Origin of the sequence: Pseudomonas sp. BF-R-30 (genome assembly GCF_019956175.1) — a bacterium.
In the GTDB taxonomy this organism is placed as follows: domain Bacteria; phylum Pseudomonadota; class Gammaproteobacteria; order Pseudomonadales; family Pseudomonadaceae; genus Aquipseudomonas; species Aquipseudomonas jessenii.
In genome coordinates, this window is the sequence record NZ_JAHBDE010000039.1 from 1 (window position 1) to 42,852 (window position 42,852).

The window sequence follows — 42,852 nt, forward strand, 5'->3', positions numbered from 1 at the left end:
TCGTATCAGTCGCCAATAATGTTGGCTGGCACACCGCTTTCGCGAGCAAGCCCGCTCCCACAGGGACATGCGGTGTGTTTATTGACCGTTTTTGACCTTGCTCCAGATCCGCGTGCGCACGCGCTCGGTAGCGGGTGGCAGTGGCTGGAGGGTGAACAAGGTGGCCATGGCTTCGGCGGGTGGATAGACGGCCGGGTTGCTGCGGGTCGCTTCGGCCACCAATGTGGTGGCGCTGCGGTTGCCGTTGGGGTAGTTGAGGTGGTCACTGACCGGGGCGATGACTTCGGCGCGCATCAGGTAGTCGATGAAGGCCATGCCTTGTTCCGGGTGCGGAGCGTCCTTGAGCAGCACCAGCGTATCGAACCACACCGGCGCGCCTTCCTTCGGCAAGCTGTAGGCGATCTTCACGCCGTTGCCGGCCTGCTCGGCGGTGGATTTGGCTTCGAGCATCGCGCCGGACCAGCCCACCGCCACGCAGATGTTGCCGTTGGACAGGTCGCTGATGAACTTCGACGAGTTGAAGTAGGCGATGTGCGGACGCAGTTTCAGCAGCAGCGCTTCGGCCTTCTTGTAGTCCTCGGGGTTGGTGCTGTTGGGCGGCAGGCCGAGGTAGTGCAGGGCAACCGGCAGCATCTCCGACGGCGAGTCGAGCATGGCCACGCCGCATTCGCCGAGTTTCGCCAGGTTCTCTTCCTTGAACACCAGGTCCCAGGAATCCACCGGCGCCTTGTCACCCAGCAGCGCGCGCACTTTGTCGATGTTGTAGCCGATACCGTTGGTGCCCCACAGGTAGGGTACGGCGTACTGGTTGCCCGGATCGTTGTTGGCCAGTTTCGCCAGCAGTTCAGTGTCCATGTTCTTGAAGTCCGGCATCTGCGCACGGGGCAGGGGGGCGAGGGCGCCGGCCTTGATCAGCGTGGGCAAACTGAAGTTGCTGGCCACCACCACGTCGTAGCCGCTGCGGCTGGTGAGCAACTTGCCTTCGAGCACTTCGGCGCTGTCGAAGGTGTCGTAGACCGGTGCAATCCCGGTGTCACGCTTGAAGTCCTGCAGGGTGGTGGGACCAATGTAGTCGTACCAGTTGTACACGTGCACCGTCGGGGCTTCGACCGCAAAAGCCGACAGCGAAACCGCCAGACAGGCACCCAACCCCAGATTGAAATACAAGTGGTGACGACTCATGATGCGGCACTCCTGGCCTGTTGCGGCCGGTGGTAATCAGGAGTTTGCAGCGTATCGACCGGGGTGGCCTTCACCCATTCCCATCATGGGTTACTCAAAAGGGGTAGTGCGTGGACGCGTTGTTGAAAGAGTTGCCGGTGCATCAGGGGCTGGCGCGGGTCTTTACGGCGGTGGGGCAGGACAGTTTCTGGCGTGCACTGGTCGATACCCTGCGCTTGCTGGTGCCGCTGGATAACGCGCTGGTGGCGCTGATGCGCCCGGGGCATGTGCCGCGCCTGCTGATTGACTTCGATGCCAAGAGCAACAGTGCTGAGCAGGAAGAGCTGGCGGACTACCGCGCTGGCATGTACCTGCTTGATCCGTTCTATCAAGCCGCTTGCGCCGGCATCGCCGACGGCTTGCACAGCCTAGATTCGGTGGCCCCCGACCAGTTCCAGCACAGTGAGTACTACCTGAGTTACTTCAGCACCGTGGTCGGTGGGGACGAATTGCAGTTCATGGTCAACATCGATGGCGCCGTGCTCGGCCTGTCCCTGGGGCGTTCGACACGCTTCAGCCTCGAGGAGCAGGGCCGTCTGCTGTGCGTGCGTGACTGGGTGCTGGCGGCGATGCGCCGACACCTGGATTTGCTGCCACCGGAAGGGCCGGTCGCCGAACCACCGGCCGGCGATCTGGCGACCTTGCTCGATCGCTTCGACGCACGCCTGACCCTGCGGGAAATCGAAACCGCGCGCCTGATTCTCCAGGGGTTCTCCAGCAAGGCCATCGCCCAGCAAATGGGCATCTCCCCGGAGACGGTGAAAGTGCATCGACGCAACCTCTATCACAAGCTCAACGTGAACGGGCATGGCGAGTTGTTTGCACTGGTGTTGCGGCCGCGTTAATCCGGATTGTCCGGTTGACCAGGCCGCTGCCTTCGCGAGCAAGCTCGCTCCCACATTTTGATCGCCGCCGAGCGTAGATTCCGTGTGCGCTGAAAATCACTGTGGGAGCGAGCTTGCTCGCGAAGAACGATGACTCGGTCAACCTGCCGAAACACCAGCCGTACCCCGCACCACAGGCCCGTCCGTCCGGGCCTTTTCAACGCCGATTGAATTATTGCGCCGTTCGCTGGCTCTGCTTGGTTAGGAGACGTTTGCATTCAACGTCCAGGCGCGAAGCAGGTGAGCCATGCCCCGCAACCTCGATGACTACAACCGCATGCGTGATTTTTCGGCGACCACCAAGCCCGCCGCCAAACTTTCACGCCCGGGAAAATCATCGCCACTGACCGGCGCGCGTAAAGCCAGGCTGCCGGACCTGCTAAAGCCGGAGTTGGCGACGCTGGTGGAAAAAATCCCCGACGGACCATGGCGCTACGAAATCAAGTTCGACGGCTACCGGATGATGGCCCGCATCGACCACGGCGAGGTGAAGCTGATCACTCGCAATGGTCACGATTGGACCCACAAACTGCCAGGGCAGGCCATGGCCCTGGCCGCGCTGGGCCTGGAATCGGCGTGGCTCGACGGTGAAGTGGTGGTGATGGACGAGCAGGGGTTTCCTGACTTTCAGGCGCTGCAAAACGCCTTCGAAGCGGATCGCAGCGACGACATTCTCTACTACCTGTTCGACCTGCCGTACCTCAATGGCATGGACCTGCGCGAGGTGCCGGTCGAAGAGCGTCGAACTGCGCTGGCGACGGTGCTCAAGGCCAGTGAGGAGCCGTTGCTGCGTTTCTCCAAGTCGTTTGGCGAGGAGCCCCGCGCCTTGCTCGACAGCGCCTGCCAGATGCACATGGAAGGGTTGATCGGCAAACGCCAGGGGTCGCCCTATGTATCCCGGCGCAGCAGCGATTGGATCAAGCTCAAATGCCAGCATCGACAGGAATTCGTCATCGTCGGTTTCACCGAGCCGAAAGGCTCGCGCCATGCCTTCGGGGCGTTGCTGCTGGGACTGCATGATCACGATGACGGCCAGTTGCGTTATGCCGGCAAAGTCGGCACCGGGTTCAACGAGGCGACCCTGCGCAGCCTCCATGATCAGCTCAAGCCCTTGCAGGTGAAAAAGCCGCCGGTGGTCAATCCACCCGGCGGTTCGCAGGCCAGGGACGTGCACTGGCTCAAACCCCGGCTGCTGGCGGAAGTGGCCTTCGCTGAAATGACCAGGGACGGTTCGGTGCGCCATGCCGTGTTTCATGGCCTGCGCAATGACAAACCGGCACGAGCCATCACCGAGGAGCGCGCGAAAACCGTGAAAACCTCCACTGCGAAAAAGGCTGGCACGGCGAAGCCCGCTGCCACGGGAAAGAAAACCGCACCCGCCCCCTCACAACTCGGTCTGGAGGAGGGCAAGGTACGCATCACCCACCCGGACCGGATGATCGACCCCGGCAGCGGCACCACCAAACTGCAACTGGCGCAGTACTACGCCAGCGTCGCCGAGTGGATCCTGCCCGAGCTCAAGGATCGTCCGGTGGCGCTGGTGCGTGCGCCGGACGGTATCGCTGGCGAGCTGTTTTTCCAGAAGAATGCCGAGCACCTGGCGATCCCCGGCATCACCCTGCTGGACAAACAGCTTACCGGCCAGCCGATGATGCTCATCAACAACGTCGAGGCGCTGGTTGGCGCGGTGCAGATGAATGCCGTGGAACTGCATACCTGGAATGCGACGTCTGACAAACTCGACAAGCCGGATCGTTTTATCCTCGACCTTGACCCGGACCCGGCGCTGCCATGGAAACGCATGGTCGAGGCCACGCAGCTGACGCTGTCGGTGCTGGATGAACTGGGGCTCAAGGCGTTTCTGAAAACCAGCGGCGGCAAGGGAATTCACGTGGTGGTGCCGTTGACCCGCAAGCTCGGTTGGGATGAGGTCAAGGATTTCAGCCATGCCATTGTCAGTCACATGGCCAGGCTGTTGCCCGAGCGTTTTTCCGCGGTGTCGGGACCGAAGAACCGTGTCGGACGGATTTTCATCGATTACCTGCGCAACGGTCTGGGGGCGACCACCATTTGCGCCTACGCCGTACGTACCCGCGAGGGGTTGCCGGTGTCGATGCCGATCTGGCGCGAAGAGGTGGCCGAACTCAAGGGCGCCAATCAATGGAACCTGCACAACGTGCATGAACGTCTGGCCGAAGTCGGGGATGAGCCCTGGGCGGACATGCCCAAAACCCGGCAAGCGATCACTGCCGAGATGCGCCGGCGGGTGGGGATGAAGAAGTGAATTGTGCCGATAGGAGCTGCTGAAGGCTGCGACCTTTTTATGGTTTCAATAACCTGAAGATCAAAGGATCGCAGCCCGCGGCAGCTACTACGCGAGCAACCTGTTCTTACTTGAGGAACGCCTGGAAGTCGGTACCCAGTTTGTCGATCGCTGCCTTGAAGTCCTTGGCGGTAATCTTCTGGCTTTCGTTTTTCAGTTCGGTGCCGAACACCTTGCGCACCACTTTGGCTACGGTCTGGTTGCTCTTGGCGTCGACGAACTCGGCTTCGATGAACAGGGTGGTTTCCTGGTCACGGTGACCGGTGGCTGCCTGGGTTGCCCCGACTACGGCCGCGATGGGCACCACTTCATACCACTTCATGCCTTCGTTCTCGGCGTTCACCCCGGTAATCGCCGCGCGCATGATCAGAGGGCGCGAACCCGCCGGTGCGGATGAGGTGTTGGTCACTACGCGGTATTTCTGACCCAGCGTAGCCTTTGCCTTGCTGGTCATGTAGTTCTGAATGTCGGTCAGTGTCTGCTGGTTGACACGCTCATCGGGTTTAGGGGCCGGGTAGAGCTCCAGTTTGTTGAACACCACGGTGTCATAGGCATTCGGGTTCCACGCAGGGCTGACCCAACGCATCGCGGTGCCGCCGCTCGGCGTTTCGACTTCCTGCAGGTTGTTGTAGTTGGACAAGAAGCCTGAATATTGCTCCTTCTCAGTCACTTTCGAGGTGCAGCCGCCTAGCAACAGACTGGCCAGCGTAGCGCCGACGAGCAGTTTTCGGGACAGATTCATAGTGGTGTTTACTCCTTGGTTTAAATCGTCATTCTTTCGTTTACAAGACATCAGAATCGCCAGGTCATGTTTCCGTTTATAGCCTGAATCCAGGCATTGTCGAATTGACCGGAGATTCGATTGCCCGATACGGACTTGGCCTGGTCCACCGGCATGTCGCCGAGCCAGACCATGGCCCAACTGACGTTGACATCGGTGTTCTCGTTCAGAGCATAGGTGGCTCCTGTCGCAATGCGCCAGGATTCATTCATCGGCACGACCACGCTGCGGTTGCTGTCCGAGACGGCGCTGCTGTCGTAGGCCACACCGACGTTCCACAACCACTGCTCGGTGGCCTGGTATTGCGCGCCAAGGGAGAGGTGCCAGGTATCCTTGAAGCCGGCGTCGACTGTTGTCGATTGCGCTCCAAATGCCGTGGTGTCGACCTCTACGGCGATGTCGCCGAACTCGGACCAGTCCTGCCAGTTGGCCGAGGCGAGCAACGCCCATTGCCGGTCCAGTTGCTGGAAAAGGCTCAGGGTGACGGTTTGCGGCACCTTCATGTCCAGTTCGGTATCGGTGTTGTTGACGCGCTCGAGCAGGCGGCCGTCGCCCTTGACGTCCAGCCGGTCCTTGAAGTCCAGGTCGACCTGGCTGGTGTAGGTCAGGCCGATGCGCGTGCCGGGTTGTGGGGCGTAGATCACGCCCACGTTGGCGCCATAGCCCCAGGTGTTGTCCCGGTACTTGTATTGGCCGTCAGAGCGGTCAGTGAAGCCGAAAGGGGAGCGGTCGATGGCGGTGTCTGCCTTTAACATGCCGTACATGGCCTTGATGCCCAGGCCGACCGACCACTGCTCATTGAAGCGATAAGCCACGCTCGGTACCAGCGACAGGCCGAGCAGGCTGGAGTTCTGCGCAAAGTAGCGGCCGGACCAGTCGTTGTCGTAATTGACCGCCAGGCCGAAGTCGCCGTACTGGCCGAACCCGACGCTCCAGTGCTCGTCGAGTTCATGGCTGATGAAGAAGCTGCCACCGGGAATCGGATCGAGGGCGTTGCCACTGCCGCTGCCCGGGGTGTTGGTGCCGGAGTCGCGGTCGAAGCTCAGGTCGCCGTACAGAACCTGCAAGCCGGCGGTGATTTGCGTGCCTGGCAGATAGCTCATGCCCGCAGGGTTGCTGGCGATGGTCGAGGGGCCTTGGGCACGGGCGGCGGCACCGGCGTTGGCCAGGCCGGCGTTATCGGTGCCGATTTCATAGAGCATGATGCCGCCGGCCCAGGCTTGCTGGCAGCACAGGGCAAGTAGCGCAGAGGCGGGCAGGGTAGCTGTTTTCGTCGGCATGGAAATCCCTCAGCAATTGTCCATTTCGAATACGGGTGGACTGAACCCGCCACCCGTGGATTCGGCTGTTACTTGGCCATCTCTGCCCGAGCCGCGGCGATCTTGGCTTTAACCGAGTCGAGGTTGAAACTCGCGCCTTTTTGCATTGGTGGGAACTCGATCGCTGTTTCTGCCAGTTTGGCCACCTGCTGCTGGACGAACACGAAGCGCCAGAACTGGAATTTGAACCAGTCGAAGTATTGTTGCGAACCCTGCGCGGCCTGATTTTCCGGCCAGCCCATGCGCTCGAACGGGTCGAGTCGAAGATTGGTCAGGATCGGCACATCCACAGCAACTTTAGCCCCCATCCAACCACCCGGTTGGTCAATGAAGCGATATTTGTAGTCGTCTATGCGCACCGCACCCAAGGAGCTCTCTCCGAAGTAGAAAACTTCATGCCGGTTCGACGGACCTTTTCCAGTGATCATTGGCGTTTGATCATAGCCGTCCAGGTGAACTTTGTAGGTGGTGTCGCCCAATTGTTTGCCTTTGAGCAGTTCCGCCGTGATGTTCGGGTTACCTGCCGCCGCGACCAGGGTCGGGAACCAGTCCATGCCGGACATGATGCCGTTGGCAATCTGGTTGGCCGGCACCTTGCCTGGCCAGCGAATGATTGCCGGTACCCGGAAGCCACCCTCCATGACCGTGCCTTTGCCCATGGCGAACGGAGTCGTGCCGCCATCGGGCCAGGTGAAGTTTTCCGCACCATTGTCGGTGGTGAAAATCACGATGGTGTTGTCGTCCATGCCGTCTTTTTTCAGCTTCGCCAGGACGTCGCCCACAATGTCATCGAGCTGCGCCATACCGGCTTCCTGTTCCGACCAGCCATTCTGCGAGTTGCGCATGGCCTCGTACTTGTCGGACAGGTGCGTGACGATGTGCATGCGGGTCGGGTTGAGCCAGACGAAGAACGGTTTGTTGTCCTGCTTGGCCTTGTCGATGAACGAGAAGGCCTTGTCGCGAATCTCCTCGTCGACGGTTTTCATCCGCTCCGGATAGAGCGTTCCGGCGTCTTCGATTTTCTGCTTGCCGACCTTGCCCCAGCGCGGCATCACGGTCGTGTCATCAGTGGTGGAGGCCCAGCTGTGGACCATGTTGCGTGGGCCGACGCTGTCTAGCAGCTCCTTCGGATAATTGGGGTGTGCCGGATCTTCCATGGCGTCGAGGTGATAGAGGTAGCCGAAGAATTCATCGAAACCATGGACGGTGGGCAGGAACTGGTTCAGGTCGCCCAAGTGGTTCTTGCCGAACTGGCCGGTGGCATAACCCATGGCCTTGAGTGCGGTCGCGATGGTGACGGCTTCGGCGGGAATACCCACGGGCGAGCCGGCCTGGCCGACGGTGGTCATGCCTGTCCGAATCGGCAGTTCGCCGGTAATGAAGTTGGCGCGCCCGGCGGTGCAACTGGCCTCGGCGTAATAGTCAGTGAAACGCATGCCTTCGTTCGCTAGCTGATCAAGGTTGGGGGTTCTGCCGGCCATCATGCCTTGGTTGTAGACGCCGATATTCGACCAGCCCACATCGTCGCCCATGATAACCAGGATGTTGGGAGCTTTGTCGGCGGCCAGGGTCAGGCCGGGAAACGCCATCACAGACAGCAATAGGGGGGCCGCAAACAGCGTGGATAAGGTTGTCCGATTCATTTCGAGCTCCTGCGCACTCGCGTGAGTACATCGAGACGAGCCCCCAACCGTCGTTGAATTTCGTAACCCCCGCGAAGAGCGTAGGTTTGAATTGCGAAATATCCAGTAATGGATAGTCAGAAAGCACTGATTCAGGAGCATTGCGCCGAAAGAGTGTTCGCTCAAAAACACCCGCTAAATTGAGGCGGCGAGCGCTACTCGCCGCCTCAATCGCCATTACCGGTCGGCAGTGGCAGCCAGCAATGGTGCAATTTGCTCATCGGTCAATGCGGCATGCACGTCCATGCTCATCAGGTCGTTCCACTCCAGCACCCATTTTTGAATCGGCACCAGATCACTCGCCTCGGCAATGCCGAAGCCGGCCGAGCTCCCTACGGCGTGCCAGCGTCCGTGCATGGTGACGCCTTCGGGCGGTGCGCCACCGGTCTTGAGGAAACGTGCGATTGCGGCATCACGGTTGTCCGGGCTGATTGTCCAACTGACGATGAATAACATCGGCTACCTCCTGTTACGGATTGGCACCGGTTTTTATGCGCGCACCTGGCTGGCGCCGGGGCCGTGGCCGCGCTTGGGTTTGCAGTTCCATCCTGGCTGGCGTGCGGCAAAATCTCCCATGGAAGGCATAGCAGCGCCTCGCGATTCATGTACGACCGCTGATCTTGTTCAGGTGCCTGTTCGAGGGGGTAACGGATGCGTGTTTCACCAACGAAACATGGGCAGCGGGCGCAGCGGCGAGCGAATGAATTGACGGGCAGAAAGCTTCATCAGCATCGAGTGAAAGCCGTGATCGGGAAAGGTCGACTGCACGGTTTTGATGAAGCTGCGGGGCAGGCCGAAACGCACCAGGCCCAGGGACACATCCACCAGATCGGCCTGGCGGAAGGGTTCGACGCTGGCAGCATAGGCGCCGCGATACTGGCGCAGTTTGTGATGCTCAAGTATCAATGCGCTGACTTCATCCTTCAGTTCCGCTCGTTGCTGGTTGTCGAGGTACTCGGTGGCCAGGGCAATGGACGGCGGCAGGTAGTCGAGGGTGTCATCGGTCCAGATGCCCAGGTCATGAAACGCCGCCGCGATTTGGACGGCGGCCGGGGGCAGGCCATCGGCACCACTGAGGGCTCCATGGAAATTCAGCACCCGGTAAATGTGGTTGCGGTAGCCCTGCAGGTCGGCCCCGATGGCCAGGGCGAACGAGGTGAGAATCTCGTCGGTGAGGGGGAGTTCGAGAAGAAGCTTCATCAGGCGTCACGCAACAGGTCGTTGGCATTGAGCAGTTCGTAGGCGATCTCCGGGCGCTTTTCCATGGCCCGGCGAATGGCGGCGGGGATGTTGGCGCGGGTCTTGCGGCACAGCCCCGGCAGTTCGCCAATCTGGATGCCGATGCCGCGCATGGTGCGCACTTCGTTGAAACCGGGAGCGATGTCCACGCGGATGCCCAACTGTTCGAGCATGCGCCGTTGCAGGTGCTCCAGATCGCTCAGGCTCTGCAGGTTCTCCAGGCGTTCGATCAGGCGTTTTTCTTCGTTGCGGGTCAGAAACAGAATGCGCAGGTCCGCCCCTGGTGTTTCCAGCAACGGGTCACGCCCGCAGTCGCAGGCGCCGGGCGGGCAGGGTGAGCGGATCGCAGCGGTGGTGGTCATGGGGATCAATCATAGAGCGCTGTGATCGAGTTTGCCCATAGGGATTTGGTGTGAAGGCGATCTAAAAATGTGGGAGCGGTGAGCCAGCTTGTCTTACTTCAGTACCAGCATCCGGTAAACGCCATCTTCGACTTCGATCCCGTGGGTGTCATGGGTGAAGCCGGGGAAGGATTTGTCGAAGGCTTCCAGTGCCTTGAGATACGCCAGCAACGGACCGTCCGCAGGCCCTGCGTTCTCACCCGGCATGAGCAGCGGGATGCCTGGTGGATACGGCACGATACCGGTCGCGGCAAGGCGTCCGGCGGCTTCGTTGAGCGTCACCAGCTCGATGTCGTTACGCACCAGTTTTTCGTAGGCCTCCACCGGGCTGAACTCGGCTTTTGGCAGGGTGCCGAAGGCCTGGGACATGTTGGCAGTGGTCTTGTGTTTCTTCATGGCGGCGAAGATTTCGTCGGCCAGATCCTTCAGGCCCATGCCGGCATAGCGATGCTGGTTGGCGTTGTACAGGTCGGGCAGGCACAGCTCGAGCTCGGCGTTGTCGTCGTAGTCACGCTTGAAGTCGAGCAGGGCGTTGAGCAGCGTGCCCCACTTGCCTTTGGTGATGCCGATGGAGAACAGGAACAGGATGGTGAAATCGGTGGTTTTCTCGACCACGATACCCTGACGGCCCAAGTACGCCGTGACCACGCAAGCGGGGATACCGGAGGCGAGCAGGCTGCCGTCGTCGCCCATGCCCGGGCTGAGCACAGAGACCTTGATCGGGTCGAGCATGCAGTAGCCGTCTTCGATGTCGCCGAAACCGTGCCATACCGCGTTCGGGTGCAGGACCCAGCAGTTCGGATCGGTTTTCAGCGTAGCCGGGTCGACCTCATGGAACGGCACGGCCGCTGCGCCAACCTGTACGGTCGGCGGCTGCCAGCAGGTGAAGAACCAGTCGTTCTTGCCCACCATCTCGTTGTGCATGCGCGAGAGAACCTGGCGGAAGCTGATGGCTTCTTCAATCGACTCGTTGGTGAGGATCTGCCCGCTCGGTGCTTCCATCATCGCCGAGCTGACGTCGCAGGACGCCATGATCGCGTAATTTGGCGAGGTCGAGGCGTGCATCATGTACGACTCGTTGAAGCGCGCATGTTCGATCGGGTTACGCCCGTCACGCACGTGGATCATCGAGGCCTGAGACAGGGCAGCCAGCAATTTGTGGGTCGACTGGGTGGCGAACACGGTCGGCTTGGACTTGTCGTGATCGGCCGGGTTGCCGTGCATGGCATGGCGTCCGCTGTACAGCGGGTTGAAGCGCGCATAACCGTACCAGGCTTCGTCGAAGTGCAGACGGTCCACGCTTTCGCCCAGCAGCTCTTCGACCCGGGTGACGTTGTAGGTCAGGCCGTCGTAGGTGGAGTTGGTGACAATGGCGTGCACTGGTGTCGGGTCGATGCCTTGCTTGACCAGCGGGTTGTTGGCGATGGCGGCTTTCACGCCTTCGGCGCTCAGGGTCTGCGGCAGGATCGGGCCGATGATGCCGTAGCGGTTGCGGGTCGGCACCAGGTAGGTCGGAATCGCCCCGGACAGGGTCATCGCGTGCTCGGCGGACTTGTGGCAATTGCGGTCGCACAGGGCGATCTGGTTGCGCGTGACGCTGGCCATGAGGATGACGCGGTTGGACATCGACGAGCCGTTGGTCACGTAATACGTGCGGTGGGCGCCGAAGACCTTGGCGGCATAGCGTTCACCCTGGCCGATAGGGCCACTGTGATCGAGCAGCGAACCGAGTTCGCCAACCGAGATCGACAGGTCGGAACGTAGCAGGTTCTCCCCGAAGAACTCGTAGAAGGCCCGGCCTGCGGTGCTCTTCAGGAAAGCCGTGCCGCCGGCATGGCCTGGGGTGTGCCACGAGTATTCATAGTTGCGGGCAAACTTCACCAGCGCGCCGAACATCGGCGGCAGGGCGGCCTGGCGATAGCGTTCGATGGCCGCCAGGATGCGCCCGCTGAGGAAACGGGAGGTGTCCTCGGGCAGCCAGATGAAGTCGTCGGCGTGTTGCATGACCAGCAACGGAATGCTCGACGCGGTGGTGCGGTCGCTGATCAGGAACACCGGCACCCGGGTATTGCGCTCGCGCAGTTTGACCAGCAATTTGGTGCAGTCGGCGTGGCCTTCGCTGGTGTCCATTTCCCACCGGATGAGCACGCATTGAATGGCAGGGTCCGAGCGCAGGATCGAGGCGGCGTCGGTGAGGCTTTCCGAGGCCAGTACGCTGACACCACGTCCCTCTACGTCGTGGACCAGTTGATCCAGGGCGCGGCCAAACACCGTTCGCTTGTCCGGCGGACTGCTGACCAGTAGCGCCAGCATGCCCAGCGAGTGTTTATATTCCGTCATGATTGATCCTCCAGAGTTAATTCAGGTTGTTGACCGGCACTGGCTCGGCAGTGAGGTGCTGCGCGCTGACGGTTTGTGTCGGTACGCTGTTGTTGAGCGCTTCGAGGCGGATCAGGCGGTTGTTGACGAAGCCGAACAGGGTGTAACCAACGATCGTGGCCACGCCGCCCAGCATCAGCGCCTGTTCACCGGAGCTGTATAGCGCCAGGTAGCTGTAGGCCGCTGCGATCAAGGCAATGATGTTGGTGGCCAGCGCCTTGCTTTCCGGCACGTTGGAGACTTTCTGCATGGTCATCAGCGCGGCCATGGACAGGATGTACGGCACCAGGTTGGTGACCACCGCGAGGTTGACCAGGGTGTCGAACTGCTTGCTCAAGTCGGGGCTGATGGTGAGCAGGGCCAGCGCGGTCTGCGCCGCCAGCAGCACCAGCATGCCGACAATCGGCGTTCCCGCTTTGTTGCCTTTGGCAAAGATCGACAGGAAGTAACCGGTGTCCGCCGAGCTTTTGTACACCTGGGCGATGGTGAACTGCCAACCCAGCAGCGAACCGATGCAGGCGAGCACCATGGCCGCCATCACGATGTCGCCGACCATCGGGGTGAACATCTTGGCGAACACCAGGCCGAACGGCGCAGTGGACGCGACCAGTTCTTCGTTGCCGACGATACCGAAGATGACGTTGGTGGAGACGATGTAGATCACCGCTGCACCCAGGGTGCCGCCCAGCACGGCAATCGGTACGTTGCGCTCAGGGTTTTCCACCGCGTCGGTGTTGGCGCAAGCCGATTCCAGGCCAAGGAAGGCCCACAGGGTAATTGCCACCGAGGCGCCTGCCGCTTCGAACCAGCCTTTGTCGTGGGGGTTCCAGCCAGCGGCGTAAACACTGCTGTCGAACCAGAACCAGCCCACCGTGGAGACCAGCACCACCGGTGCAATCACACCCCAGACCGTCACCGCGCCGATACGGCCGGTAATGCTGGCGCCGCCAAAGTTGGCGAAGGTGGTGATCCACAACAGGGCAATAGTGGCCAAGCCTACTTGCAGTGAGTCGAGTTCTATCCCGAACAACACCTGAATATAGCCGACCGCTGTAATACTGATCGCCACGTTGGCAATCAACAGCGAGAGGCCGTAGGTGTAGTTGGTGATGTAGTTACCTGCTTTACCGAAGGTGTATTCGGCATAACCGCCCATGCCGCCGGTCTTGCGGCTGAGCATCCCGCATCGCGCAAAGGCGTACGCCAGAGCGAGGGAGCCGGTGGCCGTTATCAGCCAGGAGAGGATCGAAATTGCACCGACTTCCGCGAGTTTCGTCGGTAGTAGCACAATGCCTGAGCCCAACATGTTGACCGCGGTCAACATTGTCAGTTGCCCCACACTCATTTTCTTTGCGACTGACATTCCGTTGCCTCACTTAGTTGGCGATTGAGAGTCTTAGCTATAGCAAAGGATTGAAAACTCGCAAGAAATAACGTCACTCATCTCGTTTTCGCATTAATTTGCAAAAAAGGCACGATGCTGGCCCCCAAGTTTAAAAATCCTCAGCAAAATTAGTTCATTTTCAGCTAGTTAAATAGGTCAAGATGCGCAAGACATGGATCTCGTTAATGCCGTTAGTTATCGCGGGTGTAGCCCATTCGGCTCAAGCCAAAGAACTGGCCACCCATGATCAATACATGTGCAGTTGGGGGGCGGGAACCGCCGCAAGGGCACAGGAGCTCAAGCTTTCAGGCGTTTCTCTGTACGCCGCACGCCAAAAAATCCAGGTCTACAAGTTTGCAAAATCCTGGATGCGCATGATGGCACTTGGCATTACAGAGCAAACTTATGACAGTCCGTCGCGATTCAAACCGACTGCTGTACGCCAGAGCTTTTATGAGGACTGCGTCAGGTACAAGTTGGCGCGTAAATAAAGTAGAAGGGGGCGCTGGTCGGATCGACCGCGGGACGGGGCTGCGACGACTATATTGATTGACCATCCCAGCGACCCGATGGGGTGAAAACCGGTTTTTTACAACTCAATCAGGAGGTCATCATGAGCCAGATCGATAAAGTGTTGTACACCGCCCAAACCCACACCACCGGCGGGCGTGACGGCGCGTCCCGCAGCTCCGACGGAATCCTCGATGTGAAGCTGTCGTCCCCGGGCGCGGGTGGCGGTGGAACCAATCCGGAGCAACTGTTCGCTGCCGGGTGGTCCGCCTGTTTCATCGGCGCCATGCAAGTTGCAGCCAGGGAAATGAAAGTGGCGTTGCCCAAGGATGTGGCCGTCGATGCCGAGGTTGATTTGGGCACCAATGAAGGCGGCTATCTGCTGCAGGCGCGGCTCAATGTCAGCCTGCCGGGGCTGGACCGTGAAACCGCACAAAAAATCGTCGACACCGGGCACCAGTACTGCCCGTACTCGAAAGCCACGCGCAACAACATCAACGTCGTGCTCAAGCTCGTTTGAGTTGACGTGAAAAGGACTCGTATTCACTGAAGATCAAACTGTGGGAGCGAGCTTGCTCGCGATGGCGGAGTATCAGGCGACATCGATGTCGAATGTTCCTGCCTCATCGCGAGCAAGCTCGCTCCCACAGGTCCTGTGTTTTAACTCACGGAGCAATCAATTCATCTTGCTGTGATCATGCATCATCGTGCCGTGATCCATGGTGCCGATCGCCTTGGCAACGGCTTCGACCTGAATCGATTCTTTCTCGCCCTTGGCGTCTTCGACGGTCAGGGTCAGTGGCACCTTGTCGCCTTCCTTGATCTGACCTGTGAGATTCATCAGCATGATGTGATAGCCGTTGGGATCGAAGCTCACCGGCTTGCCGGCTGGCAGCGCAACGGACTGCACCTGCTGCATTTTCATCACGTCGTCTTTCATGCTCATTTCATGAATCTGCACTAGCTTGGCAACCGGCGTTTGCACGCTCAGCAACTTGCTGTCGCTGCTGGCGGTGACGGTCATGAAGGCGCCGCTCGACGGCTGGCCGGCCACGGTGGCGCGGACCCAGGCGTCGTCGACCCGGGTTTGTGCCGATATCTGAAAGGCCAGGCCGACCAGGGACAAGCCCAGTGCCAGTTGCTTGCAACCTTGGACGAAGCGGTTTTTAGCCTGCGGGGCATTCATTTCAGCAAACCTCCATCACGGTGAGCAGGTCTTCTGCGCACTCTTTGGCCGTCAGGGACGCGGACAGCCCCAGGCGCAGATTGCCCCGGGAGTCGAAGACAAAACTGGTCGCGGTATGGGAGAGGGTATAGGTATCGCCGCTCGGGACTTTTTCAAAGAACACGCCGAATTCCTTGGCGGTGGCGGCGGTTTCTTCAAGCGTGCCGTACAGGGCTTCGAAACTCGGGTCGAACGCCTTGACGTACTGGTCCAGCAACTCTGGCGTGTCGCGTTCAGGGTCCAGGGTGATGAAGATAACCTGCAGCCTTTCGCCATCGCGACCCATCAGCTTCTTGGCCTGCGCGGCGCGGGCCAGGGTGGTCGGGCACACGGCCGGGCACTGGGTGAAACCGAAGAACACCATCGGCATCAGGCCGCGATAGCTGCCCAGCATCCTGGTTTCGCCTTCAGGGTTCTTGAGCTTGAAGTTACGCCCCATGATCTTGTCGCTGAGGTCCTTGCCGTAGTTGAACGACAGCTTGCTGCTGTCGTCGCAACCGGCGAGCAGGCCCAGGCTCAACAGGCCCATGCCTTGCAGGACAGTCCGGCGGGTATACAAAGTACTCATGAAAAAAGCATCCTGTTGAACAGGCTGAAATGACAGCGTGATGACTGTACAGACGAAAAAATCGCGGGGATGTTAACAAACTGTGCCGGTGTCGGAGGGGCGGATACGACCATTGGACCGACGGGGAGGCGTGACATAGTGTCGCGCCGACAGGCCGACACCTGTGGCGAGGGGGCTTGCCCCCGTTGGACTACGAAGTAGTCCCGATCCAGGCAATGCGGTTTGTCTGAGTAACCGCGATTGCAGGGTTCAGGGTCGCTGCGCGACCCAACGGGGGCAAGCCCCCTCGCCACAGGCAAGCCCCCTCACCACAATGTTTCGGTCGGGTTTAGCGACGCAATTGCGCGCAATGATCCTGTTTCGGTTGCGCGGCGGTGTACCACACGTAATCCGCATTCTCGGCGGTCACGGTCTTGCCCGCTTCGGCCAGGATCAGCACCGCATTCCCTTCACCGGCACCGAGGTCCTTCAGGTGCAGTGGCACCCCCAGATCCTTGCGCACGTGGAAGGCACCGGCCAGCAGCAACGCCGGCGTCGGCGCGGCCATCAGGCGCTCGGCCATGCGCCGGTCACGCTGTTGTTGCACGGCGAGCATTGCCGGCATCTGCGCTTCGGGCAGCAGGCCGCAATGGGATTGGCGGATGTCATCCAGCAAGGTCGCCCGCACCTGTTGGGTGGTGGACGCTTGCCCCGCAAGTACCGGGCGCTGTTTGTAGATCTGCATGATCTGCGCGCGGTCCAGGTTCGCCGCCAGCAGCGGATACGGTTGCCGCAGCGCGTAGGTGACGAGTGCGCCATAAACACTCCAGTCCCAATTGGCCTGCCAGGCCAGCGCCGTGAACGCATCGGCCGGTGGCTGGCCCGCGCGGGTCACGGCTTGTGCGGCATCGACCCTGGCTTGTTGGTCGGGGTTGAGCATCTCCATCAGCAGGCTGCCCTGGGGGCGTTGTGTCGCCAGTTCGCGCAGCAGCCACAATTGCAGGGCGTGGTGGTCCGGGTTGTCGTGCTGTTCACCGACCAATACCCGAGGCACAACGGCCAGGCGTTGGACAAGTTCTTGCGGTGTCAGCGTACGGCCCGTGGCGAGTTCGCGGATGACTCCGAGGTCGGCGTGATCACGGCCGTGCGGGGCGATCGGCGCCGGCAGTGGTGTGACCTGATGGATTTGGCAGGCAGCCAACAGGCTGAATGCACAGAGCAACAGAAAGCGCATCGGTTTTCCTTATTGGACAGGTGCCCCCTCAATGACGGAAGAGGGGGCGGCATCAGCGCGCGATGATCAGCGGGTGGCCGCGTTCCGGATGCTGGTGAATCAGCACTTGTAGTCCATACACCGCCGCCATCGCTTCGGTGGTCAGCACTTCTGCGGGTGGACCGTAGGCGTGGGGCAGGCCCTGATGCAACAACAGTAGTTGATCGCAGTAACGGGCAGCCAGATTGAGGTCGTGCAGAATCACCAGCACGGCAACCCCGCGCTCGGCGAAATCACGCACGGCTTGCAAAATGGTGTGCTGATGCAGCGGATCGAGCATCGATGTCGGTTCATCGAGCAGCAGGGTTTGCCCCTCGGCACCCGGCCAGAGCTGAGCGAGCACCCGCGCCAGATGCACGCGCTGGCGTTCACCGCCGGACAGGGCCAGGTAGCTGCGTCCGGCAAGATGAAGCGCATCGGCGGCTTTGAGCGCCTCGGCGACGATTTCGGCATCGCGCACGCGGCCGCTGGCGTGAGGCAAGCGACCCATGCCGACGATTTCATTGACCGAAAACGCAAAGCTCAGGCTCGAACTCTGCGGCAGCACGGCCAGGCGCTTGGCCCGTTCCTGTCCCGGCCAGTCGGCGAGTGGACGCTCGTCGAGGCTGACCCTGCCTTCACTGGTCGCCAGCTCACCACACAAAGCGGCGAGCAGGGTGCTTTTGCCGGCGCCGTTCGGCCCCAGCACACCCAGCACTTCACCGGGGCGCAACTCGATATCGATGTTGGTCAGCACCGTGCGCTTGCCACGGCGTACCAGCAGGTTGTTTGCCCGCAGCATCAGGAGCGTCCTCGCACCAGCAGATAAAGAAAGAACGGAGCGCCGATCAGTGCAGTCACGATACCGATTGGCAATTCGGCTGGCGCCAACAACAAACGCGCCGCCAGATCGGCCAGCAACAGCAGGCTGGCACCGGCCAGCAACGACGCGGGCAGCAACACCCGGTGATCCGGGCCGACCAGCAGGCGCATCAGATGCGGCACCACCAGGCCGATGAAACCGATCAGTCCGGCCGCCGCGACTGCCGCGCCGACGCCGAGCGCCGTGCACAACACCAGCTCAAGTTTGATCCGCTCGATGTCAAAACCCAGGTGACGGGCCTCCGATTCACCCAGCAGCAATGCATTGAGCGCCGCCGCCCTGCGGGGCAACCACAACGCTACGCCCAGGGTGACGATCAGCAAGGGCCACAAGCGCGGGTAACTGGCACCGTTGAGGCTGCCCAGGTTCCAGAACGTCAGGGTGCGCAAAGTGGCATCGTCGGCCAGGTAGGTGAACAGCCCGACCCCGGCACCGGCCATGGCCGTCATCGCCACACCCGCCAAGAGCATGGTGGCAACGTCGGTTTGCCCGTTGCGGCGACCGAAGCGATACACCACCGCCGTGACGATCAAGCCACCGGCAAAGGCGCACACCGACAGCAAGTAGGGTTCGATCACAGGCGGCAAGCCACCGAGCAGGCTGCCGCCGACGATGGCAAGGGCGGCACCGAGCGCAGCACCGCCGGACACACCGACCAGACCCGGATCGGCCAAGGGATTGCGGAACAACCCCTGCATCGCCACGCCGGACAACGCCAGTACCGACCCCACGGCGATGCCGAGCAAGCTGCGTGGCAGGCGAATCTGCCCGAGGATCAACTCCGCCTGCTGCGTGTCACCACCGTCAAGTGGCAACCCGAGCAGACGCATCCCGCCCAGCAAGGTATCGCCCAGGGGCAGGCTGACCGGTCCGAGGGCCAGGGACAGCCAGAACACCAGCACCAGCAACAGCAGCAAAAAGATCAACGTCGGACGCGGCCGAAAAATGGCAGTCATGAGCTGATCCCGGCGGTCTGTGCTTTGGCGTCCGGGCAGGGCGTCGTGGCACAGGCCGGCAGTGTTTTGATACGCATCGGGACTATTCCTTAGCCGATCATAGGGTGGGGGCGGGTATCGAAACTTTCGTAGCGGGTGATGATGCCATCGACGCCCGGCTTACGCACACGCCACGGTTCGGTCATGCCAGAGGTTTTCAGGCGCAGGTTGGACATCGGGGCGAGCGCCTTGAACCAGATGTCCATCCAGCGCCAGTTGCGCAGTGCTTCTGATCATGAGAGGAACTTGTGATCATCACGATTAAAATGAGTTTGTCTCACTCGCTGACACTGTCGACAATGGCTCCCATCGAACGTATTGGAGTTATTTGACATGGCTGTGGCCCATTCCCTTGGTTTTCCGCGCATTGGTCGCGACCGCGAACTGAAAAAGGCTCAAGAGGCGTTCTGGAAGGGCGAACTCGACGAAGCCGGTCTGCGCACCGTGGGCCGCGACCTGCGCAAGACCCACTGGGACTTGCAGAAAAAGGCCGGCATCGAGTTGCTGCCGGTCGGCGACTTCGCCTGGTACGACCAGGTCCTGACCCACTCGTTGATGTTCGGTGTGATCCCTGAGCGATTCCGCCCGCACGATGGCAAGGCCAGCCTGCAAACCTTGTTCGGCATGGCGCGTGGTGTGAGCGACAGCTGCTGCGGCGGCGCGCATGCCCAGGAAATGACCAAGTGGTTCGACACCAACTATCACTACCTTGTCCCTGAGTTCAGCGCCGATCAGCAGTTCCAGCTCGGCTGGGACCAGTTGTTCGAAGAAGTCGAGGAAGCCCGCGCACTGGGGCACAACGTCAAGCCGGTGATCATCGGCCCGCTGACTTACCTGTGGCTGGGCAAGGCCAAGGGCGTCGAATTCGACAAGCTGGAGCTGCTGGATCGTCTGTTGCCGTTGTACGGCCAGATCTTCCAGCGCCTGGCGGCACAGGGCGTCGAGTGGGTGCAAATCGACGAGCCGATCCTGGTGCTCGACCTGCCGCAGGACTGGAAAAACGCCTTTGAGCGGGCCTACAACCTGATTCAGCGTGACCCGTTGAAGAAACTGGTCGCCACGTATTTTGGTGGGCTGGAAGAAAACCTGGGCCTGGCCGCCAACCTGCCGGTGGACGGCCTGCACATCGATCTGGTGCGTGCGCCTGAGCAGTACCCGACCATCCTCGATCGCCTGCCGGCCTACAAAGTGCTGTCGCTGGGCCTGGTCAACGGCCGTAACGTCTGGCGCTGCGACCTGGAAAACGCTTTGGCCACCCTGCAGCATGCTCATGAGCGTCTGGGTGATCGCCTGTGGGTCGCGCCATCCTGCTCGCTGCTGCACAGCCCGGTTGATCTGGGGCGTGAAGACAAGCTCGATGCCGAACTGAAAAGCTGGCTGGCGTTTGCCGTGCAGAAGTGTGAAGAAGTCGCGGTGCTGGCTCAGGCCGTCAACGAGCCGGAAGTGCCGAAGGTGCTTGAAGCGCTGACCCAAAGCCGCGCCGTGCAGGCCAGCCGTGCTGCGTCGCCACGCATCCACAAACCGGCCGTGCAGGCGCGTGTGGCCGCCATCACTGTCAAGGACAGCCAGCGTCATTCGCTGTTTGCCCAGCGTATCGAGAAACAGCGCGCCGGCCTGAACCTGCCGCTGTTCCCGACCACCACCATCGGTTCATTCCCGCAAACCGCGTCTATCCGTCTGGCTCGCCAGTCGTTCAAGCAAGGCAAGCTGACCGAAGCCGAATACACCGAAGCGATGCACAGTGAGATCCGTCACGCCGTGCAAGTGCAGGAAAACCTGGGCCTGGACGTGCTGGTGCACGGTGAAGCCGAGCGTAACGACATGGTCGAATACTTCGCCGAGCAACTTGACGGCTATGTGTTCACCCGTTTCGGCTGGGTCCAGAGCTACGGCTCGCGTTGCGTGAAACCGGCGGTGATCTTCGGTGACCTGAGCCGTCCGAAAGCCATGACCGTGGAGTGGATCCGCTACGCCCAGGGCCTCACCGACAAGGTGATGAAGGGCATGCTGACCGGTCCCGTAACCATGCTGATGTGGTCGTTCCCCCGCGAAGACGTGACCCGCGAAGTGCAGGCTCGTCAACTGGCCCTGGCGATCCGTGATGAAGTGGTGGACCTGGAAGCCGCCGGGATCAAGATCGTACAGATCGACGAAGCCGCGTTCCGCGAAGGCCTGCCGTTGCGCCAGGCGCAGTGGCAGCACTACCTGGACTGGGCGACCGAAGTGTTCCGTCTGTGCGCCTCCGGTGTGCGCGACGAAACCCAGATCCACACCCACATGTGCTACAGCGAGTTCAACGATGTGATCGAGTCCATCGCCGCCATGGATGCCGACGTGATCACCATCGAAACCTCGCGCTCGGACATGGAACTGCTGGACGCGTTCGAAGCCTTCGCCTACCCGAACGAAATCGGCCCGGGCGTGTATGACATCCACTCGCCAAGGGTGCCGGACTCCTCGGAAATGGCCAACCTGCTGCGCAAGGCCGCCAAGCGTATTCCCGCCGACCGCCTGTGGGTCAACCCGGACTGCGGCCTGAAGACCCGCGGCTGGCCGGAAACCGAAGCGGCGCTGGTGCACATGGTCAACGCTGCGCGTCAGCTGCGTAAAGAGTGGGTCTGACGCTGTATTGGGTGCACCACTGAAACCTGTGGCCTTATCGCGAGCAAGCTCGCTCCCACTGGGATTCCGGGTGAATACAAGATTTGTGTTCAACAGAAATCCACTGTGGGAGCGAGCTTGCTCGCGATGGCGGCGTGTCGGTTTAAACCGTCATTCCTTCACGCTCATGAACTCCTCCGCGAAGCGGATGTATTCCTCGGGTTGCGTATAGGTGTGCGTCAGCTCGGTGGCGCTCAGGTCCGACGTCTGGGTGAGGATCTGGCGTTGTTCGCGCAGGCTGTCGTAGGTCGCCTTGATCGCGGCGAAGTACGCGCCATGGCCGTCGATGGTCACGCGCACACCCAGTTCGGCCAGGCGTTTGTCATCGCGCAGCAGCGGGTTGCCATAGGTCACCAGCATCAGCGGCACGCTCAGGTGCTCGGCGATCTGCTCCAGATGGTCGAAGTCCTTGATGCCCACCATGCAGATCCCGTCGGCGCCGGCGCTCTGGTATTGCCGGGTGCGGCTGATGATTTCCTGCACCGGCAGAATCCCGGCATGGGTGCGGGCGATGATTGCCATTTCCGAATCGCAGCGGGCTTCGAGCGCCGCGCGGATCTTGCCGACGCCTTCGGCGACCGTGATCAGGTCGGTGGATTTACGGCCGAACTGCGCGGGCAGCAGGGTGTCTTCGATGGTCAGCGCAGCCACGCCCGCACGTTCGAGTTCGACGATGGTGCGCATGACGTTGAGCGCGTTGCCGTAGCCGTGGTCGGCGTCGGCAATCACCGGCAACTGGGCGACACGGCCGATGCGAGTGGCCTGTTCAGCGAATTCGCTGAGGGTGATCAGGGCAAAGTCAGGGGCGCCCAGCACTTGCAGCGATGCGACCGAACCCCCGAGGATCCCGACTTCGAAGCCCAGGTCGGCGGCGATGCGGGCCGACATCGGGTCGAAAACCGAGGCCGTGTGGTAGCAGGTGTTGGAGGCGAACAGTTGGCGAAAATTGCGGCGCAAATCTTGATGGGAAAGCCTGGACATATGAGTTCCACCAATGGAATGGAAGGGCTTGAGCAAAAGTGTCAACGCCGAAGAAATAAAAGGCTATCACGCGCGCAAGGGGAGAATGATGACGAATTTGCTGGGTCAGTCCGATTGACATCGCCGCGATGGAACTGATAGATCACGCCGCCACGGCCTGTTGCCGTTGGTCAAGCAGCGGCACGGCGCGCACCGAGTCTGCGGGTTGCAGCTGCAGGCGCTTGGCGGTCAGGCGATCAACCACCAGGCTGTTGCCTACCTGTCGGGCCGGGGCACAGGTAATGCGACAGTTTTCCAGGCGGCGGTTGTGAATCAGCCAGAGGGGCGCTTTATCGTCCGGTGAGCCGATGGCCAGTGACAGCGGTCGGCTGTCGCGCACGGTGCGGATCCCGGAAACCGGGGCTTCGATGACCGGTCCGCCGTCGAAGATATCGATGTAACCCTGGTGGGCAAAGCCCTCGGCGCTGAGGATTTTCAGGGCTGGCTCGGTATTGGGGTGGGCCTTGCCGATCACCGCCTGGGCCTGTTCGGTGAGCAGGCAGGTGTACAGCGGCTGGCGCGGCATCAGTTCGGCGATGAACGATTTGTTGCCCAGCCCGGACAAGTGATCGGCGTGGCTGAAATCCATCTTGAAAAAGTGCCGGCCGAGGCTGTCCCAGAACGGCGAACCGCCTCGTTCGTCGGCACTGCCGCGTAATTCGGCGATGAGCCGGTTGCCGAACAGCTGGGTGAACTCGGCCACAAACAACAAGCGCCCGAGGGAAAGCAAACGGCCGTTGCTGCCCTGGCGCTGATCGGGGCGCAGGTACAACGAGCAGACTTCCGATTGCCCGGTCAATTCATTGCTCAGGAACAGGGTCTGGATCTGGCGCTGGATACCCAGGTCCGCCGAAGCGCTGACCGTCAGTCCGACCCGGTAGTTGTACCAGGGCTCGCGCAGACCGACGCCCCCCGTCAGGGCGCTGACGCCCACCACTTGCTGCTCGTCATCCTCGAGCACGAACAGGTAATCGGCATCGGCCCGGTCGACCTGTCCGGCGAAGGTGCGCTGGGCCCAGCGAATCCGGTAGGCCAGGCGTTCTTCATCGGCCGGCAGGCTGGTAAGCCCCGGAATGGCCTGCCGCACCAGCGTGAACAAGGCGGGCAGGTCGGTGATCTGGACCGGACGGACAATCATGGGGCGGTTCCTTGTGCGCGGGTGCTCGGGCGTTGAATCTGGCGGGTGTTCACAGGGCCACCAGCCGGACGGGGCTGCCCTCGGTCACCTTCAGCGCCGTACACATCGCTGCGTCAAGGGTCACGGGTTGTCCGGGGATGTAATCAAGATCGGCGACGATGGCTCGGTAATCCTTCAAGGACTCGTTGCTCACCAGAAAGCGGCCGCGGGTGTCGATCACCGGGCCAGGCTGCGTTATGCCGCACTGGCTGTGGGCGATGGAGCGAATACCATAGGTACGCGCATAGAGCGTCGGGCCTCCATCGAACAGATCGATGTAACTGTTGGTTTCGAAGCCTTCCCGTTCGAGGATATCGAAGGCTTCCTGGCCATCGGGGTGGATGCTGCCGATGCAGTCCTGTGCCGCCTGGGGCAGCATGGGCACGTAGATCGGATACTGCGGCATCAGCTCGGCGAGAAAGGTGCGGCTCTGCAGACCGCAAAGCCGTTCGGCCTCGACGTAGGGCAAGTCGAAGAAATGCTTGCCCACGGCGTCCCAAAATGGCGAGTGGCCTTCATCACTGCTGTAGCCGACGATCTCGGTGATCACCGTTTCGGAAAAACGCCGGGCATGGGCGGCGATGAACAACAGGCGCGCCCGCGACAGCAGTTCGGAATGTGCGCTGCGCACTCGCGCGGCATCGATATGAAAGCCCCGCAGCAAGGTGTGACCACTGAGGTCGTGACACAACGACAGGGCCGGTACACCGTGCTCGATGTTCAGTTCCCGCGAGGCGCTGGTGAAGTGCCGGTTGCGCAGGCTGTAGAACGGCTCGTTGTAACCCGCCGTGGCGAGGATTTCCGAGCAGCCGGCCAGGTGCCGTGTCGTCAGGTCTTCGAGTACAAAGAAATAGTTTTCCGGGCCATGAGCCTGCACGTCCTTTTCGAACGAGGCACAGGAATCGAGGATTTTTCCGCGCAACCGTTCGCTATCGTCGGGCAGGGACGTGACGCCCACGAGGCTTTCACGGGCCAGCCTCTGCAACTGGGGCAGGTCGGCCAACTCGACTGGACGCAAGACCAGCATGGAGACACTCCTGTATCAAACGATTCGGCGGCTTGAGCCGAACCTGACTATCACTGTCGGTTTTTCCACACATTAAATCGGTGGTCATCTGAACGTTGTCAGGCGCCACGCTTTTTCTTATCGGATGTTTATTGGGATGGACCGCATTAAACGAGGAGCAGGCGGTTCGGTCGGAGGTGGTGCCTGGCCAGGCGCTTGGATCGGGTATTCGAGTAAAGGCATCCGGGCTCCTGCTGGATGAGAGTGGCACGTGTTTTAACAATCCGTTGAAAGGAGTATTTAATCATCGCGTACTGCCTGTCTAGTGAATTTTCGCGTGGTCTGCTCGTGCCCGGAAAAGGTGCGAAGTGCCTGTACTACGGGGCTACGTCGATGTCGTAAAGTCTTGTAGGCGATTGCCTGCATTGCGGTCAGCCATGACAGAAAGTCTTGCAGGAAATGACTGAAGGAATCCGTTTCAAACAGGAAAATTAAACACCACCCGGGCCTGCTTTCTTGCGGCACAATTGCGCGATGGCGGTCACCTGACGCCGTCGTTCCTTTCCACCCCTGGAGTGATTGCTGGTGCAGGCAACCCGTTTAACCCTGATTTGCCACGCTCGAACCGTCGCACAGAAATTGGCGCGCTTTCCTCTGGACGAGCCTCTGGAGATGGATGGGCAAGTGCTCAGGCTTTCCCGTTGCAATCAGTTCAAGGGCGCTCCACGTCTTGTCTGTGGTCCGGAGTTGCGCACCCGGCAAACCGCTGGACTGTTCGGCAGCGCGCCGCAGATTGTCGACGCCTTGAAGGACTGCGATTTCGGGCGCTGGGGCGGTGAGCGCATCGGTGATCTGCAAAAAACCGAAGCCCAGGCGCTCCAGCATTGGCTGGACGACCCGGCTTCGGCCCCCCACGGCGGTGAGTCGCTGGTGCAACTGGGCGAGCGGGTGGGCGCCTGGCTGACAACCTTGCAATCGACGCCGGGGCACATCGTTGCCGTTACTCATCCCTTTGTCATCCGCGCCGCGCTGACGCAAGTGTTGCAGGGGGGCGCGTCCAACCTGATCGACGTCGAACCCCTGTCGGCCATCGAGTTGAGGTTCCATGACCGCTGGCGGCTGCGCTTTCCGGGCATCGATCCCGAGGACCTGCTGTGATGAAAAAACTCCTGGTCATCGGCATCGGTGCCGGCAACCCCGACTACATCACGATGCAGGCCGTGAAGGCGCTGAATCAGGTCGATGTTTTTTTTCTCATGGACAAGGGCCAGAGCAAAGACAAACTCATCGATCTGCGCCGCGAAATCTGCGAGCGCTACATCACCGGCCACGACTACCGTTTTGTCGAAGCCCACAGCCCCGAGCGTGAGCGCGGTGAGGTGGACTACAAGACCAGTGTCGACGACTTGAACCTGGCCAAACAACAGACCTTCGAACGGCTGATCAATGAAGAGCTGTCCGACAGCCAGTGTGGTGGTTTTCTGGTGTGGGGCGACCCTGCGCTGTACGACAGCACCATCCGTATCCTTCAGGCGATCCAGGCCTCGGGCGCCTGTGGGTTCGAGTTCGAGGTGATTCCCGGGATTACCAGCGTCCAGGCATTGGCGGCACAACACAAAGTGCCGCTCAACCAGATTGGCCGCTCCGTTGAAATCACCACCGGCCGGCGCCTGGCGGCAGGGCAGGCGAGCGATGCCGACAGCCTGGTGGTGATGCTCGATGCCCAGGATGCTTTCCATCGGGTGGTGGATCAGGAAACCGAGATTTACTGGGGGGCCTATCTGGGGACGCCGGATGAAATCCTGATCAGCGGCAAGCTCAAGGATGTCGCGGATGAAATCGAACGGGTGCGCAAGGCGGCGCGGTTGGCCAATGGCTGGATCATGGATACCTATCTGCTGCGAAAACCCTGATCAGTCGGTGACCGGGCTGACGCCTTCGCGAGCAAGCCCGCTCCCACAGTGGATCTTCAGTGTTCACACCATCGGTGTGGGAGCGAGCCTGCTCGCGATTGGGCCTTGAAGGTCAACCGAAGGTAAAGTGTTACCCCCACGCCCAAACCGCTCCCGATACACTGAAGGTGGCACGCCAACCACCGTTCGAAACGCCACCCGGAAACTTTCCACCGAGCGATAACCACAGCGTTCGGCAATCTGCTCGGTGTTCTGGTTGCTGCTTTCCAGCAGTTCACGGGCCCGGCCCAGACGTTCGTGCTGCAACCAGGTTTTCGGTGACTGGCCGCTGGCTTCGGTGAAGCGGCGCAGGAAGGTGCGTTCACTCATCGCGGCCTCGCTGGCCAGGTCGCGCACCTCCAGCGGCTCGTGCAAACGCTCACGTGCCCACTGCATGACGCGGGAAAGATCGCTGCGCGGTGCAGGACTGACCGGCGTCGGAATGAATTGCGCCTGGCCACCGCTGCGTTGCGGCGACATGACCAGGCGTCGCGCCACGGAGTTGGCCACCTGGGTGCCGAAATCCCGCGCCACCAGGTGCAGACAGGCATCGATGCCTGCCGCGCTGCCGGCAGAGGTGATCAATTGGCCGGAATCGACATACAGCACGTCCGGGTCCACGAGGATGCCGGGAAACCGCTCGGCCAGTTCCGAGGTATAGCGCCAGTGCGTGGTCGCACCGTGCCCGTCGAGCAACCCGGTGGCGGCGAGGACGAAAACACCGGAGCAGATCGACAGCAACCGCGCCCCTCGGGCATGGGCCTGGCGCAAAGCAGCGATCAGTTCTGCTGGCACCGTGGCGCTGCGGTCGCGCCAACCGGGGATGATGATGGTGCGGGCATCGGCGAGCAATTCCATGCCGCCATCGGCGAGTACCTGGATGCCGCCCATGGCCCGCATCGGACCTTGATCGACCGCGACGATACGATGCTCGTACCACGGAAAATCGAATTCAGGTCGTGGCAGGCCGAAGATCTCCACGGCAATGCCGAACTCGAACGTGCACAGGCCGTCGTAGGCCAGAATCGCGACCATTCCTGGGGTGGGTTGCATTTGGCGGAAAGTTCCCGGTTAGTGTCTTGTGCGCCACTGTAGCCGCAAGTGGCTGGCGGATAAAGTCTTTCCACACCCACCACCTCTTTGGAGTACAGCCCATGACCAGCCTGGTTCGCGAAATTCCCGCCGCCCCATCGGCCATCGCCCTGATGCATTTCAGTAACCGTCTGACGTTCGAAACCGACTGTTCCGACGTCTACGGCAGCCAGCAGGCTGGCGAAGTCGATTTCATTCTGGTGGATGTTCGGGGGCCGCTGGCGTTCGAGCGCGGGCATGTACCGGGAGCGATCAACATTCCCGGGCGCTTGCTGAGCGCCGAAGGTTTGGCGGGTTATCCGAAAAACAGCCTGTTTGTGGTCTATTGCGCCGGGCCTCACTGCAACGGCGCCAACAAGGCGGCGGTGAAACTGGCGGCCCTGGGTTATCCGGTCAAGGAGATGATCGGCGGCGTGACAGGGTGGCTCGATGAAGGGTTTGAGTTGAGTGTCGGGGTGCCGCGGCCGGTGAATGCTGTGATCGGTTGTGAATGCTGATATCCAGACACCATTGATCATTGTGGTGAGGGGGCTTGCCCCCGTCGGGTTGTGCAGCAACCCTCTGAAATAGTCGGGAGCGCTTCGCACTCCAACGGGGGCAAGCCCCCTCACCACAGGTATGTATTTCAGCGAAAGGAAGCGGCCGCCCACCACTCATCCAGTGTCGCCTGCAACCACGCCATCACATCGGCGTAGGCCGCATCGTCCTGCGGCCCTCGGGGCAACGGCGACTCATCGCCAAAATGCGCATTGAGCAGGGCCACCGACTCGGCGTTCCACTCCGGATGAAACTGCAGACCCAGCCGCGCCGGCCCGGCGCGGTACATCTGCTGCGCACAGTGCTCGCTGCTGGCCAACAGCTGCGCGGCAGGCGGCAGGTCGATGGCGTCTTCGTGCCACTCCAGCACCTTAAGCGTTTGCCCATCGATAAAGGTCACGTTGGTCCATCCGGTTTCGGTCCGGTCCATCCGCCGTACATTCCCGCCCAGGCTCAACGCCAGCAACTGAGCCCCCAGGCATATGGCGAACACGGCCGCGTCCTGATCCAGCGTGCCTCTGAGCCATTGCCGTTCGGCTTCCAGCCAGGCCGGGCCGGCATCGGATTCATAAGGCCCGCCCAACAGGATCACGGGTTCGGCGCTGACGGGCGGCAATTGGCCGAGGTCGGCGCGAAACACCTTTAGCGTCAGCCCACGGGATTCGGCCCAGATGGCGATGGCGCCCGGACCTTCGGCGCAGTGGTGCTGGATCAGGTTCAACGTGGGCATCACGCTACTCTCGATGGGACGCAAGGGCGCTCAATGTGCCGCAAAACACCGGGCATCGCCAGCCGTCCCATTCTGTCGGATGGAGCCGGAAAGTCTGTAGGTCTGGTGTGAAATTGCGATATGTCTGACAGACTTTGCACCGTCATGGCGCGTTCACCTTGATGCCTCTCTCCGCGTGCCACTTTTCTATAAATATTTGTCGCCTCGGCGTAATTTGCCCTCCTGTAGCCGCTCTAGACTGCCGGCCACTTCGGTTTCCGCTCACGAAGCGATGACCGAACGCTGCCAATCGAAGCTGCCAATAAAAGCCTCCGCACACAGGAGTTAAAAATGAAGAAGCTAGTGATGTTCGGTGCCCTGGCACTGTCGATGTTGTCCCTGACCGCCGTGGCCGAAGACGCCAAGCCGATCCGCATCGGTATCGAAGCCGGCTACCCGCCATTCTCGATGAAAACCCCTGACGGCAAACTCACCGGTTTCGACGTGGATATCGGCGATGCGCTGTGCGAGCAGATGAAAGCCAAGTGCACCTGGGTCGAACAAGAGTTCGACGGCCTGATCCCTGCGCTGAAGGTCAAGAAAATCGACGCCATCCTGTCGTCCATGACCATCACTGACGACCGCAAGAAGAACGTCGATTTCACCATCAAGTACTACCACACCCCGGCGCGCTTCGTGATGAAGGAAGGCAGCGACGTCAAGGACCCGCTGACCGAACTCAAGGGCAAGAAAGTCGGTGTGCTGCGCGCCAGTACCCACGACCGCTTCGCCACTGAAGTGCTGCAACCGGCCGGGATTGTCCTGGTGCGCTACGGTTCCCAGCAGGAAGCCAACCTGGACATGGTCTCCGGCCGCATTGACGCGCTGCTGGCCGACTCGGTCAACCTGGACGACGGTTTCCTGAAAACCGACGCCGGTAAAGGTTTTGCCTTCGTCGGCCCTGAGTACAACGATCCGAAATACTTCGGCGGCGGCGCAGGCATTGCCGTGCGCAAGGGTGATAAGGAACTGGCGGACAAGTTCAACACCGCCATCACCGAAATCCGTGCCAACGGCAAGTACAAGCAAGTGCAGGACAAGTACTTCAAGTTTGACGTTTACGGCGAGTAAGCGAGCGGGCTGAAAAAATGGCAACCGTCAGACGCGGTTGCCATTTTTTTTGTGCAATCATTTTCAGCGCAGAGAGACCTGTGGGAGCGGGCTTGCTCGCGAAGGCGTCGGTACATTCAACATCGATGTTGCCTGATACGACGCTTTCGCGAGCAAGCCCGCTCCCACAGGTGATCTCACCGTGCAGACATCAGGAGTTTATATGCAACGCATCGACCACCAACTGCCCTGGAGCCACCTGGGCAGCGAGCGCACCCTCAGCGTGTTTCGTTATGGCGCGGGCACGCGCAAGGTGTACATCCAGGCCAGCCTGCACGCCGACGAATTGCCGGGCATGCGCACCGCCTGGGAGTTGAAAAAACGCCTGGCCGAACTTGAACAACAGGGACAATTGAAGGGTGTGATCGAACTGGTGCCGGTGGCCAATCCCATTGGCCTCGACCAGCACTTGCAAGGCAGCCACATGGGGCGTTTCGAGCTGGGCAGCGGCAAGAACTTCAACCGCTCGTTCGTCGAACTCAGTGCGCCGGTGGCCGCGTTGATCGGTGATCGTCTCGGCAGCGATGCCCAGGCCAACATTGCGTTGATTCGCCAGACCATGGGCCAGGTCCTCGACAGCTTGCCGGCAGCGGCATCGCAGCTGGAAGCCATGCACCGCCTGTTGCTGCGCCATGCCTGCGACGCCGACATCACCCTCGACCTGCATTGCGATTTCGATGCGGCGATCCACATCTACGCGTTGCCGCAGCACTGGCCGCAGTGGCAATCCCTGGCGGCGCGTTTGCAGGCCGGTGTGGCGTTGTTGTGTGAAGACTCCGGCGGCAGCTCGTTCGATGAATCCTGTTCTTCGCCATGGTTGCGCCTGGCCAGGGCGTTCCCGGCGGCAGCGATTCCACCGGCCAACCTGGCGACCACCCTGGAACTGGGCAGCATGGGAGACACCCGCGTCAATCAGGCCCAGGCCAATTGCGAGGCCATTCTCGGGTTCCTCGCCGAGCAGGGATTCATCTCCGGCACCTGGCCGGCGGCACCGGCCGAATGCTGTGAAGGCATGCCATTCGAAGGCACCCAATACCTGTTCGCCCCGCATCACGGCGTGGTCAGCTTCCTGCGCGAGGCTGGGGAGTGGGTGGAGAAGGGCGATGCACTGTTCGAGGTGGTCGACCCGTTGAACGACAAGGTCACCACCGTGCAGGCCGGCACCAGCGGTGTGCTGTTTGCCATCGACCGTGGGCGCTACACCCAGCCAGGCAGCTGGCAGGCGAAGGTCGCCGGGCGTGAGCCGATTCGGGTGGGCAAGTTGATCAACGACTGAGCCAGGTACTTCGCCGTCTGTTCTGGCCTCTTCGCGAGCAAGCCCGCTCCCACACTGGATCGTTGTTGCACACCTATTATGTGTTCACTGAAGATCCAGTGTGGGAGCGGGCTTGCTCGCGAAGGCGGCATCGGCCACGCCTGAGATGTTCCTGTCTACTGCACAGTGTTAGGCTCTTGCGCGAATCCTGCATTCAGTGAAGGAAGACCCATGTTGAAGATTCTCGCGCTGCTCACGCTCCTGGTATCCACCGCTGTCCACGCCCAAACTCCGCTGCAAACCGATCTACCGCTCAAGTACCTGGCCCAGGCCAACGCCGATTCGAACCATCAACCCCTGGTGATTTTTCTCCACGGTTACGGCAGTAACGAGCAGGACCTGTTCGGCATCAAGGATGACTTGCCCGCGTCCTACACCTACCTGTCGGTGCGGGCACCCTTGGTGATGGAGGCGGGCAGCTATCAGTGGTTTCGCAAGAAGGGCGAAGGGGCCTACAACGGCGAGACAGATGATCTGAAGTCCAGCGGCCAGTTGTTGCTGGATTTCGTCGCACAGGCCACGAAGAAGTATCACACCGAACCGGAGAAGGTGTTCCTGGTCGGCTTCAGCCAGGGCGCGATCATGACCTACGAAACAGGCCTGCGGCATCCCGAGGCGCTAGGCGGGATCGCTGCGTTGAGCGGACGGATTCTGCCGGTGCTCAAGTCCGAGCTCCAGCCGGATGAAAAACGCCAGTCGCTGGCTATTTTCATCGGGCATGGCGAGCAGGACAAACGCCTTCCCTACAGCGACGGTACTGAAGCCAACAGCCTGCTGCAGAGCGTGTCACTCGAACCCGAGTTCCACGGCTACCCCGGTGTCGGTCACAGCATCAGCGCCGACGAGATACAGGACTTGAGCGCCTGGTTGCAGCGTCTCAACCCCTGACATTCATTTTCCGCTGACGATCTGCTTGACCAGGGTTTCGTGGGCCGCCATGTCGCCGGGGCGGGAAATCACCTGGATCACCGCCATGCGTGTGCCGGAGGCGGCCATCAGCGTGGTGGTGAGGGTCATGCCACCGCCTTGCGTGGCAGTGCCGTCGATCTGGCGCAGGCCCAGCCCGGTTTTCTGGGTCAGGGCTTTCTCGCTGAGCTTGTTGTAGTCGGGCAGGGATTTGTGTTGCGCCGCATCGAAATCGGCCACGGTGCCGTCGAGGAACCCGCCGTCGTTGTCCTTGACGCTGATACCGTTGGGTAGAGTGTTTTCAGCGGCGATCACCACGGTCTTGGTGGTTTCATTGCTGTAGAGGGTGCCGCTGGCACCGTCCGGGCTGGCCGGCAGCGGGTTGGCGACGAAACCCTTGGGCAGGTTGAAGGTGAACTTGCTGCCGAGCATGGAGACTTTATGGGCGGGCGCATCGCTGGAAGTGGCCTTGGCGGCCTGCGCATTCAAAGCCCCAAGGCCGGTAGCGGCTGCCAGCAGCAGTACAAGGGCTTTTTTACTCAACAATGACATTGGAATCTCCAGGGATGGGCGCGCGGTGGGGCGCGATCATCCCATGGAGGTTGCGATGCATTCCAGCGTGCTCTACCCAGCGGTCACCTTGGCTGAACACCCACCTATGCTCAGGGCCGCTCGATGAGCTGAGGCAGCTTAGCGTTTGATGGCTGCTCTTTGAGTGTCAGTCGCCGGGCCGGCTGGCCGCGCCAGCAGGCGTTTGGTCACGCCCAACATGGCCACCGACACCGCGACGCCCAGCACAAAAGCGTTCATTCCCATCGTCGGCAGGGCCAGGGCCAACACCAGGCAGAAGGCGGCGAACGAGTACATGCCGGTGGCAGTGGCGCGCAGCAGCGCGGCGGTAAAGGCCGGGCCACGGGTTTGCTGGGAGAACACCGCCATCACGCTGCCCAATACGGGGAACACTGCCAGCAGGCCGCTCCAGCGGTCACCGACGGTGCTGGCCAGCAGTGTCACCACCAGGGTGAGCAATGCACCGGCCACCATGCGCAACAGGAGCTTGTCGGATTTCGGCGCCGGGCCACTGAGCACGGGTTGCACAGTGGGGAACAGGTACGGTGCGGCGAGCAGCGCGGTGGCGGCGGCGCACACCGAAAACACCAGGGAGGCCGGGATCAACGACAGGACAACCGCCACCAGTGCCCAGACCGACAGCGAGATCAACAGCGCCAGCGGCCATCCGGCCCGTTGTGCGACCTGGGCGTAGCTCACGCAAAACGCAATCATCGCGAACATGGCTGACAGCGCGGCGGTGGCCGATTGCGCAGCGAACGACTGGCCTTGTTCGAGGGCGAGGAACAACAGGATCGGCCCGACCACCACCGGCAACCCCGACAACCAACCGGCCACGCTCGGCCCCCAGCGTTTGCCAGCCAGGGAAATCAGCAGCAGGAAGCCTGGGATCACCAGCAGTTTGAGGATCAACACGCGCACGTCTCCGACCTTGTGAGGTGGCAACGGTAACATTGCAGCGGGTAGATTGCTTTATATGCATGTAAATTTTGTATACAAAAATAGAGATTTTATCGAGTTCTACGAAAGGCTCTTTTGCGCAAACGCTTTATCAAGGCATCCCACGATAAGGACAGCTCACCTTGAAACGCCATCGTTCACCCCTGCGCCATGGTCTGTGGCTGCTTGTCTTGCTGAGCTGCCAGGCCCTGGCCAATTGGCAGGACTCGCTGCCCGGCGCGCAAATCCTCGGCAGTGGTGAGTTTCGCAAGTACGGCTTCGATGTCTACAGCGCAAGGCTCTGGAGTACTTCGCGACCCCTGGCGAACGATCAGCCGTTCGCCCTGGAGCTGATCTACCAGCGCAGCATTTCCCGTGATGACCTGGTGAATGCCAGCGTCAGGGAAATCAAGCGACTCGCCGGCACTTCGGTCAGTGCCGAGCAACTGGCGTCCTGGCAGGTGCAGATGCATCAGTCGTTCGTCGACGTACAGGCCGGCACGCGGCTGACCGGTGTCTATCTGCCGGGGCAGGGCGTGCGGTTTTTTCTCGGTCAGCAGCTGCTGCGTGATGTGAAGGACCTGCAATTCGCCAAGGCGTTTTTTGCCATCTGGCTCGATCCGCGTACCGGCAACCCTGAGTTGCGACAGCAGTTGCTGGGCGTGGCGCCGTAAACTTTGCGTTTTGCCGGACCTGGCCCGAGGTTTGTGGTGATCAGTTGGTTGATTCTGCAGTTTCCAGGGTGACAGAACTGGCCCCTTCGCGGGCAAGCCCGCTCCCACAGTAGACCGCGTTCGTCTGGACAACTCGGTCAATTGTGGGAGCGGGCTTGCTCGCGAAGAACGATGACGCGGTCTAACTGAAAAAAACGCAGGCAAAAAAGAACCCGGTGCGACTTGCATCGCACCGGGTGTTTTTCCAGGCGGTCACGGATCTTCGTGGGTCCCCGCGCCGTCTGTTGAACGCTGTTGGCTTAAGCCCGTTCGAGCGCCAGTGCCACGCCCTGGCCACCACCGATACACAGGGTGGCGAGGCCTTTCCTGGCGTCACGCTTGAGCATTTCATGCAGCAGGGTCACCAGCACGCGGCAACCCGAGGCACCGATCGGGTGACCCAGGGCGATGGCGCCGCCGTTGACGTTGACCTTGTTCAAGTCCCATTCCAGGTCCTTGGCCACGGCCAGCGATTGCGCGGCGAAGGCTTCGTTGGCTTCGATCAGGTCCAGCTGGTCGATGGACCAGCCGGCCTTGTCCAGGCAGCGGCGGGTGGCCGACACCGGGCCGATGCCCATGATCGCCGGGTCGACGCCTGCGTTGGCGTAGGCGGCGATTTTTGCAAGGACTGGCAGACCCAGGGCCTTGGCCTTTTCAGCGCTCATCAGGATCACGGCCGCGGCACCGTCGTTCAGCGACGAAGCGTTACCGGCGGTCACCGAACCGTCCTTCTTGAAGGCGGCTTTGAGTTTGCCCAGGGATTCGGCGGTGGTGCCGGCCCGTGGCTGCTCGTCGGTGGCGAAGGACAGCGGATCGCCCTTGCGCTGCGGGATCAGGATCGGCGTGATTTCATCGACGAAGCGCCCGGCTTCGATGGCGGCCACGGCTTTCTGCTGCGAGGCGGCGGCGAAGGCGTCCTGCTGCTCGCGGCTCAGGCTGTATTTCTCGGCCAGATTCTCGGCGGTGATACCCATGTGGTAATCGTTGAACGCGTCCCACAGGCCATCGCTGATCATGGTGTCGACGATTTGCGCGTGACCCATGCGCAGGCCGGTGCGGGCACCGGGCATGACGTAGTTGGCCAGGCTCATGTTTTCCTGGCCACCGGCGATGATCACCTCGGCATCGCCGCAGCGAATCGCCTGGGCACCCAGGTGCAGGGCCTTGAGACCGGAGCCGCAGACCTTGTTCAGGGTCATGGCGGGTACGGCGAAGGGCAGGCCGGCCTTGATTGCGGCCTGGCGCGCAGGGTTTTGCCCGGCGCCGGCGGTCAGCACCTGGCCCATGATCACTTCATCGACTTGCGCAGGATCCAGGCCGGTTTGCGCCAGCAGCTGACGGATCACCGCAGCGCCCAGGTCGACGGCGGACACATTGGCCAGCGAACCCTGGAAACTGCCGATCGCGGTGCGCGTGGCGGCAACAATGACGACTTCTTGCATGGAATGATTCCTCACTGGGCAGCGAACTGCATTTCCGGCACGTGGTCCGGCACGATGAGTTTACCGGCAGTCTTGGCGACGATCTCTTCGACGCTGACGCCCGGCGCACGTTCTTTCAGGATGAACGCGCCGTTTTCGATTTCCAGGTAGGCCAGGTCGGTCAGTACACGCTTGATGCACCCGGCGCCGGTCAGCGGCAGGCTGCATTGGGACAGCAGCTTGGACTCACCATCCTTGGATGCGTGGGTCATGATGACGATGATGTTGTCTGCGCCGGCGACCAGGTCCATCGCGCCGCCCATGCCCTTGACCAGTTTGCCGGGGATCATCCACGAGGCGATGTTGCCTTGCACGTCCACTTCAAAGGCGCCCAGCACGGTCAGGTCGACATGACCACCGCGGATCATCGCGAAGGACTCGGCCGAGGAAAAGATCGAAGCACCGATACGTGCGGTCACGGTTTGCTTGCCGGCGTTGATCATGTCGGCATCGATGGTGTCTTCAGTAGGAAAAGGACCCATGCCCAGCAAGCCGTTTTCCGACTGCAGCATGACTTCCATGCCTTCAGGGATGTAGTTGGCGACCAGGGTCGGAATGCCGATGCCCAGGTTCACGTAGAAGCCGTCCTGCATTTCGCGGGCGACGCGTTGAGCCATTTGTTCGCGGGAAAGTGCCATTGTTTTTATTCCTTCATTCGGTCCGGGGGCAGGGGATCACTTACGCACGGTGCGCTGTTCGATGCGCTTCTCGAACGTGCCGCAGATGATCCGGTCGACGTAGATGCCAGGGGTGTGGATCTGCGCCGGGTCCAGCTCGCCGGGTTCGACGATTTCTTCGACTTCGACCACAGTGATCTTGCCGGCGGTGGCCGCCAGCGGGTTGAAGTTTTGGGCGGTGTGGCGATAGATCACGTTACCGAAATGGTCGGCTTTCCAGCCTTTGACGATGGCGAAGTCGCCGGTGATGGATTCTTCCATCAGGTACTTGCGACCATGGAATTCGCGGACTTCCTTGCCGTCGGCGACAGGCGTGCCAACGCCGGTGGCGGTGAAGAACGCCGGGATGCCGGCGCCACCTGCGCGCATTTTTTCAGCGAGGGTGCCTTGGGGGGTCAGGGTGACTTCGATTTCGCCCTTGAGCAGTTGCTCTTCGAACAGCTTGTTTTCGCCGACGTAGGACGCGACCACTTTGCTGATCTGGCGGTCGGTCAGCAGTACGCCAAGGCCGAAACCGTCGACGCCGCAGTTGTTGGAAACCACGGTGAGGTCGCGAGTGCCCTTGCGCTTGATCTCGTTGATCAGGTTCTCCGGAATCCCGCACAGGCCGAAGCCGCCAGCGATCACGGTCATGCCGTCTTCAAGACCTGCCAGAGCTTCCTCGTAGGAACTCACGCGCTTGTCGAAACCTGCCATATGCACCTCTTTTATTCTTTGTGGGCGGCTGGCTAGCCGAATGGGATGGAGTGTCTCGCTGCCAGATTCATTTGTTAAGTTGTTTTTTAGAGCGGATTGATTGATAAAGCTCAATAATGTGCAGCCCAGTCTCTTGCAGCTTAGAACCTGTAGCTTACAACCGGAGCGTTGCCCCATGACCGTCAAGCAGATCCGCGCCTTTCTGGCCGTGGCCCAGAGCCTGAGCTTTGCCGTGGCCTGCGAGCGCCTGCACCTGTCGCAATCGGCCCTGAGCCTGACCATCAAGGCGCTGGAGGAGGGCCTGGGCGGGCGCTTGTTCACCCGCAACACGCGCAACGTGGCGCTCACCGCCGAAGGCGAATCCCTGGTGCCGCTGGCGCGCCGGTTGATCGCTGACTGGGACAATGCCGAGGATGAACTGCGTCAACGCTTCACCCTGCAGCGCGGTCGCGTGACCCTGGCGGCGATGCCGTCGTTCGCCGGCAACCTGCTGCCGCCGATCCTCAAGACCTTCCGCGCCCGTTATCCGAATGTCAACGTGACGGTCAATGACGTGATCAACGAGCAGGTGCTGGAAATGGTTCGTGACCGCCAGGTGGAGCTGGGAGTGGCCTTTGAACCGACCCAGAGTTCGTCGCTGCAATTCACGCCGTTGTACATCGACCGTTTCGTCGCGGTGGTGCCTCTGGATTCGGCACTGGCCGAGCTCGATGACATCGACTGGCAGACCCTGCTCAAGGAGCCGTTCATTACCTTGCAGCGTCCGTCCACTGTGCGAGTCATGCTTGAAGAGCATCTGCAGGCCCGCGGGATGAAGCTGCCGGTGGAATTTGAAAGCCATCAACTGGCGACGGTCGGGCGCATGGTCGCCAGTGGCTTGGGCGTGAGCGCGGTGCCGGCCTTGTGCGCGGGGCAGATGCGTGAACTGGGGGCGCGTTGCATCACCTTGCGCGACCCGGTGGTGGAGCGGGCGCTGGGGGTGTTGACGTTGCCGGGGGGCGAGCTGTCGGCGGCGGCGCAGGCGATGTTTGATGTGCTGAAAGAAGAAAACCTTGGGCAGCGATTTTCGTGAGTTGTATGGGGGACCTTGTGGGAGCGAGCTTGCTCGCGATGAGGCCAGCACATCCAGACAGTTTATTGGCTGATCCACCGTCATCGCGAGCAAGCTCGCTCCCACAGGGATCGGGTTTCGTCAGTTGCCAAGTAGCTTCGCCAATATTGGCAACAAGCGCTCGCACGACCCCTCGATCTTCAAGTCCAGAATCTCGTCCGCCCGGGTCTTGCCCAGGTTGATCGCAATCAACGGCTTGCCCTGATCCACCACCGCCCGGCACAAGCGAAACGCCGAATAAGCCATCAGCGACGAGCCGATCACCAACAGCCCGGCAGCCTGTTCGACGGCGGCCATCGCTTTCGCCGCCGTGGCCTGTGCGACGTTCTCGCCAAAAAACACCACATCCGGCTTCATCCGTTCCCCGGCGCAATGCGGGCATTGCGGGACCTGGAAGCGTGCCTCGAAGGCCGGGTCGAGCAAGGTGTCGCCGTCCGGCGCTTGCACCGCGTCGACGCCGGCCAGGTAGGGGTTCTGTGTTTCCATCAAGTGCTGGATCGAATCGCGCTCGCTGTGCCGGCCGCAATCCAGGCACAACACCCGGTGCAGACTGCCGTGGAGTTCGATCACGTCACGGCTGCCGGCCTGGTCGTGCAGGGTGTCGACGTTCTGGGTGATCAACCCTCTGATCTGCCGCGTGCCTTGCAAACGAGCCAGGGTGTCGTGGGCTTCGTTCGGCAGCGCCAGACGCACCCTCGGCCAGCCGAGCATCGCCCGCGCCCAGTAGCGTCGCCGGGACTCCGGGGCCGAGAGAAACTCCTGGTACATCATCGGCTGCCGGCCCCGTCGCACGCCCTGGCTGTCGCGATAGTCCGGGATGCCCGAAGGCGTGCTGATGCCGGCCCCGGTCAGCACGGCAAACGGCTGATCCGCCATGAGCTGATGGAGGCGATCGAGTTGTTCATGGATCAGATTGTCGAACATGCTGTGCAGGCCTGTAGGAGCGAGCTTGCTCGCGATGGTCGTCAACGATAACACTGTAAGCCTGATACCCCGCGGCGTGATCGCGTTTATCGCGAGCAAGCTCGCTCCTACAAAAAGCAGACAGTATTTATTTACGCGCCTCCAGGATCAGGTTGAACGGTGTTTCCGTGGCCCGACGGAAACGGGTGAAACCGGCCTCGCTGAACACCTTGCGCAAACGCGCTTCACCGGCCTGGGCACCGAGGCCGAGGCCGACTTCCTGGGACAGCGAATTGGGCGTGCAGATGAAGGTCGACGCCGCGTAGAACAGGCGACCGATCGGGTTGACGTTGTCGTCGAGCAAGTCGTTGGCGTAGGGCTCGACCAGCAGCACCGTGCCGTCGTCCTTCAACGACTCATAGGCATGCTTGGCCGCGCCCACCGGGTCGCCCATGTCATGCAGGCAATCGAAGTAGCAGATCAGGTCGTAGTCGCTGCCGGGGTAGCTTTTGGCCGTGCCCTGGAAGAACCTGGCCCGACTGGATACGCCCCCTTCTTCGGCCCGTTGGGTGGCAACGGTAACGGACGGCGCGTGGTAGTCGAAACCGACGAAGCGCGAATCCGGAAACGCCTGGGCCATGATCACCGTCGAGGCGCCATGGCCGCAGCCGATGTCCGCCACTTTGGCCCCGGCTTCCAGTTTGGCCACCACGCCGTCGAGGGCCGGCAACCATTCGGCGACCAGATGGGCTTTGTAGCCGGGGCGGAAGAAGCGTTCGGTCCCGCTGAACATGCACGGATGGTGATCGCCCCAGGGCAGGGCGCCGTTGCCGCGCATGGCGTTGACCAGTTTGTCCTTGTCATGGAAAAACGACGCGACCACGCCGATCCCGCCCGCCACATAAACCGGTGAGTCTTCTTTTGCCAAAGCCATGGCCTGCTCTTCGGGCAGGCGGAACTGGCCGTCCTGGTGTTCCATGTAGCCTGAGGCGGCGTGGGCACTGAGCCATTCGCGCAGCAGGCGGGTGTTGCAGCCGGTTTTCTCGGCAAGGGTTTCAGGGGTGATGGGCTGACTGTCGGCCATCGCCCGGTACAGGCCGAGTTCTTCGCCGAGGATGACGTTGGCGAGCATCGCCGCGCCGCCCATGTCATTAACCAGTTTGCCCATGAAATCGTTGAGTCTGGCCTCGTCCATCATGTGTGCTCCTTCAGCAGGATCACGGTCCAGAGGCATTGTCTGGCGAGGGGGCGCCACTGGGCGGTGGTCGTGGGAATGTACAGGGCACCAAGCGGGCCCTGTGTGCAGTAAGTTTAGTTCGGGCCTTGTGCCGCGCGGTCTGGCGCGACGAAAGCAACGTTTTTTCTGCCGGTACACGACCCTGTGGGAGCGGGCTTGCCCGCGAAGAGACCGGCACATTCAAAAGAGATATTGGCTGACCCACCGCTATCGTCGGAACGCCGCCCGGACCAAGCCCGCTCCCACAGGTATCGGCAGTGCCCGCAAGGATCGTGTGTATCCCACTGTATCCAGCCCCCTTTTCGACACAGTGACCTCTAATTCCGGCCCCAGTCGAACACAGTCCTGATACACCCCTTCGATTAACTCTGTCTCATGGCGGGCACCGGCTCGCGTCCTTGAACATCTTGTGAGATCGACACCATGCAGACCTCCATTCCCCCCGTAGCCAAGGCCAGCGCAGGGCTTGGCCTGCGTCGCGGTTTACTCAAAGACCTCCAGGCCGCACCAGCAGGCGATTTCGACTTTCTGGAAATCGCACCGGAAAACTGGATCGGCATCGGCGGTGCCCACGGCGCGGCATTGCGCGCCCTGGCGGAACGCTATCCGTTGTCCTGTCATGGCCTGTCCCTGTCCCTCGGTGGGCCGTCGGCGCTGGACGTCGGTTTTTTGCAGGAAGTCCGGGGTTTTCTCGATCACTACAACGTGCCGCTCTACAGCGAGCATTTGAGCTATTGCAGCGATGACGGTCACCTGTACGACCTGTTGCCGTTGCCTTTTACCGAAGAGGCGGTGCACCACGTCGCCGCGCGTATCCGTCAGGCCCAGGACATTCTCGGGCGACGCCTGGCGGTGGAAAACGTCTCTTACTATGCCGCGCCTCAACAGGACATGGACGAGGTGACCTTCACCAATGCCGTGCTGCGCGAGGCCGATTGCGACCTGTTGCTGGACGTCAACAACGTGTACGTCAATTCGATCAACCACGGCTTCGATCCGCAGGCGTTCCTGGCTGGCATCGATTCGGGGCGGGTGGTGGCGATGCACATTGCCGGGCATTTCGATGAGTCTGACACCTTGAAGATCGACACCCATGGCGCTTCGGTCAAACCGGCGGTGTGGTCGTTGCTGGCCCAGGCTTATGCCCGGTTCGGTGCGCAACCGACCTTGCTGGAGCGGGATTTCAACTTTCCCGTCTTCGCTGAACTGGTGGCGGAATTGCAGACCATTCGCCGCCTGCAACAGGAGGGCGTGAACCGTGGGTAAGTCGAGTCTTTTGCATCAGCAAACCACCATGGGCCTGTACCTGCGCGACCCTGAACGCAATGGGCCACCCACCGAAATGGACCCGGCGCGGGCCCTGGTTTATCGCGATCTGGTGTTCGCCAACCTGTCTTCGCTGCTCAGTGGCACCTTTCCGGTGTTGGTGAAGATTCTGGGTGACGAGCACTGGCGTTCGCTGGTGCGGATCTTTCTGCGGGACTACCGCGCCCGCACGCCGAAATTCGGTGAGATCGCCCAGGAGTTTGTCGAGTTTCTCGCGGCCGGGCCTCAGGCGTTGAGTGATGGGCCGTGGCCGCCGTTCATGGTGGAGCTGGCGCATTACGAGTGGGTGGAAATGGCGCTGCAACAGTCTGACGCCGAGCTTCTGGTGGGTGGTGATGCCGCGTTGCTGCTGGATCGGCCCTTGCGGGTGTCGCCGCTGGCCTGGCCGTTGGCGTATGCCTGGCCGGTGCAAAGGGTGGGGCCGGATTACCAGCCTGATGTGGCGCCTGCTCAGCCGACCTTGTTGCTGGTGCGTCGCGCCGAGGACTGGAGTGTGAGGTTTTCTGAATTGAGTCCGTTGGCGTGGCGGTTGTTGCTGCGAATTGGCGAGTTTCCCGAGTTGACCGGGCGTGAGCAGTTGCAAGAACTGGCGATCGAGGCGGGGGCGGTGGGGGCTTCGGAGTTTCTGG

42 protein-coding genes are annotated in these 42,852 nt (G+C 61.3%); 15 read left to right on the forward strand and 27 right to left on the reverse strand.

The genetic code is table 11. From position 1 onward, the window contains the following. Positions 1–78: 78 nt before the first annotated feature. Entirely contained in the window at positions 79–1,182 is a 1,104-nt protein-coding gene (locus KGB20_RS19650) for an extracellular solute-binding protein (protein ID WP_223532913.1), read from the reverse strand. 110 nt (positions 1,183–1,292) lie between these two features. Here KGB20_RS19650 and KGB20_RS19655 point away from each other — a divergent pair, with 110 nt between their 5' ends. Together KGB20_RS19655 and ligD are read left to right on the forward strand one after the other, a co-directional pair. Next, a complete protein-coding gene (locus tag KGB20_RS19655) occupies positions 1,293–2,066 on the forward strand; it encodes a helix-turn-helix transcriptional regulator (RefSeq protein ID WP_223532915.1) in 774 nt (257 codons plus the stop codon). A gap of 286 nt (positions 2,067–2,352) precedes the next feature. Next, positions 2,353–4,389, forward strand: a complete 2,037-nt coding sequence (gene ligD, locus KGB20_RS19660; RefSeq protein WP_223532917.1) for a DNA ligase D — start codon at positions 2,353–2,355, stop codon at positions 4,387–4,389. Positions 4,390–4,495: 106 nt separating this feature from the next. On the opposite strand, the gene KGB20_RS19665 is transcribed toward ligD, so the two are convergent. The 8 genes from KGB20_RS19665 to potE form a co-directional block, all read right to left on the reverse strand. Then, complete coding sequence (locus KGB20_RS19665) at positions 4,496–5,170, reverse strand: DUF3313 domain-containing protein (protein WP_057715435.1); 675 nt, start codon at positions 5,168–5,170, stop codon at positions 4,496–4,498. 50 nt (positions 5,171–5,220) lie between these two features. Beyond that, positions 5,221–6,489, reverse strand: a complete 1,269-nt coding sequence (locus KGB20_RS19670; RefSeq protein ID WP_150814998.1) for an OmpP1/FadL family transporter — start codon at positions 6,487–6,489, stop codon at positions 5,221–5,223. A 68-nt stretch (positions 6,490–6,557) separates the two neighbouring features. Beyond that, entirely contained in the window at positions 6,558–8,171 is a 1,614-nt protein-coding gene (locus KGB20_RS19675) for an arylsulfatase (RefSeq protein ID WP_057715433.1), read from the reverse strand. Positions 8,172–8,387: 216 nt separating this feature from the next. After that, positions 8,388–8,666: a DUF3303 domain-containing protein gene (locus KGB20_RS19680; RefSeq protein WP_057715432.1), complete on the reverse strand. Its 279-nt coding sequence runs from the start codon at positions 8,664–8,666 to the stop codon at positions 8,388–8,390. Between the two features lie 204 nt (positions 8,667–8,870). Further along, positions 8,871–9,410: a phosphohydrolase gene (locus KGB20_RS19685; RefSeq protein WP_223532919.1), complete on the reverse strand. Its 540-nt coding sequence runs from the start codon at positions 9,408–9,410 to the stop codon at positions 8,871–8,873. Beyond that, complete coding sequence (locus KGB20_RS19690) at positions 9,410–9,811, reverse strand: hypothetical protein (protein WP_008050481.1); 402 nt, start codon at positions 9,809–9,811, stop codon at positions 9,410–9,412. The genes KGB20_RS19685 and KGB20_RS19690 overlap by 1 nt, the downstream gene beginning before the upstream one ends. A 93-nt stretch (positions 9,812–9,904) precedes the next feature. Continuing rightward, entirely contained in the window at positions 9,905–12,190 is a 2,286-nt protein-coding gene (locus KGB20_RS19695) for an Orn/Lys/Arg decarboxylase N-terminal domain-containing protein (RefSeq protein ID WP_057715430.1), read from the reverse strand. Positions 12,191–12,206: 16 nt separating this feature from the next. Then, positions 12,207–13,592, reverse strand: a complete 1,386-nt coding sequence (potE, locus tag KGB20_RS19700; protein WP_150815000.1) for a putrescine-ornithine antiporter — start codon at positions 13,590–13,592, stop codon at positions 12,207–12,209. 182 nt (positions 13,593–13,774) lie between these two features. Between potE and KGB20_RS19705 the strand changes: the two genes are divergently transcribed. Next, positions 13,775–14,104 carry a hypothetical protein gene (locus KGB20_RS19705; protein WP_057715428.1) on the forward strand — a complete coding sequence of 110 codons (330 nt, stop codon included), beginning with the start codon at positions 13,775–13,777 and terminating at the stop codon, positions 14,102–14,104. Positions 14,105–14,226: 122 nt separating this feature from the next. Next, positions 14,227–14,643: an organic hydroperoxide resistance protein gene (locus KGB20_RS19710; RefSeq protein ID WP_046040328.1), complete on the forward strand. Its 417-nt coding sequence runs from the start codon at positions 14,227–14,229 to the stop codon at positions 14,641–14,643. A 156-nt stretch (positions 14,644–14,799) separates the two neighbouring features. Here the strand turns inward: KGB20_RS19710 and KGB20_RS19715 are convergent, their stop codons facing one another. The 6 genes from KGB20_RS19715 to KGB20_RS19740 form a co-directional block, all read right to left on the reverse strand. Then, on the reverse strand, positions 14,800–15,309 hold the full coding sequence (locus tag KGB20_RS19715; RefSeq protein ID WP_223532921.1) for a copper chaperone PCu(A)C: 510 nt from the start codon (positions 15,307–15,309) through the stop codon (positions 14,800–14,802). Position 15,310: 1 nt separating this feature from the next. Further along, complete coding sequence (locus tag KGB20_RS19720) at positions 15,311–15,916, reverse strand: SCO family protein (protein ID WP_057715426.1); 606 nt, start codon at positions 15,914–15,916, stop codon at positions 15,311–15,313. A 328-nt stretch (positions 15,917–16,244) separates the two neighbouring features. Next, entirely contained in the window at positions 16,245–17,129 is an 885-nt protein-coding gene (locus tag KGB20_RS19725; protein ID WP_223532923.1) for a ChaN family lipoprotein, read from the reverse strand. Between the two features lie 52 nt (positions 17,130–17,181). Then, positions 17,182–17,949, reverse strand: coding sequence for a heme ABC transporter ATP-binding protein (locus KGB20_RS19730; protein ID WP_150815003.1), 768 nt, complete (start codon positions 17,947–17,949; stop codon positions 17,182–17,184). Then, positions 17,949–18,932 carry a FecCD family ABC transporter permease gene (locus KGB20_RS19735; protein WP_191628283.1) on the reverse strand — a complete coding sequence of 328 codons (984 nt, stop codon included), beginning with the start codon at positions 18,930–18,932 and terminating at the stop codon, positions 17,949–17,951. Before KGB20_RS19735 ends, KGB20_RS19730 begins: the two co-directional genes overlap by 1 nt. A 143-nt stretch (positions 18,933–19,075) precedes the next feature. Further along, the gene (locus tag KGB20_RS19740) at positions 19,076–19,249 is read right to left on the reverse strand and encodes a hypothetical protein (protein ID WP_223508090.1); all 174 of its coding nucleotides are present in this window, start codon (positions 19,247–19,249) and stop codon (positions 19,076–19,078) included. A 109-nt stretch (positions 19,250–19,358) separates the two neighbouring features. Here KGB20_RS19740 and metE point away from each other — a divergent pair, with 109 nt between their 5' ends. After that, on the forward strand, positions 19,359–21,647 hold the full coding sequence (gene metE, locus KGB20_RS19745; protein WP_223532925.1) for a 5-methyltetrahydropteroyltriglutamate--homocysteine S-methyltransferase: 2,289 nt from the start codon (positions 19,359–19,361) through the stop codon (positions 21,645–21,647). A 150-nt stretch (positions 21,648–21,797) separates the two neighbouring features. Here metE and KGB20_RS19750 read toward each other — a convergent pair whose 3' ends face one another. The 3 genes from KGB20_RS19750 to KGB20_RS19760 all read right to left on the reverse strand — a co-directional run bounded on the left by KGB20_RS19750 (position 21,798) and on the right by KGB20_RS19760 (position 24,910). Then, positions 21,798–22,667: an oxaloacetate decarboxylase gene (locus KGB20_RS19750; protein ID WP_046043248.1), complete on the reverse strand. Its 870-nt coding sequence runs from the start codon at positions 22,665–22,667 to the stop codon at positions 21,798–21,800. A 142-nt stretch (positions 22,668–22,809) separates the two neighbouring features. Further along, a complete protein-coding gene (astA, locus tag KGB20_RS19755) occupies positions 22,810–23,844 on the reverse strand; it encodes an arginine N-succinyltransferase (RefSeq protein WP_223532927.1) in 1,035 nt (344 codons plus the stop codon). A 49-nt stretch (positions 23,845–23,893) separates the two neighbouring features. Continuing rightward, on the reverse strand, positions 23,894–24,910 hold the full coding sequence (locus tag KGB20_RS19760) for an arginine N-succinyltransferase (RefSeq protein ID WP_223532929.1): 1,017 nt from the start codon (positions 24,908–24,910) through the stop codon (positions 23,894–23,896). Positions 24,911–25,474: 564 nt separating this feature from the next. Here KGB20_RS19760 and KGB20_RS19765 point away from each other — a divergent pair. Then, positions 25,475–26,047, forward strand: a complete 573-nt coding sequence (locus KGB20_RS19765) for a histidine phosphatase family protein (protein ID WP_223532931.1) — start codon at positions 25,475–25,477, stop codon at positions 26,045–26,047. Then, on the forward strand, positions 26,047–26,802 hold the full coding sequence (cobF, locus tag KGB20_RS19770; RefSeq protein WP_223532933.1) for a precorrin-6A synthase (deacetylating): 756 nt from the start codon (positions 26,047–26,049) through the stop codon (positions 26,800–26,802). The genes KGB20_RS19765 and cobF overlap by 1 nt, the downstream gene beginning before the upstream one ends. A gap of 63 nt (positions 26,803–26,865) precedes the next feature. Here the strand turns inward: cobF and ftrA are convergent, their stop codons facing one another. Further along, positions 26,866–27,894: a transcriptional regulator FtrA gene (gene ftrA / locus KGB20_RS19775; protein ID WP_223532935.1), complete on the reverse strand. Its 1,029-nt coding sequence runs from the start codon at positions 27,892–27,894 to the stop codon at positions 26,866–26,868. Between the two features lie 101 nt (positions 27,895–27,995). Here ftrA and KGB20_RS19780 point away from each other — a divergent pair, with 101 nt between their 5' ends. Beyond that, complete coding sequence (locus KGB20_RS19780; RefSeq protein ID WP_223532937.1) at positions 27,996–28,430, forward strand: rhodanese-like domain-containing protein; 435 nt, start codon at positions 27,996–27,998, stop codon at positions 28,428–28,430. Between the two features lie 128 nt (positions 28,431–28,558). Here KGB20_RS19780 and KGB20_RS19785 read toward each other — a convergent pair whose 3' ends face one another. Then, positions 28,559–29,200: a type 1 glutamine amidotransferase gene (locus KGB20_RS19785; protein ID WP_223532939.1), complete on the reverse strand. Its 642-nt coding sequence runs from the start codon at positions 29,198–29,200 to the stop codon at positions 28,559–28,561. 330 nt (positions 29,201–29,530) lie between these two features. On the opposite strand from KGB20_RS19785, the gene KGB20_RS19790 reads away from it, so the two are divergent. The 3 genes from KGB20_RS19790 to KGB20_RS19800 all read left to right on the forward strand — a co-directional run bounded on the left by KGB20_RS19790 (position 29,531) and on the right by KGB20_RS19800 (position 32,552). Next, a complete protein-coding gene (locus tag KGB20_RS19790) occupies positions 29,531–30,310 on the forward strand; it encodes an ABC transporter substrate-binding protein (RefSeq protein ID WP_090456345.1) in 780 nt (259 codons plus the stop codon). Positions 30,311–30,512: 202 nt separating this feature from the next. Continuing rightward, positions 30,513–31,625 carry a succinylglutamate desuccinylase/aspartoacylase family protein gene (locus KGB20_RS19795; RefSeq protein ID WP_150814347.1) on the forward strand — a complete coding sequence of 371 codons (1,113 nt, stop codon included), beginning with the start codon at positions 30,513–30,515 and terminating at the stop codon, positions 31,623–31,625. A gap of 210 nt (positions 31,626–31,835) precedes the next feature. Then, the gene (locus KGB20_RS19800; protein ID WP_223532941.1) at positions 31,836–32,552 is read left to right on the forward strand and encodes an alpha/beta hydrolase; all 717 of its coding nucleotides are present in this window, start codon (positions 31,836–31,838) and stop codon (positions 32,550–32,552) included. A gap of 3 nt (positions 32,553–32,555) precedes the next feature. Here the strand turns inward: KGB20_RS19800 and KGB20_RS19805 are convergent, their stop codons facing one another. Further along, a complete protein-coding gene (locus KGB20_RS19805) occupies positions 32,556–33,122 on the reverse strand; it encodes a hypothetical protein (protein WP_154862058.1) in 567 nt (188 codons plus the stop codon). A gap of 138 nt (positions 33,123–33,260) precedes the next feature. Beyond that, positions 33,261–34,055 (reverse strand): hypothetical protein, encoded by a 795-nt coding sequence (locus KGB20_RS19810; protein WP_223532950.1) that lies wholly within the window; start codon positions 34,053–34,055, stop codon positions 33,261–33,263. A gap of 167 nt (positions 34,056–34,222) precedes the next feature. On the opposite strand from KGB20_RS19810, the gene KGB20_RS19815 reads away from it, so the two are divergent. Continuing rightward, complete coding sequence (locus KGB20_RS19815; protein ID WP_223532943.1) at positions 34,223–34,753, forward strand: chalcone isomerase family protein; 531 nt, start codon at positions 34,223–34,225, stop codon at positions 34,751–34,753. A 299-nt stretch (positions 34,754–35,052) separates the two neighbouring features. Here KGB20_RS19815 and KGB20_RS19820 read toward each other — a convergent pair whose 3' ends face one another. From KGB20_RS19820 to KGB20_RS19830, 3 genes are read right to left on the reverse strand one after another with little or no spacing between them, the layout of a single operon-like run. Next, positions 35,053–36,234 (reverse strand): acetyl-CoA C-acetyltransferase, encoded by a 1,182-nt coding sequence (locus KGB20_RS19820; protein WP_102672648.1) that lies wholly within the window; start codon positions 36,232–36,234, stop codon positions 35,053–35,055. A gap of 11 nt (positions 36,235–36,245) precedes the next feature. Further along, positions 36,246–36,911 (reverse strand): CoA transferase subunit B, encoded by a 666-nt coding sequence (locus KGB20_RS19825; RefSeq protein ID WP_008021761.1) that lies wholly within the window; start codon positions 36,909–36,911, stop codon positions 36,246–36,248. Between the two features lie 36 nt (positions 36,912–36,947). Further along, a complete protein-coding gene (locus KGB20_RS19830; RefSeq protein WP_034150336.1) occupies positions 36,948–37,646 on the reverse strand; it encodes a CoA transferase subunit A in 699 nt (232 codons plus the stop codon). 175 nt (positions 37,647–37,821) lie between these two features. On the opposite strand from KGB20_RS19830, the gene KGB20_RS19835 reads away from it, so the two are divergent. Beyond that, entirely contained in the window at positions 37,822–38,718 is an 897-nt protein-coding gene (locus KGB20_RS19835) for a LysR family transcriptional regulator (RefSeq protein ID WP_150814351.1), read from the forward strand. 120 nt (positions 38,719–38,838) lie between these two features. On the opposite strand, the gene KGB20_RS19840 is transcribed toward KGB20_RS19835, so the two are convergent. Together KGB20_RS19840 and KGB20_RS19845 are read right to left on the reverse strand one after the other, a co-directional pair. Beyond that, entirely contained in the window at positions 38,839–39,681 is an 843-nt protein-coding gene (locus KGB20_RS19840; protein WP_223532944.1) for an NAD-dependent protein deacetylase, read from the reverse strand. A 127-nt stretch (positions 39,682–39,808) separates the two neighbouring features. Continuing rightward, positions 39,809–40,855 (reverse strand): class I SAM-dependent methyltransferase, encoded by a 1,047-nt coding sequence (locus KGB20_RS19845; RefSeq protein ID WP_154862055.1) that lies wholly within the window; start codon positions 40,853–40,855, stop codon positions 39,809–39,811. A gap of 465 nt (positions 40,856–41,320) precedes the next feature. Between KGB20_RS19845 and KGB20_RS19850 the strand changes: the two genes are divergently transcribed. Together KGB20_RS19850 and KGB20_RS19855 are read left to right on the forward strand one after the other, a co-directional pair. Continuing rightward, positions 41,321–42,163, forward strand: coding sequence for a DUF692 domain-containing protein (locus tag KGB20_RS19850; protein WP_223532946.1), 843 nt, complete (start codon positions 41,321–41,323; stop codon positions 42,161–42,163). Next, positions 42,156–42,852, forward strand: a 697-nt coding sequence (locus tag KGB20_RS19855; RefSeq protein WP_223532947.1) for a DUF2063 domain-containing protein, incomplete at its 3' end; no start/stop codon positions are given. The genes KGB20_RS19850 and KGB20_RS19855, both read left to right, overlap by 8 nt.

Coding starts and splice junctions, on each gene's coding strand:
- metE (WP_223532925.1), top strand. CDS start 19,359: ATGGCTGTGGCCCATTCCCTTGGTTTTCCGCGCATTGGTCGCGACCGC.
- KGB20_RS19785 (WP_223532939.1), bottom strand. CDS start 29,200: ATGCCCACGTTGAACCTGATCCAGCACCACTGCGCCGAAGGTCCGGGC.
- KGB20_RS19805 (WP_154862058.1), bottom strand. CDS start 33,122: ATGTCATTGTTGAGTAAAAAAGCCCTTGTACTGCTGCTGGCAGCCGCT.
- KGB20_RS19710 (WP_046040328.1), top strand. CDS start 14,227: ATGAGCCAGATCGATAAAGTGTTGTACACCGCCCAAACCCACACCACC.
- KGB20_RS19835 (WP_150814351.1), top strand. CDS start 37,822: ATGACCGTCAAGCAGATCCGCGCCTTTCTGGCCGTGGCCCAGAGCCTG.
- KGB20_RS19670 (WP_150814998.1), bottom strand. CDS start 6,489: ATGCCGACGAAAACAGCTACCCTGCCCGCCTCTGCGCTACTTGCCCTG.
- KGB20_RS19665 (WP_057715435.1), bottom strand. CDS start 5,170: ATGAATCTGTCCCGAAAACTGCTCGTCGGCGCTACGCTGGCCAGTCTG.
- KGB20_RS19695 (WP_057715430.1), bottom strand. CDS start 12,190: ATGACGGAATATAAACACTCGCTGGGCATGCTGGCGCTACTGGTCAGC.
- KGB20_RS19675 (WP_057715433.1), bottom strand. CDS start 8,171: ATGAATCGGACAACCTTATCCACGCTGTTTGCGGCCCCCCTATTGCTG.
- KGB20_RS19790 (WP_090456345.1), top strand. CDS start 29,531: ATGAAGAAGCTAGTGATGTTCGGTGCCCTGGCACTGTCGATGTTGTCC.
- KGB20_RS19680 (WP_057715432.1), bottom strand. CDS start 8,666: ATGTTATTCATCGTCAGTTGGACAATCAGCCCGGACAACCGTGATGCC.
- KGB20_RS19725 (WP_223532923.1), bottom strand. CDS start 17,129: ATGCGCTTTCTGTTGCTCTGTGCATTCAGCCTGTTGGCTGCCTGCCAA.
- KGB20_RS19685 (WP_223532919.1), bottom strand. CDS start 9,410: ATGAAGCTTCTTCTCGAACTCCCCCTCACCGACGAGATTCTCACCTCG.
- KGB20_RS19715 (WP_223532921.1), bottom strand. CDS start 15,309: ATGAATGCCCCGCAGGCTAAAAACCGCTTCGTCCAAGGTTGCAAGCAA.
- KGB20_RS19760 (WP_223532929.1), bottom strand. CDS start 24,910: ATGCTGGTCTTGCGTCCAGTCGAGTTGGCCGACCTGCCCCAGTTGCAG.
- KGB20_RS19730 (WP_150815003.1), bottom strand. CDS start 17,949: ATGCTGCGGGCAAACAACCTGCTGGTACGCCGTGGCAAGCGCACGGTG.
- KGB20_RS19845 (WP_154862055.1), bottom strand. CDS start 40,855: ATGGACGAGGCCAGACTCAACGATTTCATGGGCAAACTGGTTAATGAC.
- KGB20_RS19795 (WP_150814347.1), top strand. CDS start 30,513: ATGCAACGCATCGACCACCAACTGCCCTGGAGCCACCTGGGCAGCGAG.
- KGB20_RS19750 (WP_046043248.1), bottom strand. CDS start 22,667: ATGTCCAGGCTTTCCCATCAAGATTTGCGCCGCAATTTTCGCCAACTG.
- KGB20_RS19705 (WP_057715428.1), top strand. CDS start 13,775: ATGCGCAAGACATGGATCTCGTTAATGCCGTTAGTTATCGCGGGTGTA.
- KGB20_RS19690 (WP_008050481.1), bottom strand. CDS start 9,811: ATGACCACCACCGCTGCGATCCGCTCACCCTGCCCGCCCGGCGCCTGC.
- KGB20_RS19840 (WP_223532944.1), bottom strand. CDS start 39,681: ATGTTCGACAATCTGATCCATGAACAACTCGATCGCCTCCATCAGCTC.
- KGB20_RS19650 (WP_223532913.1), bottom strand. CDS start 1,182: ATGAGTCGTCACCACTTGTATTTCAATCTGGGGTTGGGTGCCTGTCTG.
- KGB20_RS19850 (WP_223532946.1), top strand. CDS start 41,321: ATGCAGACCTCCATTCCCCCCGTAGCCAAGGCCAGCGCAGGGCTTGGC.
- KGB20_RS19800 (WP_223532941.1), top strand. CDS start 31,836: ATGTTGAAGATTCTCGCGCTGCTCACGCTCCTGGTATCCACCGCTGTC.
- KGB20_RS19820 (WP_102672648.1), bottom strand. CDS start 36,234: ATGCAAGAAGTCGTCATTGTTGCCGCCACGCGCACCGCGATCGGCAGT.
- astA (WP_223532927.1), bottom strand. CDS start 23,844: ATGATTGTCCGTCCGGTCCAGATCACCGACCTGCCCGCCTTGTTCACG.
- KGB20_RS19830 (WP_034150336.1), bottom strand. CDS start 37,646: ATGGCAGGTTTCGACAAGCGCGTGAGTTCCTACGAGGAAGCTCTGGCA.
- ligD (WP_223532917.1), top strand. CDS start 2,353: ATGCCCCGCAACCTCGATGACTACAACCGCATGCGTGATTTTTCGGCG.
- potE (WP_150815000.1), bottom strand. CDS start 13,592: ATGTCAGTCGCAAAGAAAATGAGTGTGGGGCAACTGACAATGTTGACC.
- KGB20_RS19825 (WP_008021761.1), bottom strand. CDS start 36,911: ATGGCACTTTCCCGCGAACAAATGGCTCAACGCGTCGCCCGCGAAATG.
- ftrA (WP_223532935.1), bottom strand. CDS start 27,894: ATGCAACCCACCCCAGGAATGGTCGCGATTCTGGCCTACGACGGCCTG.
- KGB20_RS19720 (WP_057715426.1), bottom strand. CDS start 15,916: ATGAGTACTTTGTATACCCGCCGGACTGTCCTGCAAGGCATGGGCCTG.
- cobF (WP_223532933.1), top strand. CDS start 26,047: ATGAAAAAACTCCTGGTCATCGGCATCGGTGCCGGCAACCCCGACTAC.
- KGB20_RS19780 (WP_223532937.1), top strand. CDS start 27,996: ATGACCAGCCTGGTTCGCGAAATTCCCGCCGCCCCATCGGCCATCGCC.